Origin of the sequence: Streptomyces exfoliatus, from assembly GCF_000725545.1 — a bacterium.
Lineage (GTDB): Bacteria > Actinomycetota > Actinomycetes > Streptomycetales > Streptomycetaceae > Streptomyces > Streptomyces exfoliatus.
Genome location: NZ_JNZP01000031.1, coordinates 1 through 56,072 on the forward strand (window position 1 = coordinate 1; position 56,072 = coordinate 56,072).

General features: G+C 71.8%; 52 protein-coding genes. 29 read left to right on the forward strand and 23 right to left on the reverse strand.

Going from position 1 to position 56,072, the window contains the following annotated elements:
* The first annotated feature begins 261 nt into the window (after nucleotides 1–261).
* Both IO20_RS0129600 and IO20_RS0129610 read left to right on the forward strand, forming a co-directional pair.
* Entirely contained in the window at nucleotides 262–492 is a 231-nt protein-coding gene (locus tag IO20_RS0129600) for a hypothetical protein (protein ID WP_030555376.1), read from the forward strand.
* Between the two features lie 249 nt (nucleotides 493–741).
* On the forward strand, nucleotides 742–1,647 hold the full coding sequence (locus IO20_RS0129610; RefSeq protein ID WP_030555377.1) for a Bax inhibitor-1/YccA family protein: 906 nt from the start codon (nucleotides 742–744) through the stop codon (nucleotides 1,645–1,647).
* Nucleotides 1,648–1,734: 87 nt separating this feature from the next.
* On the opposite strand, the gene IO20_RS0129615 is transcribed toward IO20_RS0129610, so the two are convergent.
* A complete protein-coding gene (locus IO20_RS0129615; protein ID WP_030555378.1) occupies nucleotides 1,735–2,292 on the reverse strand; it encodes a TetR/AcrR family transcriptional regulator in 558 nt (185 codons plus the stop codon).
* A gap of 104 nt (nucleotides 2,293–2,396) precedes the next feature.
* Between IO20_RS0129615 and IO20_RS0129620 the strand changes: the two genes are divergently transcribed.
* Nucleotides 2,397–3,269 carry an alpha/beta fold hydrolase gene (locus IO20_RS0129620; RefSeq protein ID WP_030555380.1) on the forward strand — a complete coding sequence of 291 codons (873 nt, stop codon included), beginning with the start codon at nucleotides 2,397–2,399 and terminating at the stop codon, nucleotides 3,267–3,269.
* A gap of 23 nt (nucleotides 3,270–3,292) precedes the next feature.
* On the opposite strand, the gene IO20_RS0129625 is transcribed toward IO20_RS0129620, so the two are convergent.
* Nucleotides 3,293–3,523, reverse strand: a complete 231-nt coding sequence (locus tag IO20_RS0129625) for a DUF4287 domain-containing protein (RefSeq protein ID WP_030210711.1) — start codon at nucleotides 3,521–3,523, stop codon at nucleotides 3,293–3,295.
* A gap of 111 nt (nucleotides 3,524–3,634) precedes the next feature.
* On the opposite strand from IO20_RS0129625, the gene IO20_RS0129630 reads away from it, so the two are divergent.
* The gene (locus IO20_RS0129630) at nucleotides 3,635–3,964 is read left to right on the forward strand and encodes a hypothetical protein (protein WP_030555382.1); all 330 of its coding nucleotides are present in this window, start codon (nucleotides 3,635–3,637) and stop codon (nucleotides 3,962–3,964) included.
* A gap of 97 nt (nucleotides 3,965–4,061) precedes the next feature.
* Here the strand turns inward: IO20_RS0129630 and IO20_RS0129635 are convergent, their stop codons facing one another.
* The 3 genes from IO20_RS0129635 to IO20_RS0129645 form a co-directional block, all read right to left on the reverse strand.
* Nucleotides 4,062–4,904: a hypothetical protein gene (locus tag IO20_RS0129635; RefSeq protein WP_211270441.1), complete on the reverse strand. Its 843-nt coding sequence runs from the start codon at nucleotides 4,902–4,904 to the stop codon at nucleotides 4,062–4,064.
* 262 nt (nucleotides 4,905–5,166) lie between these two features.
* Nucleotides 5,167–6,387, reverse strand: a complete 1,221-nt coding sequence (locus tag IO20_RS0129640) for an acetyl-CoA C-acetyltransferase (RefSeq protein WP_030555386.1) — start codon at nucleotides 6,385–6,387, stop codon at nucleotides 5,167–5,169.
* 126 nt (nucleotides 6,388–6,513) lie between these two features.
* Nucleotides 6,514–7,647, reverse strand: coding sequence for an SGNH/GDSL hydrolase family protein (locus tag IO20_RS0129645; RefSeq protein WP_169749555.1), 1,134 nt, complete (start codon nucleotides 7,645–7,647; stop codon nucleotides 6,514–6,516).
* Between the two features lie 103 nt (nucleotides 7,648–7,750).
* On the opposite strand from IO20_RS0129645, the gene IO20_RS0129650 reads away from it, so the two are divergent.
* Complete coding sequence (locus IO20_RS0129650; protein ID WP_030555389.1) at nucleotides 7,751–9,139, forward strand: cystathionine beta-synthase; 1,389 nt, start codon at nucleotides 7,751–7,753, stop codon at nucleotides 9,137–9,139.
* 325 nt (nucleotides 9,140–9,464) lie between these two features.
* Here the strand turns inward: IO20_RS0129650 and IO20_RS0129655 are convergent, their stop codons facing one another.
* The 6 genes from IO20_RS0129655 to IO20_RS0129680 all read right to left on the reverse strand — a co-directional run bounded on the left by IO20_RS0129655 (nucleotide 9,465) and on the right by IO20_RS0129680 (nucleotide 19,253).
* Nucleotides 9,465–10,187 carry a hypothetical protein gene (locus IO20_RS0129655; RefSeq protein ID WP_030555391.1) on the reverse strand — a complete coding sequence of 241 codons (723 nt, stop codon included), beginning with the start codon at nucleotides 10,185–10,187 and terminating at the stop codon, nucleotides 9,465–9,467.
* Nucleotides 10,187–13,231, reverse strand: a complete 3,045-nt coding sequence (locus IO20_RS0129660; RefSeq protein ID WP_030555393.1) for a transglycosylase SLT domain-containing protein — start codon at nucleotides 13,229–13,231, stop codon at nucleotides 10,187–10,189. Before IO20_RS0129660 ends, IO20_RS0129655 begins: the two co-directional genes overlap by 1 nt.
* Nucleotides 13,232–13,236: 5 nt before the next feature.
* Nucleotides 13,237–13,728 (reverse strand): DUF2690 domain-containing protein, encoded by a 492-nt coding sequence (locus IO20_RS0129665; RefSeq protein ID WP_157850822.1) that lies wholly within the window; start codon nucleotides 13,726–13,728, stop codon nucleotides 13,237–13,239.
* 59 nt (nucleotides 13,729–13,787) lie between these two features.
* Complete coding sequence (locus IO20_RS40440; RefSeq protein WP_051874832.1) at nucleotides 13,788–14,324, reverse strand: AMIN-like domain-containing (lipo)protein; 537 nt, start codon at nucleotides 14,322–14,324, stop codon at nucleotides 13,788–13,790.
* 215 nt (nucleotides 14,325–14,539) lie between these two features.
* The gene (locus IO20_RS40445) at nucleotides 14,540–14,710 is read right to left on the reverse strand and encodes a hypothetical protein (RefSeq protein ID WP_157850823.1); all 171 of its coding nucleotides are present in this window, start codon (nucleotides 14,708–14,710) and stop codon (nucleotides 14,540–14,542) included.
* Nucleotides 14,711–14,774: 64 nt separating this feature from the next.
* Entirely contained in the window at nucleotides 14,775–19,253 is a 4,479-nt protein-coding gene (locus tag IO20_RS0129680) for a golvesin C-terminal-like domain-containing protein (RefSeq protein ID WP_157850824.1), read from the reverse strand.
* A 469-nt stretch (nucleotides 19,254–19,722) separates the two neighbouring features.
* On the opposite strand from IO20_RS0129680, the gene IO20_RS0129685 reads away from it, so the two are divergent.
* The 4 genes from IO20_RS0129685 to IO20_RS0129700 all read left to right on the forward strand — a co-directional run bounded on the left by IO20_RS0129685 (nucleotide 19,723) and on the right by IO20_RS0129700 (nucleotide 22,769).
* Complete coding sequence (locus IO20_RS0129685; RefSeq protein ID WP_245685096.1) at nucleotides 19,723–20,289, forward strand: hypothetical protein; 567 nt, start codon at nucleotides 19,723–19,725, stop codon at nucleotides 20,287–20,289.
* A gap of 100 nt (nucleotides 20,290–20,389) precedes the next feature.
* Complete coding sequence (locus tag IO20_RS0129690; RefSeq protein ID WP_037636578.1) at nucleotides 20,390–20,812, forward strand: peptidase inhibitor family I36 protein; 423 nt, start codon at nucleotides 20,390–20,392, stop codon at nucleotides 20,810–20,812.
* 131 nt (nucleotides 20,813–20,943) lie between these two features.
* Nucleotides 20,944–21,873, forward strand: a complete 930-nt coding sequence (locus IO20_RS0129695; protein WP_030555403.1) for a hypothetical protein — start codon at nucleotides 20,944–20,946, stop codon at nucleotides 21,871–21,873.
* A gap of 62 nt (nucleotides 21,874–21,935) precedes the next feature.
* Nucleotides 21,936–22,769 (forward strand): MurR/RpiR family transcriptional regulator, encoded by an 834-nt coding sequence (locus IO20_RS0129700; RefSeq protein ID WP_030555406.1) that lies wholly within the window; start codon nucleotides 21,936–21,938, stop codon nucleotides 22,767–22,769.
* 66 nt (nucleotides 22,770–22,835) lie between these two features.
* On the opposite strand, the gene IO20_RS0129705 is transcribed toward IO20_RS0129700, so the two are convergent.
* The 6 genes from IO20_RS0129705 to IO20_RS0129730 form a co-directional block, all read right to left on the reverse strand.
* Nucleotides 22,836–23,207, reverse strand: coding sequence for a hypothetical protein (locus IO20_RS0129705; RefSeq protein ID WP_030555407.1), 372 nt, complete (start codon nucleotides 23,205–23,207; stop codon nucleotides 22,836–22,838).
* 42 nt (nucleotides 23,208–23,249) lie between these two features.
* On the reverse strand, nucleotides 23,250–23,642 hold the full coding sequence (locus IO20_RS0129710; protein WP_030555408.1) for a roadblock/LC7 domain-containing protein: 393 nt from the start codon (nucleotides 23,640–23,642) through the stop codon (nucleotides 23,250–23,252).
* A gap of 41 nt (nucleotides 23,643–23,683) precedes the next feature.
* On the reverse strand, nucleotides 23,684–24,454 hold the full coding sequence (locus IO20_RS0129715; RefSeq protein WP_030555409.1) for a hypothetical protein: 771 nt from the start codon (nucleotides 24,452–24,454) through the stop codon (nucleotides 23,684–23,686).
* On the reverse strand, nucleotides 24,451–24,885 hold the full coding sequence (locus IO20_RS0129720) for a hypothetical protein (protein WP_030555410.1): 435 nt from the start codon (nucleotides 24,883–24,885) through the stop codon (nucleotides 24,451–24,453). Before IO20_RS0129720 ends, IO20_RS0129715 begins: the two co-directional genes overlap by 4 nt.
* Nucleotides 24,886–25,014: 129 nt before the next feature.
* Complete coding sequence (locus IO20_RS0129725) at nucleotides 25,015–25,494, reverse strand: SRPBCC family protein (RefSeq protein WP_030555411.1); 480 nt, start codon at nucleotides 25,492–25,494, stop codon at nucleotides 25,015–25,017.
* Nucleotides 25,495–25,559: 65 nt separating this feature from the next.
* Nucleotides 25,560–26,885: a type III PLP-dependent enzyme domain-containing protein gene (locus IO20_RS0129730; RefSeq protein WP_030555412.1), complete on the reverse strand. Its 1,326-nt coding sequence runs from the start codon at nucleotides 26,883–26,885 to the stop codon at nucleotides 25,560–25,562.
* A gap of 105 nt (nucleotides 26,886–26,990) precedes the next feature.
* Between IO20_RS0129730 and hutU the strand changes: the two genes are divergently transcribed.
* The 6 genes from hutU to IO20_RS0129760 all read left to right on the forward strand — a co-directional run bounded on the left by hutU (nucleotide 26,991) and on the right by IO20_RS0129760 (nucleotide 34,090).
* The gene (hutU, locus tag IO20_RS0129735) at nucleotides 26,991–28,676 is read left to right on the forward strand and encodes a urocanate hydratase (protein WP_030555413.1); all 1,686 of its coding nucleotides are present in this window, start codon (nucleotides 26,991–26,993) and stop codon (nucleotides 28,674–28,676) included.
* A gap of 17 nt (nucleotides 28,677–28,693) precedes the next feature.
* Entirely contained in the window at nucleotides 28,694–29,890 is a 1,197-nt protein-coding gene (locus IO20_RS0129740) for an allantoate amidohydrolase (protein WP_211270442.1), read from the forward strand.
* Complete coding sequence (locus tag IO20_RS0129745; protein WP_030555416.1) at nucleotides 29,881–31,242, forward strand: formimidoylglutamate deiminase; 1,362 nt, start codon at nucleotides 29,881–29,883, stop codon at nucleotides 31,240–31,242. Before IO20_RS0129740 ends, IO20_RS0129745 begins: the two co-directional genes overlap by 10 nt.
* A gap of 17 nt (nucleotides 31,243–31,259) precedes the next feature.
* The gene (gene hutI / locus IO20_RS0129750) at nucleotides 31,260–32,507 is read left to right on the forward strand and encodes an imidazolonepropionase (RefSeq protein ID WP_030555418.1); all 1,248 of its coding nucleotides are present in this window, start codon (nucleotides 31,260–31,262) and stop codon (nucleotides 32,505–32,507) included.
* 138 nt (nucleotides 32,508–32,645) lie between these two features.
* Nucleotides 32,646–33,434 (forward strand): hypothetical protein, encoded by a 789-nt coding sequence (locus tag IO20_RS39040; RefSeq protein ID WP_157850825.1) that lies wholly within the window; start codon nucleotides 32,646–32,648, stop codon nucleotides 33,432–33,434.
* 65 nt (nucleotides 33,435–33,499) lie between these two features.
* A complete protein-coding gene (locus IO20_RS0129760; protein ID WP_030555422.1) occupies nucleotides 33,500–34,090 on the forward strand; it encodes a hypothetical protein in 591 nt (196 codons plus the stop codon).
* 54 nt (nucleotides 34,091–34,144) lie between these two features.
* On the opposite strand, the gene IO20_RS0129765 is transcribed toward IO20_RS0129760, so the two are convergent.
* The gene (locus IO20_RS0129765; protein ID WP_030555424.1) at nucleotides 34,145–34,498 is read right to left on the reverse strand and encodes a hypothetical protein; all 354 of its coding nucleotides are present in this window, start codon (nucleotides 34,496–34,498) and stop codon (nucleotides 34,145–34,147) included.
* A 247-nt stretch (nucleotides 34,499–34,745) separates the two neighbouring features.
* Here IO20_RS0129765 and IO20_RS0129770 point away from each other — a divergent pair, with 247 nt between their 5' ends.
* From IO20_RS0129770 to IO20_RS0129795, 6 genes are all read left to right on the forward strand, one after another.
* Entirely contained in the window at nucleotides 34,746–35,837 is a 1,092-nt protein-coding gene (locus IO20_RS0129770; RefSeq protein ID WP_030555426.1) for a GNAT family N-acetyltransferase, read from the forward strand.
* Nucleotides 35,838–36,039: 202 nt separating this feature from the next.
* Nucleotides 36,040–37,341, forward strand: a complete 1,302-nt coding sequence (locus IO20_RS0129775; protein ID WP_030555429.1) for a glycosyltransferase family 2 protein — start codon at nucleotides 36,040–36,042, stop codon at nucleotides 37,339–37,341.
* Nucleotides 37,338–38,147, forward strand: coding sequence for a polysaccharide deacetylase family protein (locus IO20_RS0129780; protein ID WP_030555430.1), 810 nt, complete (start codon nucleotides 37,338–37,340; stop codon nucleotides 38,145–38,147). Before IO20_RS0129775 ends, IO20_RS0129780 begins: the two co-directional genes overlap by 4 nt.
* 161 nt (nucleotides 38,148–38,308) lie before the next feature.
* Nucleotides 38,309–40,189: a hypothetical protein gene (locus tag IO20_RS0129785; protein WP_245685097.1), complete on the forward strand. Its 1,881-nt coding sequence runs from the start codon at nucleotides 38,309–38,311 to the stop codon at nucleotides 40,187–40,189.
* A 52-nt stretch (nucleotides 40,190–40,241) separates the two neighbouring features.
* Complete coding sequence (locus tag IO20_RS0129790) at nucleotides 40,242–40,694, forward strand: hypothetical protein (protein ID WP_030555434.1); 453 nt, start codon at nucleotides 40,242–40,244, stop codon at nucleotides 40,692–40,694.
* The gene (locus tag IO20_RS0129795) at nucleotides 40,691–41,752 is read left to right on the forward strand and encodes a glycosyl hydrolase (RefSeq protein WP_211270440.1); all 1,062 of its coding nucleotides are present in this window, start codon (nucleotides 40,691–40,693) and stop codon (nucleotides 41,750–41,752) included. The genes IO20_RS0129790 and IO20_RS0129795 overlap by 4 nt, the downstream gene beginning before the upstream one ends.
* 9 nt (nucleotides 41,753–41,761) lie before the next feature.
* Here IO20_RS0129795 and IO20_RS0129800 read toward each other — a convergent pair whose 3' ends face one another.
* From IO20_RS0129800 to IO20_RS0129810, 3 genes are all read right to left on the reverse strand, one after another.
* Nucleotides 41,762–43,843 (reverse strand): lipopolysaccharide biosynthesis protein, encoded by a 2,082-nt coding sequence (locus IO20_RS0129800; RefSeq protein WP_030555438.1) that lies wholly within the window; start codon nucleotides 43,841–43,843, stop codon nucleotides 41,762–41,764.
* A complete protein-coding gene (locus IO20_RS0129805) occupies nucleotides 43,840–45,030 on the reverse strand; it encodes a DegT/DnrJ/EryC1/StrS family aminotransferase (RefSeq protein WP_030555440.1) in 1,191 nt (396 codons plus the stop codon). The genes IO20_RS0129800 and IO20_RS0129805 overlap by 4 nt, the downstream gene beginning before the upstream one ends.
* A gap of 207 nt (nucleotides 45,031–45,237) precedes the next feature.
* On the reverse strand, nucleotides 45,238–46,161 hold the full coding sequence (locus IO20_RS0129810) for an RNA polymerase sigma factor SigF (RefSeq protein ID WP_030555442.1): 924 nt from the start codon (nucleotides 46,159–46,161) through the stop codon (nucleotides 45,238–45,240).
* Between the two features lie 221 nt (nucleotides 46,162–46,382).
* Between IO20_RS0129810 and IO20_RS0129815 the strand changes: the two genes are divergently transcribed.
* From IO20_RS0129815 to IO20_RS0129840, 6 genes are all read left to right on the forward strand, one after another.
* A complete protein-coding gene (locus tag IO20_RS0129815) occupies nucleotides 46,383–46,751 on the forward strand; it encodes an STAS domain-containing protein (RefSeq protein WP_030555443.1) in 369 nt (122 codons plus the stop codon).
* A 132-nt stretch (nucleotides 46,752–46,883) separates the two neighbouring features.
* Entirely contained in the window at nucleotides 46,884–47,303 is a 420-nt protein-coding gene (locus IO20_RS0129820) for an ATP-binding protein (protein ID WP_030555445.1), read from the forward strand.
* 110 nt (nucleotides 47,304–47,413) lie between these two features.
* On the forward strand, nucleotides 47,414–48,115 hold the full coding sequence (locus IO20_RS0129825) for a peptidase (protein ID WP_106978677.1): 702 nt from the start codon (nucleotides 47,414–47,416) through the stop codon (nucleotides 48,113–48,115).
* Nucleotides 48,115–48,942, forward strand: a complete 828-nt coding sequence (locus IO20_RS0129830) for a COG1470 family protein (protein WP_030555448.1) — start codon at nucleotides 48,115–48,117, stop codon at nucleotides 48,940–48,942. The genes IO20_RS0129825 and IO20_RS0129830 overlap by 1 nt, the downstream gene beginning before the upstream one ends.
* Nucleotides 48,939–50,009, forward strand: a complete 1,071-nt coding sequence (locus IO20_RS0129835; protein ID WP_030555450.1) for a hypothetical protein — start codon at nucleotides 48,939–48,941, stop codon at nucleotides 50,007–50,009. Before IO20_RS0129830 ends, IO20_RS0129835 begins: the two co-directional genes overlap by 4 nt.
* A 14-nt stretch (nucleotides 50,010–50,023) precedes the next feature.
* The gene (locus IO20_RS0129840) at nucleotides 50,024–51,379 is read left to right on the forward strand and encodes a hypothetical protein (protein ID WP_030555452.1); all 1,356 of its coding nucleotides are present in this window, start codon (nucleotides 50,024–50,026) and stop codon (nucleotides 51,377–51,379) included.
* A gap of 59 nt (nucleotides 51,380–51,438) precedes the next feature.
* Here IO20_RS0129840 and IO20_RS0129845 read toward each other — a convergent pair whose 3' ends face one another.
* Nucleotides 51,439–52,959 carry a peptide MFS transporter gene (locus IO20_RS0129845; protein WP_030555454.1) on the reverse strand — a complete coding sequence of 507 codons (1,521 nt, stop codon included), beginning with the start codon at nucleotides 52,957–52,959 and terminating at the stop codon, nucleotides 51,439–51,441.
* Between the two features lie 458 nt (nucleotides 52,960–53,417).
* Here IO20_RS0129845 and IO20_RS0129850 point away from each other — a divergent pair, with 458 nt between their 5' ends.
* Nucleotides 53,418–54,095, forward strand: coding sequence for a response regulator transcription factor (locus IO20_RS0129850; RefSeq protein ID WP_030555456.1), 678 nt, complete (start codon nucleotides 53,418–53,420; stop codon nucleotides 54,093–54,095).
* Nucleotides 54,096–54,119: 24 nt separating this feature from the next.
* On the forward strand, nucleotides 54,120–55,391 hold the full coding sequence (locus IO20_RS0129855) for an ATP-binding protein (RefSeq protein ID WP_030555458.1): 1,272 nt from the start codon (nucleotides 54,120–54,122) through the stop codon (nucleotides 55,389–55,391).
* Nucleotides 55,392–55,427: 36 nt separating this feature from the next.
* Here the strand turns inward: IO20_RS0129855 and IO20_RS0129860 are convergent, their stop codons facing one another.
* Nucleotides 55,428–55,943 (reverse strand): GtrA family protein, encoded by a 516-nt coding sequence (locus tag IO20_RS0129860; protein WP_030555460.1) that lies wholly within the window; start codon nucleotides 55,941–55,943, stop codon nucleotides 55,428–55,430.
* Between the last annotated feature and the right edge of the window lie 129 nt (nucleotides 55,944–56,072).

Here is a 56,072-nt window from a genome sequence, read left to right on the forward strand (position 1 = left end):
CGAGCAAATGACCCGCGAGACGCCCATCCCAGCATGAGGCCGCTCAACGCGCGGCGGCCGCACCGCGATCAAGATCACGATCTACAGCTGGAGTATTAAACCTCGCTGGCCTTCGGGCCGTACCGGTTCGAGTCCGGTTCCGGGCACCACCCGGGCCCCAGGCGAGAGCCTGCGGCCCGGCGGAAGCCGTTCGGTCGGTTCCGCGGGCGGTCGAGCGGTCAGGTGTCGAGCTCCTTGGAGAGCGGGGCGGAGCCGGGAGCGGTGGCTGTCGGTCGCCGAGCCGTCGATCTCCTCACCGTCGATCTCCTCGCCGTCGATCTCGCGCGTGGCGCCGCCGCCGATCAGTCCGTACGTGCGGGCCGCATCGGCCGGCCGTCGTACTGGTTCAGCCGCTCGCTCTCCGCCCCTGCCGCGGGTGCGGCGCCGTTTCGGGGGAAGAAGACCCGGGACCGGTGGTCCCTCCGCTCCGTCCCCGTCTTCGCCAGGGCATAGCGGACGGCCCGGGCTCCCCGCCCGGTGCCACCGACGGCCGGCGGACCGCCGCCCACGGCCTCCGCGACGGCTCTCCTCGGATGGGGGTGGTTCCCGCCAGGGGGAGCGTCGTGGAGCGGTGGGCTCCGGTGTGGGTGAAGATCGAAATCTTCCGGGAAAAGATCCTCCCCGAGCACTAGAGAGTTTCTTTTGCCTACGCATTACTCTTGACGAGAGGCCGCGCACATGCGGCCGCCATGGAGGAGTGAGATGAGGAGCAGCAACCCGGTCTTCTCGCGACGGGGGTTCAGCCGCGACAACGGCACCGCGGGCTTCAACGGCCAGCAGCCGCAGGCCGGGGGCCCCGCCGTAGGAACCGCCAACCCGTACGCCACCGGCAACCCGTACGCCGAGGGCGCGACGAACCCGTACGCGACCAACCCGTACGCCCCGCAGGACACGCAGCTGGGCGCGCCCCAGCAGGCCCGCGGCAACGTGATGACGATCGACGACGTCGTGAGCCGTACGGCCATGACGCTCGGCACGGTCGTGCTCACCGCCACGCTGTCCTGGTTCCTGCTGCCGGTCGACCCGGCCAACCTGGGCAAGTCCTACGGCATCGCCATCGGCGCCGCCCTGGTCGCCCTCGTGCTGGCGCTCGTGCAGTCCTTCAAGCGCAAGGCCTCGCCCGCGCTGATCCTGGGCTACGCGGCCTTCGAGGGTGTCTTCCTCGGAGTGATCTCGGCCGCCGTCTCGACGTACATCGCCGACGGCGTGGTCATCCAGGCGGTCCTGGGCACGATGGCGGTCTTCGCCGGCGTCCTGATCGCCTACAAGCTCGGCTGGATCCGCGTCAACCGACGCTTCTACGGCTTCGTGATGGCCGCCGCGATGGGCTTCATGCTCCTCATGGTCGCCAACCTGCTGTTCTCCGTCTTCGCGGGCGGCGACGGCCTCGGCTTCCGCAGCGGCGGTCTCGGCATCGTCTTCGGTGTCGTCGGCGTCATCCTCGGCGCCTGCTTCCTCGCCCTCGACTTCAAGCAGGTCGAGGACGGCGTGACCTACGGCGCGCCGCGCGAGGAGGCCTGGCTGGCCGCCTTCGGTCTCACCATGACGCTGGTGTGGATCTACCTGGAGATGCTGCGTCTGCTGTCGATCCTGCAGGGCGACGACTGACGCGTCACCGCGTGAAGGAAGGGCCCGTCCGGCTTCGTGCCGGGCGGGCCCTTCCGCGTGTCCGGCCCTGATCCGCCGGGCAGGCCCCTACCGCGCCGCGTCGAGCAGGACCGCGGCCGCCGCCTTCGCCTGCGCGGCCGGCTCGGCGGAGCCGGTGATGCCCGCGACGGCCATGGCGCCGTTGGCGAGCAGGGCCAGCTGGTCGGCGAGGACGGGCGGGGCGCCGAGGGCGTCCGTCTGCTCGGCGAAGTAGGCCCGCAGGGCCTCCTTGTGGTCGCGGGCGACGGCGGCCACCGACGGGGTGACGCCGCCGAGCTCCCCGAAGGTGTTGATGAAGGCGCAGCCCCGGAACCCGGGCTCCGCGAACCAGCCGGCCAGCCAGTCGAAGACCGCGAGCGCCCGCTCGCGCGGCCCGTCGGCGGTCCGGGCGCCGTGCGCGGTGAGGGCGGCCCGCACGGTCTCGTCGCGGCGCCGCAGGACGGCCTCCACGAGCAGGTCCTTGGACGGGAAGACCTGGTAGAGCCGCTTGAGCGAGACCCCCGACGCGGTGCGGATGGCGTCCATGCCGACGGCCTGCACCCCCCGCTCGTCGAAGAGCCGCTCCGCGGTGTCGAGCACCTTCAGCGCGGCGGATTCCGCGTCCATCGTCCGATCACCCCTTGCATGGAGAACCCTCGTTCTCGTAGCCTACAGGGCACCGGGAGAACGATCGTTCTCCCGGTCCGAACGGGATGAAACGGGGAACCCTCATGTCCGCCTTCGCCCAGCGCGCGCACACCGTCACCATCGACGGCCTCGACGTCTTCTACCGGGAGGCCGGCGACCCGGCGAACCCCACCCTCCTGCTGCTGCACGGCTTCCCGTCCAGCTCGCACATGTACCGGGGGCTCATCGCCGAGCTCGCCGACTCCTACCACCTGATCGCACCCGACCACATCGGCTTCGGCGCCTCCGCCGCACCGGCCGTCGAGGACTTCCCGTACAGCTTCGAGAAGCTCACGGAGATCACGCTCGGACTGCTCGACCGGCTCGGCGTGGAGCGGTCCGCCCTGTACATCCAGGACTACGGCGCCCCCATCGGCCTCCGCATCGCCTCCCGGCAGCCCGAGCGGGTCACCGCGATCGTCAGCCAGAGCGGCAACGCCTACCTGGAGGGCTTCACGCCCTTCTGGGACGTGCTCTTCGCCCACGCCCGGGACCGCGAGGCCAACGAGGCGGCCGTACGGGAGCTGCTGACCGCCGACGCCACCCGCTGGCAGTACACCCACGGCGTGCCCGCCGACCGGCTCGACCGGATCGCCCCCGAGGCCTGGACCCTGGACCAGGCCGGCCTCGACCGGCCCGGCAACAAGGAGGTCCAGCTCCAGCTCTTCTGGGACTACCAGTTCAACCTGGACGGCTACCCGGCCTTCCAGGAGTACTTCCGCACCCACCGGCCGCCGCTGCTCGCGGCCTGGGGGCGCGGTGACGAGATCTTCGGGCCCGCCGGTGCCGAGGCCTTCGCCCGCGACCTGCCGGACGCCGAGATCCACCTCCTGGACGCCGGGCACTTCGCCCTGGAGACGCACGGCGAGGAGATCGCCGGACTCGTCAGGGACTTCCTCGGCCGGCACGTGAAGTGAGCCGCCGGGCGGGCCCGGGCCGCTCAGAGCAGTCTGCGCGCCGCCCGCCGCAGGTCGTACTCGTGCAGGATCGCCTTCGCGTGACCGTACGTCAGGTCGTGGGCCCCGCGGAGCCAGTTCACCCGCTCCTCGAAGCGGAGGAGGGACGGGCCCTCCTCGACGGTGCGCATCCAGTCGGCGATCTCACGACCGGTGCGGCGCGGGATCCGGGCCAGCATGTTGCGGTGGGTCTCTTCGGAGAATGTGTGGGACATCGGCGCCTCCGGACGCGTCGTACCGTGTGCTGCTCCTCGTACTCCTCCCGCCACCGTGCCCAAGGCGCGGGCCGTTGGCAAGGGGCCGGGGACGGCGCGTAGGGTCACAGGGTGCGCGATACGAGTGAACTGACCGCCGCCGTCGAGCGCTTCGCCGACCGGCTGCGGGCCGCCCCGCAGAGCCGCCTCCAGCGTGGCGCGGCGGCCGAGGGGCTGGGCCTTGCCCGTGAGCTCGCGGTCCGCGCGCAGCGCGCCGAGGACCCGGAGCGGGAGCCGGTGGTCATGCCGGACGCCGGGGTCTTCACCGTGGCGGACCAGCTGGTCGTCGCCGGGAACGATCTGGCCGAAATCCTGCGAACGGCCCCCTCGGATTCCCACGGAGGGGAACTGAGCGAGGCCGTGAGGCTGGTACGTGAGGCGACGGAGCGCTCGGGTCTCTAGCCGCGCGTCGTCGGTCGCCTCTCGGGCGTCTGCCAGGCGTCTGTCGGTCGCCTGGCGGGACGGGGGTGCGTCGCCGCCCCGTCGGGGCAGCCGGGGGCTACAGGGAGGCGATGACGCGGTCCGCCAGGATGTAGACGTTCTCCTCGTCGGACTCGCCGTACGAGAAGGTGAGGGCGAAGGCGCCCGAGACGCCCGAGCCGCCGAGCAGCACCGGCGTACGACCGGCGCGCAGGGCCTCCGCGAGGCGCTCCGCGGTCTCGCGGTGCCCCGGGGTCATGCAGAGCGTCGTGCCGTCCGCGAAGACGTACACGTCGAGCGTGCCGAGCGGGCCCGGGCGCACGTCGGTCAGCTCCGTGCGGGTGTCCGCCAGCTCCTCCAGGCGGGCCACCGTCCGCTCGTGGTCGGTCACGACGGGCGTCTGCACCGGCACGAAGTCCGGGTGCGAGGGGTGCCGGCGGCGGGCCGCCGCCAGCTCCGCCGAGTCCTCCGGGTACTCGTCGAGGGCGTCGAACGATTCGAGGGCGTCGAGCGGGTCGGGGCCGTCGAGCGACACCGCCTCCGCCTCCATGGCCTCCAGGGCCATCGCCTCAAGGCCCACGAAGTCGGCCTGGCGGGGCACGAAGAAGGTGCCGTCGTCGGCCGGACCGCCGAGGCCGCCGAGCAGGGAGGGGGCGTCGGCCGCGTCCCTGGCCTCCTGCGCGGCCCAGAAGGCCCGCGCCTCGGCGAGCTCGCGCTCGCGCTCCTCGGCCAGCGCCTCCGCGACCGCGGCCCGTATCTCGGCGGCGGGCGTGGCGCGGGCTGCGGGAACGGTGACGCCGTGGCCGGCCGCCAGTTCGTTCCGCAGGGCGGTGACCTGCTTGCGGAGACCGTGGACGGCGTGCAGGGCGGCAGCGCCCACGGCCGTGGCGGCGGCCGTGGTCAGCAGCAGGGCAAGAGGCATGGTGCTCACTGACGAACTCCCGATTCCGAGTCGATCCCCCGACTTCCTACATCAGCTTGTCCTGAGCCGGGGCCCGCTGTCAGTGCATTACGTCACGAATTGGACAGGTATTTCTGCCAGGTGTTTAGTCCCAAAACGGCGCTGACCTGCGAAAACAAACTCCCCCGGGATGTAGGTCACATCCTGGGGGAGATTCGGTCACGGCTCGGACGCGGGACGGTTGACGCCGGGGGCGTCAGGAGAGACGCCCGATCGGCTCAGCTCAGCTCAGGCGCTCGATGACCATGGCCATGCCCTGGCCGCCGCCCACGCACATGGTCTCCAGGCCGAACTGCTTGTCGTGGAACTGGAGGCTGTTGATCAGGGTGCCGGTGATGCGGGCGCCCGTCATGCCGAAGGGGTGGCCGACGGCGATGGCGCCACCGTTGACGTTCACCTTGTCCAGGTCGAGGCCCAGGTCCTGGTAGGACGGGATGACCTGGGCGGCGAAGGCCTCGTTGATCTCGGCGAGGTCGATGTCGCCGATGGTCAGGCCGGCGCGCTGGAGGGCCTGCTTCGACGCCTCGACCGGGCCGAGGCCCATGATCTCGGGGGAGAGGCCGGAGACGCCGGTGGAGACGATCCGGGCCAGCGGGGTCAGGCCCAGCTCGCGGGCCTTGGTGTCCGACATGATGACGAGCGCGGCGGCGCCGTCGTTCAGCGGGCAGCAGTTCGCGGCGGTGACCAGCCCGTCGGGGCGGAACACCGGCTTCAGGCCCTGGACGCCCTCCAGGGTGACGCCGGCGCGCGGGCCGTCGTCCGTGGAGACGACGGTGCCGTCCGGGAGGGTCACCGGGGTGATCTCGCGCTCCCAGAAGCCGTTCTTGATGGCCTGCTCGGCGAGGTTCTGCGAGCGGACGCCGAACTCGTCCATCTCCTGGCGGCTGATGCCCTTCCAGCGGGCCAGGTTCTCGGCGGTCTGGCCCATCGCGATGTACGCGTCCGGGACGATGCCGTCCTCGCGCGGGTCGTGCCAGGTGGAGCCCTCGGAGGCGGCGACCTCCGCGGTGCGGGCCTCGGCCTCGGCGAAGAACGGGTTGTGCGTGTCGGGCAGCGAGTCCGAGTTGCCCTTCACGAAGCGGGACACCATCTCGACACCGGCCGAGATGAAGACGTCGCCCTCGCCCGCCTTGATCGCGTGCAGCGCCATCCGGGAGGTCTGCAGCGAGGAGGAGCAGTAGCGGGTGACCGTGCAGCCCGGCAGGTGGTCCATGCCCATCTGCACGGCGACGATCCGGCCGAGGTTGTTGCCCTGTTCGCCGCCGGGCAGACCGCAGCCCAGCATCAGGTCGTCGATGTCGCGCGGGTCGAGCTCCGGCACCTTCGCCAGGGCGGCCTGGACGATGGTCGCGGTGAGGTCGTCCGGCCGCAGGTCCTTGAGGGAGCCCTTGAAGGCCCGGCCGATGGGCGAACGGGCGGTCGAGACGATCACGGCTTCGGGCATCACGGCTCCATGAGGGTGCGGAGTGGGCGGACTGAAAGGGAAGTTACCCGTACGTACCGCAGGGGTCACCGCTCTGACAGTGTGACGCGGGCCTCTTTTCTAAGCGAGCGCTCAGTCAGAGCCCGCTCAATTATGACCCCCGGAAGCCGAACCCGACCCGGAGGTGGAGCCCGAACCCGCCCCCGACGCGGATCCCGACGCGGATCCCGAGGCCTCCGCGCCCGACTCCGCGCCCGTCGCCGGCCCCGTCTCCCCGTCCGTCCCCGACCCCTCACCGGCCCTCGTCTCGGCCTCCGCCGGCATCGGCAGCCGCCGGCGCCGCCGGTGCTTCAGGAGGGCCCACGGCGCCCGCGCGCCCGTCACCTCCGTGCCCGCCTCCCTCGCCGCCTCGGCCGCCGCCTTCGCGACCGGCAGCATGTTCTCCCTGCGGGCCGGTTCCAGACGGTCGGTCTCCGGCCATACGCCGAGCGCCGCGCACAGCGTCGGAAGGACGGCCATCGCCGCCGTCGCGTACCCCTCGGCCGAGGGGTGGAAGTTGTCCACCCCGAACATCTCGCGCGGGTTCGCCGCGAACTCGGGGCCGAGCAGGTCGCCGAGCGACACCGTCCGCCCGCCCTGCTCCACCACCACGATCGTCTGCGCCGCCGCGAGCTGCCGGGAGGCCCGCCGGGCCAGCCAGCGCAGCGGCTGGTACACCGGCTCGATCGTCCCCAGGTCCGGGCAGGTCCCGACCACCACCTCGGCGCCGGCCGTCCGCAGCCGCCGTACCGCCGACGCCAGGAGCCGTACCGACTCGGTCGGCGGCGTCCGGTGCGTCACGTCGTTCGCCCCGATCATGATCACGCACACGTCCGGCGGCCCCAGGGGCTGGGTCAGCAGCAGCGACACCTGGCGCTCCAGGTCGTCCGAGCGCGCCCCGGACAGCGCCACGTTCCGCAGCACCACCGGTCGCTCGGCGACCGCCGCGAGCCCCGAGGCGAGCAGCGCGCCCGGCGTCTGACCCGAGCGGCGCACGCCCTGACCGGCCGCCGTGGAATCACCCAGAAGGGCCAGTCGCAGCGGGTCGTCCGTACCGAACGCCCGGCCGTACAGACCGTCGGCGCCGGGCGGCAGCGGCGCCGCCCCGCCGCCCACCGTCCGCTTCGCGAGCTGCATCTCCGCCAGCAGGACGCCCACGGACGCCACACCGAGCAGCCCGATGCTCCCGCCGCCGTACGCCGCACCCGCCGCGATCCGCCGCGCCACCCTCGCCCTCGACATGGGGCCGTCACCTCCTTCAAGCCGTTCAGGGTCTAACTGCCCCGTAACCCGCTCCGACTACGCATACGCTGACCACACCATTACGGAGACCCCGGAGATTACGGTGCAATTCCACGACTCGATGATCAGCCTCGTCGGCAACACCCCGCTGGTGAAGCTCAACAACGTCACAGCGGGCATTCAGGCGACCGTCCTGGCCAAGGTCGAGTACTTCAACCCCGGAGGCTCGGTCAAGGACCGGATCGCCGTGCGGATGATCGAGGCGGCCGAGCAGAGCGGCGAGCTGAAGCCCGGCGGAACCATCGTCGAGCCCACGTCCGGCAACACCGGCGTCGGCCTGGCGATCGTGGCCCAGCAGAAGGGCTACAAGTGCATCTTCGTCTGCCCCGACAAGGTGTCCCTCGACAAGATCAACGTGCTGCGGGCGTACGGCGCCGACGTCGTCGTCTGCCCGACCGCGGTCGACCCGGAGCACCCGGACTCGTACTACAACGTCTCGGACCGGCTCGTCCGTGAGACGCCCGGTGCCTGGAAGCCCGACCAGTACTCCAACCCGAACAACCCGCGCTCCCACTACGAGACCACCGGTCCCGAGCTCTGGGAGCAGACGGACGGGAAGATCACCCACTTCGTCGCGGGTGTCGGCACCGGCGGCACCATCTCCGGCACCGGCAACTACCTCAAGGAGGCCAGCGGCGGCTCCGTGAAGGTCATCGGCGCCGACCCGGAGGGCTCCGTCTACTCCGGCGGTTCGGGCCGCCCGTACCTCGTCGAGGGCGTCGGCGAGGACTTCTGGCCCACCGCCTACGACCGGAACGTCACGGACCGGATCGTCGCGGTGTCCGACAAGGACTCGTTCCAGATGACCCGCCGCCTCGCCAAGGAGGAGGGCCTCCTCGTCGGCGGCTCCTGCGGCATGGCCGTCGTCGCCGCCCTGGAGGTCGCCAGGGAGCTCGGCCCCGACGACGTCGTCGTCGTCCTGCTGCCGGACTCCGGCCGCGGCTACATGTCCAAGATCTTCAGTGACGAGTGGATGGCCGGACACGGCTTCCTGGAGGACACCTCCACCGCCACCGTCGCCGACGTCCTGCGGCACAAGGAGGGCGTCATGCCCTCGCTCGTCCACATGCACCCGGACGAGACCGTCGGCCAGGCCATCGAGGTGCTGCGCGAGTACGGCGTCTCCCAGATGCCCATCGTGAAGCCCGGCGCCGGCCACCCCGACGTGATGGCCGCCGAGGTCGTCGGCTCGGTCGTCGAGCGCGAGCTGCTCGACGCCCTCTTCACCCAGCGGGCCTCCCTGCAGGACCCGCTGGAGCGCCACATGAGCGCGCCGCTGCCGCAGGTCGGCTCCGGCGAGCCCGTGGCCGACCTGATGTCGGTCCTCGGTGAGTCCTCCGACGCGGCGATCGTCCTGGTCGAGGGCAAGCCGACCGGCGTCGTGAGCCGTCAGGACCTGCTGGCCTTCCTGGCCAACGGCGGCACGAAGTAGGTAAGCCGCGGGTAAGAAGCCGGTAAGGCGCAGGTGCGCAGCAGTTCGCACAACTGGTACGAGGGCGACACGTACGCGCAGCACCGGCTTAACACGCGTCCGGCACATTGGTGGTTGTCGGCGTCACGGACTAACGGAGCGGCTCCCGGGCCTCCTGCGACGCCACGGACGCGGAGACCGGCCCTGACCCGGGCCCGTGTCCCTCGCGGGGACCGCCGTCGTCCCGCCCCCCGGTAACGGGGGTGCGGCGGTCCCCGCGCAATCGCCTGACACGCCAACGGGCCCCCCGCTCACGCGAGGGGCCCGTTGGCGTGCGGTCCGGCCGTCAGGAGTTCTCGGCGACGCCGCCGCCCGAGACCCTGAGGGTGTACGCGCCGTCCGGGTTCTTCGCCTGGCCGGCGCGGCTCAGGAAGGCGTACGCCCCGTCGGACACGTACAGGGCGCTGCTCGCGGGCCGCATCCCCTTCTCCCGCGCGTACACGGCGTCGACCTGACGGCGTGCCGTCTTCAGCCAGGCGACGGCGCGCCCGCGGTCCCAGCCCGGGATGCCGGTTGCCGCGCAGTCCTCAAGGAACTCCGCGGCCTTCTCGCGGCCGACGTCCACCAGGCAGGTGAACGAGACGATGTCTCCCTGTTCCGTCGGGACGCCGGCGATGGCGAGTTCCGGTCCTTCGGTCGCCTTCCCGGAGAAGTGCCAGACCTTCCGGTCCCCCGGGGCCTCGATGAGCTTCTGCTCGCCGAGGGGGACCTCCCACCGGGACGCGAGACCGCTCAGGAAACTGTCGACGCGGTATCCGGGGGCGATGACCTTGCTGGCGCCCAGACGGGGCGTCTGGCCGGCCGGTACGGCCTTGTCCGGCCACTGGGAGGCCGACGGGGGCTCGGTGGCCGTAAGCCGGGGGGCTTCCGACCGCGGGGCGGGCGGATCGTACGTCCCCGGGTAGACCCCGGTGTCCGGCGGTGGCTTCTGCGTGCAGCCGGCGAGGACGGCGACGGCCGCGAGGGCGACCGTCGCCGTGACCCGGCGCCGCGAGAGCGCGCTGCCCATCAGTGTCCGAAGGCGCAGTTGCCCGCGTCCGGGATGGTGGTCGGGACGAAGGCGACGGCGTCGAAGGCCACGTTGGCGTCTCCGGTGCCGGCGTCGTGGAGGTTGTCCGCCTCGACGCGTCCGCCCTTCCAGAACCTCATGGTGCCCAGCTTGAACCAGGTGTCCTTGCCGGCGCTGCGGGTGCCCTGGTTGACCCGGCAGGTGTCCGGCTTGAGGCCCTCGGCGTTGGGGCCGGGGATGACGGTGTAGCGGACGATCGCCTCGGCCCCGTGGTTGGGGAGGTGGATCCAGACGTTGTACCGCTTGCCGATGTCGTTCGCGGCCGGCAGCGACTTCGGGTTGAGCGCCCAGCGGCCCGTCACCTTGTGGAAGAAGTCGCTCTCCGGGTAGCTGTGCGTGAAGAAGACGTGGCCGTTGTAGCCGGCGCCCAGCTGGTGGAGGTCGATCTGCGCGATCGACGGGGTCGCGCGGAAGGAGCCGTCGGGACGGAGGTAGTTGATGTTGTCGCCGAGCTGGAGGGTGAACTTGCCGTCGGCGGCTCCCTCGAAGTCCCCGCAGTCGTAGACGTCCTCACGCTCGTTGAGGTCGTCCACGATGATCGCGCTCGTATTGCCGTTGGGCTTGGTCATGCACGGGCCCGAAGGGTACTTGGCGATCAGCGCCGGTTCGGCCGAGCCCGGCGCGTAGGTGAGGTCCTCGCGCGAGGAGTTGTCGGGGCTCTGGTCGCTGATCCAGGAGACGCTGCCGAACCACCGGCAGGTGTCGTTGAACGCCGGGCACGGGTCCGCGGTGTTCGGGGTGCAGTTGTTCACCGACGGGGAGCAGAACCGGTACGGGTCCGGCGGCAGGTTCAGCTTGTGGAGGTCGAGGACGCCCGGCCAGTCCGGCGTCTCGTACGACTCCTCCCAGTTCCACGTCTTGTGCGGGGTCTCCGCCCAGCCGAGGACCTTCTCCTGGTACGGCCAGTCCCCCGGGTGGGAGGCGTCGTCGTACGTCATCCGCAGGAACGGGGTGCGGTCCGGCGGGTAGTTCGGGTTCGCCGGGTTGTTGAAGTAGCCGAGGCCGCGCGGCGCGTTCGGGTCGGTGTAGACGCCGCTGTTGTAGCCCCAGAGCGCCATGTACCAGTTCTCGAGGTACTGGGGGTCGCCGTTGTTGACGTTCATCCCCAGCGCCTTCAGCTGGTTCCACTTCTCGGCGAGGATCTGCATGCCGGCCGCGATGTTCGTCGCGTAGTCGGTGGCGATGGCGCCGGCCCGCGTGGTGTCGAACTTCGGGACGTCGTACTCCCGCATGCCGGAGGTGACCTGGGCGATGCCGTAGCCGCAGTCGGACTTGCTGCGGTTCGGGTAGTAGTGGATGGACGCCTCGTTACCGAACCAGTCGGCCTGGAGGACGTTGCCCGCGGCGCCGTTCATGGAGTGCCAGGAGGCCTGCTTGAAGTTGGACTCCTGGGCCAGGATGCCGAGGACGATCTGGGCGGGGATGTCCCCGCCGCCGGTCAGGTTCGGCTTGGGGAAGAGACCCTGCGGGCTGTACGCGGGCAGGCCCGTGTCGTGCCAGTTCGCCGGGCGCTGCAGCGTCAGGTTGCCGTGCACGGCCTGGTTGACCGCCCACTCCACCATGTTGGCGCTCGGCTGGAGCGCCTGCCGCTTGGGGTTGTTGCGCTTGACGAGACAGGGGATCTGGTGAGCCAGGACGTCCGGGAAGACCTGGACGCCGGAACCGGAGAGGCACTGGGACTCGGTGAGTCCCTCGCCGCAGTTGCGCGGGTCGATGTCGTCCCGGGGCCCGGTGTTCGCGACGAACGCCGCCGGGTCCATGGCGGGGGAGCCCCCGGCCTTCGCCGGCCGGACCCGCTCGACGTCGGTGTCGAAGGCGACGGTCGCCTTCGTGCCCGTACGGACGGCGGTCGCCTGGATGCGGACCAGGCCCGCGGCCTTGCCGTCGGCGGAGGCGGCGCCGGGCTTGGAGCCCTCCGGCACCGTGACGCCCTTCAGCTCGTCCGAGACCACCGAGGTGGTGACGAGGTGGCCCTCGCGCGAGACGCCCATGGGCTGTCCCTTGAAGGGCTGGGTCTTCAGGCCGGGGGCGCCGGACGCGTCGACGCCGTCCACGTCGCCCACGGCGAGCGAGCCGCCCTTGCGCGGGAACAGCTTGAGCTTGCCGAGTTCGCCCGAACCGAGTGTGGTGAGCTTCCCGCCGTGCCAGCGGCTGATGACGCTCTTCCGCTCGTTCACGAGGCCCAGGTCGAGGGCGCCGTCGGCGGAGGCGGTCAGCGCGAATACCGGTCCGGGCAGCTTCGTCTGCTTCTGCGTCTTGAGGGTCTTCCCGTTGCCGGTCAGCCGCACCAGGTCGTTGCCGAGGACGCCGTAGTCGCCGCGGCTGGTCGGGAGCAGGTGCGTGAGCCGGCCGGCCGCCTTCCGGTCGGAGACGATCCTGCCGGTCGCCGCGTCGGCCTCGAAGACCGTCGTGTGGCCGGCGTCCGTGTCCGTGGCCGTGCTGGAGGAGAACAGCACCCGGTCGTCCTCGCCGCAGCCCGGCGAGAAGTAGGCGAGCTGGACGCCCTGGGCGACCTCCGTGACCTTGCCGTCGCTGAGCCGGACGACGGCGGCGAACGCGCTCCGGTAGGCGGCGCCGGGCTTGTTGACCCACATCGTCGGCATGTAGACGGCCGCCGCGTACCTGCCGGAGCCGGTGGTGCAGACGTATCCGGTCCAGGGACCGGCGTCCATGTCCTTGCGCCGCAGGGAGGCGACCTCGCGGAAGGTGAACCCGTCCCGTTCCGAGGCCGTCATGATGTGGAAGCCGTCCGAGTCGCCGGTACCGCTGACCATCAGGTCGCCGGAGGTCTCGTAGCCGGCGCCGAGCGCCTTCTCCGCGGCGGGGAAGAGCGTGCTCGACGTGGCGTCGGCGGCTTCGGCGGGGGCGTTCTGGGCCACCAGCGGGACCAGGGCGACCGAGGAGGCCAGGAGGGTCGTCACGAGCGCCTGGGTGACGATCCGCTGCCGCGGGGTGCGGGTGCTCGTGGGGGTGCGCTTCAGCATGTTTCTCACATCCAGTCCGTGCAGCCACCGCTGACGAGCGGCATGGGGATCACGTGGCCGCCCTCTTCGTAGACCAGCGGTTCGGGGTCCCAGCCGTGGTTCTGGATGTTCCAGCAGGCCTTGTTGGTGGCCTTCCAGTTGCCCATCGGCGAGTAGCCGGTGGGGGACGTCTGGGAGAGCGCGGTGACGGCGTACGCCGTCTCGTTGCCGCCCAGTGTCGGGGTGTGCCACAGCGTCCCGTACACGGTGTCCGGGTAGGTCGGGTCGATCGTCACCTTGGCCCAGGTGGCCTGGCACATCCACGACCAGACCAGCTTCACCTCGATGTCGTTGTCGATGTTGAGCTGGTCCAGGACCTCGGCATCGTCGTCACAGCCCATGGCGTACGGGTCCTCGCCCGTACAGGTCGACCGGAAGCAGCCGGCGGTCGCACCGGCCGACGCCGTGGGCGCCGTCATCAGCTGGGCCAGGCACAGGAGCGCCACTGCGGCTCCCACCTGTCTCCATCGTCCTGCGTACACAGATGGTTCCTCTGTCTTCTCGAAGGGGGCTGGGATCAGCGGTACAGGTCGAAGACCACGCGGTTCGGCGCGGTCAGGTTGAACGTGGCCTGGCGCGAAGAGGTGTTGAGGGTGAGGCCGAAGGTGAGGCGGCCCTCGAACTCGCCCAGGAACTCGATGCCCTTGAGGACAGGGAGGTTCAGCTGCTGGAGGTAGGGGCCCGGGTAGGTGAGGGCGCCGTTGTCGTCGTACATGTGCGCGCCGGACAGCGTGACGATCAGGTACGAAGTGCCGCGGATCTGCAGGGGCTCCGGCTTGCCCATCGGGCCCGTGTAGGTGCCGTCCGGGCTCACGTACGAGCTCACGGTGGGCAGGCCGTCCGCGGTGAAGTCGAAGACCAGGCGGTCGCGGTCCGGGTGGGTCGCCGCCCGCGTGCCCAGGAGGCAGGCGTCGGAGCAGACGAAGGCCGCCGCCGACGCGGTGGCCGCGGTCTCGGGCGCCGCGGTGGCCGCAGGGACCGCGAGGGCAGAGAGGAGGGCGGCCGCGGCGAGCGACGTGGCGATGCGGGCGGAGGTGCTTCGGGAGAGACGCATGATGTCTGATTCCTTCGGGGGAAATGCGGTCGGTAGCGCCAAAACCGCTGCTCATGGGCGCATTTGAGAGTGAGAGCGGGCCGAAAACGCGACGGGGCGCAGCCTAGATCGTGTACCTGACATGGAGTCCAGAGGTTTTCGCACAAGAGTCCGAAACTCTTCGCTCCGCGGCCGGTGATCATGTGCTCGGCGGTACCCCTGCCGGGGGCTCGTGTTCACCCGGCGGCGAGGAGGGCGCCGATGAGGAGGGCCGGCGGCAGGAGGACGAGCCCGGCCGCCATGGTCCAGCCCATCCGGGGAGAGGTCTTCGCGCCGACCAGGGCGCAGAACGCGCCCATGAGCACGACGTAGAGGACCACGGGGGCCCAAATGATTCCGGCTCCCATCTCGCCCTCCTTTCCTGGTGGTTCGGGCGGCCGTCACGTGACGGCCGCCCGGTTGCGGGACGCGCTACGGAGTCAGGTTGTCGATGAAGCCCTTGTCGGGTTCGTCGCAGTGCACGACTCCAACCGGTCGCTTGTCCGGACCTTCGCCGATGAACGGAACGGGCGCGTCGACGATCCAGGGATTGCCGCCGCTGCCGCGCTCGATCACGTCGCACTTGCCGTACGGGTGGCCGTTGATCGCGTTGATCCCCGGGATGTTGGAGAAGTTCCGCCAGTCACCCCGCTTGATCGGACCGTTCGACGGGCGGCCGAGGTTGTCGGTCATCCGGCCGTCGACGTACAGGTAGAGGTCGGGCATGTAGCTCTGGTAGACGATGCCGTTGGCCGGGATCGCGTCGCGGTTGTCCGCCAGGTGCGTCGGCTTGATGCTGCCGTCGGCGCAGAACGCGGCCGCGATGTCCTGCCAGATCGGCGGGGCGTTGCCGATCAGGCTGCCGTAGGTGTTCACGGAGCCCGAGTTCTTGAAGAACATCGAGTAGACGTCTCCGGCGAAGTCCCTGATGCCCTGGTTCGTTTCGAGGTGGGCGTTGACCTTGTCCACCCACGCCTTGACGTTGTCGTTGATGTACCTGTTGGCGATCATCGGCCGGTAGCCGTGTACGCCGCCGCCCACCGCGCGGAAGTCCACGCAGGTGTTGTCGGCGTTCAGGCGCCCGCTCCGCAGGTGCGGGAAGAAGGACTGCCCCGGGGTGTCGCCGTCCGTGTACGGATGCGAGCTCAGGGTCTGGCCGTACTCCAGGGCGTCGTACGTCGTGTAGTCGATGTACGGCTTCGGGATCCCGTAGTCCGCCTCGATCGCCTTCATCAGGTCGGTGACGAAGTGCGGCAGGTGGGCGTTTCCGATGCGGGCGCGGTAGCCCGTCGACTCGCTGCCGGCGACGATCTTCCCGGTGCTGTTGTCGACGATGAAGCTGACGTCCACCTCGCTCTTGATCTTGTAGCTGTCGTCGCCCTGGAGGGCGACGTCGGCGGAGAGCGCCGGGTCGGGCCGCTGGTTGGACATGGCCATCCACACTGGGATGGACATCGCGGGAGCCGAGCCGTCGGCCCGGGGCGTGTGCCCGCCCGCCTTCACGTCCTCGTACCACCGATGGGCGGCGTCGTAGGTCTGCTGACCGCTGCACTCGCCCACCGGGGTCGCAGAGGGGCAGCGCGCCCGCCAGGTGATGCCGTACTTGTCGGCCTCGGGGTTGTCCCAGCGCGGCCCCCTGTAGGAGAGCCCGATGGCCCAGTTGTAGAGCGTGGTCATCGTGCGCAGCGGGGTGTCGAGCTCCGCGGGCATGCTGGAGTCGAGGCTCTGGTTCGGGTCGAAGATCGCCGCGGCGGTCAGGTTGCGCTCGACGTACCGGCCGTTGATCGGCTCGACCGCGACGGCGTCGAACGCGATGTCCTGGTCGCCCGTCCCGTCCGGGGTGATCGTGGACAGCGACACTTTGGGCTTGCCGTTGAACAGGTACCCGCCGATGGAGACCCAGCGGTTGGACGTGCCCTTCTGGGCGACGACCCGCGTCCTGGGTCCCTTGGCGGTGTGCACCGTGTACGTGGCGTACTTGGTCTGCGCCCCGTGGTCGGGCAGATGCACCCACACCCTGGCCGGCCCGTTGACGTCCTCGTTCAACGTCCAGGTCCCGGTCATCTTCAGACGCTGGCCCTTGATGTCGTCCTTGCGGGTGTGGCCGAAGTAGAAGTGTCCGCCGAAGCCCGCGCCGAGCTGGTGGAGGTCGACCTTGGCGGGCCACTTCCGGTAGCAGAGTGAGCAGTCGGTCTCACCGTCGCCGAAGTCGAGGGAGAAGGTGCCCTTGTTGGTCCACCCGCTGTTGTCGCAGCCGGCTCTGACAACGGGCGTGCCGCCGGGCAGGTCGTCGATGACGCGAGCGCCGACGGGGAGCCCTGTGGTGGTGCAGGCGGGCGGGTAGGCGGTGCCGTCCGGCTCCTCGGCCCAGGTGACGGGGAAGCGGGTGAAGTCGTTGCCGCAGGAGAAGTCGCAGTCGGTCTTCCACTGGACGGGCTGGTTCCACCAGCACTTGAAGTCGGTACGGGTGCACGGCCCGGTGAAGGCCGAGTTACTGGCGCCGTCGCTGATCTTCGCCGGGTCGCAGCTGTTGGCCGTGGTGCAGAACAGGCCCTCCGGCGGCTTGACCTTGGCGCGGTTCTGCATCGCCGAGCCGGTGATGGTGGCGTCGCCCGCCGTGCCGTTCCACCAGGCCGCCCGGAAGGCGGGCACCATCGTGTTCGGTGACTCGAGGAAGGCGGGCGGGTGGGCGGCGAAGCCGAGGACCTTCTCCTGGTAGGGCCAGTCCTGGGGGTGGGCCGCGTCGGCGGCGTCCTCGTTGCCGAGGGGGTCTTCCATGAAGGGGGAGCGGCCGGCGTCCCATTCGGGGTTGGCGGGGTTGTTGGCCCAGCCGACGCCCCAGGGCTGCCCGGTGCCGAGGTTCTCGTAGAAGCCGGAGTTGTAGGACCAGAGGGCGAAGGCCCAGTTCTCGAGCTTGGCGGGGTTGCCGTTGTTGACCTTCAGGCCGGCCCGGCGGGTGGTGTTCCACTTGTCGGCGAGGATCTGCAGGCCGGCGGCGACGTTGGCCGTGTAGTCGAGGGCGACCGCACGCTGCTTCTGGTAGTCCCAGGCGGCACCGCCCTTGCCGTCCTCGCGGCCGGCGAGGCGCATGTGGTCGGTCACCTGGGTGATGCCGTAGCCGCAGTCGGCGTCGGCCCAGTTGATGTTCCAGTCGTTCTGGGTGTCGCCGTCGTACAGGTCGATGCCGTAGTAGTTGCCGATCAGCGGGTTCGCGGTGACCCCGGGGACGGCGACGCGGGACGCCTGCCACATGTTGGACTCCTGCGCGGTGATGCCGAGCATCACCTGCGCGGGTATCGCGCCACCGCCTTCGAGGACGGGCGCGGGGAAGAGGGTCTGCGGCTGGTACGCCGGCATCCCGAGGTTCTTCCAGTTCGCGGGCCGGCTGATGTGGTTGTTCAGAGCGCCGCGGATCGCCATGTCGACGGCCCATTCCACTTGGCGCGGCTTGGGCTGCATGGCCTGGTTGCGCGGGTCGTTGCGCGGGACCGAGCACACCCGCTCCGACTCCACGACCTCGTCGCGGCTGCCGATGGCGGCGAGTGACCGGTTCTCCCCGGTGACTCCCTTTGGTCCGCTCTTCGAGGAGTGTGCCGTGGCGGAGCCCGTATCGCTCCCCGCGGGGGCCGCGAGCGCCGGCGAACGGTCGGCACCCTCGGCGATGCGGGCGCCGACCCGCCCGCCCGGCGTCACGGTGAAGGCGGCCGTCTGCCCGCTTTCCAGGGCGGTCAGCTTCACCGACACCGGACGGACCGCGGTGGGATCGTCGGAGCGTATGAGCTGCCCCTGGCCGTCGGCCCAGCCGGTCTCGGTGAGCGCGGCCTCGCCGAGCGTCGACACCAGGGTGGTACGCGGGGTGCGGCCCAGGGACCGGACCGTTCTCGGCAGCCGGCTGCCGAGAACAGGCTTGGCCGAGCCGGTGAGGAAGACCGTGCCGGCGGCACTACGGGTGAGACCGGTGTCGGTCAGCGGCCCCTCGGCGAGCAGCGCGGCCTTGGTGCGCCGGGCGTCGGGAGCGGAGATCTCGGTTGCCGAGATCCGCTTTGCCCGTGCCTTCGCACCGCCGGCGGGAGCTTTGCCCAGCGCCTTGTCGAGGAAGACGACGCCGCCGTCGGCGTCGGGGGTCAGCCGGTACGGGGTGCCGTCGGTCCGCACCAGGGGCGTCTTGCCGCCCCGGGAATCGATCCGGACGATACGGGCCCCCGTCGCACCGACGATCGAGCCGTCCTTGACCGGTACGGAGGAGGTGATCTGGCCCGAGGTCTCGATCGCCTTCGACAGGCGCCCCGTGGCCGCGTCCAGTGTGAACAGGCGCGTGGCCGCCTTGTCCTCGCCGCCGGACTGCGTGAGCACGGCCTTCTCGTCGACGCCGCAGCCGGGGTTGTAGTGCGAGAGGGACGCCTGCAGGTTCAGCTTCGTGACCGCACCGGTGGCCAGATCGACCACTGCGGTGAAGGCGCCCCGGGCCATGAGCTTCGGCTCGTTCGTGAACGTCCGGGGGGCGTAGACCACCACTGCGCGCTTGCCCGACCCGGTCACGCACGCGTTGCCGATCCACGCGTCGGCGTCGAAGCCCGGCTCGGACAGCGTGGCGGTCGTCTGCCAGGTGTATCCGTCCTTCTCGCGTGCGGTGAGCAGGTGGAATCCCCGAGCGTCGCCGCTGGTCGTCCATGCAAGGTCGCCGGACCGACGGTAGTCCGACCCCAGCACGGCCGCCCGCCGGTCGGCCGGTACGGAGTCAGGGCGGTTCGGCTCGGCCCTCGGTGCGGGGCGCTGCGCGGGGGGTCCGGCGGACGCGTCCGCGACCGGCGGGCCCTCGTCTGCCCAGGCGTACGCCGGTACCAGGCCTCCCAGCACGGCACCCGCGGCCAGCGCGGCCAGCGGGGCCCGCGCTCTTCTGCGTGATCTCAACACAGCTCCTTCATGAGGGTCTTGGTCCGCGCCGAAGTGCGCGAACAGGTCCCCAGGGCGCGAAGGCGCGGCGCTGCGCTCGGGCACGGCGTCCGTAGGGACGGCGTTCGCCGCCACGAATTGGCCGCGAGAGAACCGATGGTGAACTCGGTGATGCAGGGCGCCCCCAAGCCCCGCGTCCGACGGTGATCACACGCCGGACGGGACAGAACGTACGAGGCATTCGAGGGAACAGGCCAGAGCCGGAGAGCGGAATATGTCAGGTCGGCACGGTTCGGGTCGGCAATGTCACAGCCGCTCAAGTGGCCTGCGCATAAACGCGCTTGACTAAGCGCTTCGACTTCCCCAGTCTCGTCTTCCGCAAGGACCCGAAAGTGATGCGGCGTACCGCCGCTCTTTTGTCATCGGCTTTTCCCCGGGGGGGATTTTCATGCGATTTGGATCCATTATTCGTTCCTACGGAGCCCGTGTGGCTGTCAGTGCCGCGGCGGTCGGACTGCTGACGGCGGGCGTTGCCTCCCCGGCCTCCGGACAGGAAGCCGAGCGGCGCGTCGCCGCCGTCAGCGCGGTGAAGGAGGTGCGTGAGGTCGGCACCGGACCGCTCGCCACCGTGGGGGGCGTGGCCATCGCGGCCACGGCCGACAGTGGCACGCGTGAGATCGCCCAGGCCTCTCCGCAGGCGGTCACCGCCACGGCGAACCTGTGCGGTACGGGCTACTACCTCCAGTACGCGGAGCAGCTGCCTACCGCGGAACAGCGCCTCGGTACGATCTTCACGTACCAGAAGAACGTCGCGCCCTGGAGCACCTGCGCGATCTTCGACAACAACACGGGCACCACGAAGTGGATGAAGCTCAAGCTGTGCCCGAACTCCCTCAGTGGCACCTGCGCCGTGGACGAGGGCAACTTCAGCCAGTACGCGGGCCCCGTGCGGCTCACCGACGGCTGGTGCTCCAGGGTCACCGCGCTCATGAAGAACACCAGCAGCTCCAGCACCTACCTGATCAACCGCCAGTTCACCATCACCTGCAACTGACCGGCAGAGGCGCCGCGGTCATCGGCTGCCACGCCTCCGGGTCGGTGCTGACGCGCAGTCGGCAGGACAGTAAGCCCCGAGTACCAGTGAAAGGATTTCGATGAACATCAAGCGTCTTGTCACGACAAGTGCCGTTGCTCTGGCGGTCGCCGGATCGATGCTCACCTTCGCGGCCCCGGCCAACGCCGTCATCGGCTGCGAGGACTTCCACGCCTGTCTGTACTACAACTCCGACTACAAGGGGGCCATGTACAAGCAGGAGTACGACGTCCCGGACTACTACAACCGGTACTTCTCCGCCAGCCTCGCGGGCAGCAACGGTGACGGTGTCGTGGTCAAGAACAACGCCGCTTCCGTGGACAACTGGGACAGGCTCAGCCGGATCCGGATCTACTACAACTCGAACTACAACGGCTCTTACGCCTACCAGACCATCGCGGCGAACGGAAAGGCGAACCTCAACAGCACGATGAAGAACAACAATGCCTCCGGGATGTTCATCGACTACGGCGGCAACAAGTAACTCACCGACGTAAGAGGGGCATTCCGGCCGTCCGAATCCGGTGGAATCCGGCGGAGTGCCCCTCCCGCATGTCTTCGTCACGGATCTCGGCCTTCAGCCCCGGATCTCAGCCTCCAAAGGAACCGACGCCCATGGGAACGTCCCTCTCCCGCACCTTCCCGGTCGCCCTCGCGGCCTCGCTCGCGGCGGCCCTGCTCGCCGGCTGCGGCAGCCCTCCGGAGGGCGGGACCGCGAAGGGCGCGGACGTTCCCGCCCCGGCTCCTGCCGGGATACCGAAGATCACCACGGCGGTGATCGATCCCGTCCCCGTGGAGGCCTATCTGCTCACCGAAGCGCAGTGGACCACGCTCGGGAAGGCGGAGTCCGCGCTGCGCGTGCGCTGCATGGAGCGCTTCGGCTTCGCGTACGAGGAGCCCTTGCCGGTCGGGGAGTCCTCGGGTCAGACCATCTCCCAGTACCGCTACGGCAAGCTGGATCCCGCGAAGACCGCTGTCCACGGGTACAGGATGCCCCCGGCTCCCTCCTCCTCTTCCTCCGAGGAGGTGCGGAAGAAGCCCACCGCGGCCGAGCGCGTGGTGCTCAGCGGAACCGCCGACCTCACGGCGAAGAGCGGCAAGGGCGGCCAGAAGATAAACGGTGAGACGGTCCCCGACGGGGGCTGTGTCGGTGAGGCGCAGCGGAAGCTGGGCGACTACGGGGACGCGCAGGTCGCCAACGACGTGAACCTCGGCAGCTTCGGCAAGTCGCTCCAGGACGGCCGGGTGCACGCGGTGTTCGCCAAGTGGTCGCGCTGCATGGCGGAGAGCGGTTACCACTACGAGAACCCGATGGACGCCTCCGAGGACGAGAAGTGGCGCGGTGAGACGGCCTCCGCCGAGGAGAAGACCGTCGCCACCGCGGATGCCCACTGCAAGATCAAGAACAACGTCGCGGGAGTCTGGTACGCCGTCGACGTCGCCTACCAGAAGCAGGCCATCGAGGAGCACGCCGAGGAACTCGACCAGGTGCGGAAGGCCATCGCCGGGCAGCTGAAGACCGCCGCCGACGTCCTGGGAGACTGACCGACCCGGTTGTGCATATCCTTATACATGTTCTTCTTGGGTGAATAGATGGGAGGGGCGGCATGAGCGACAGCCCGGCCGGTCGGCTGCAGGCGCTCTTCGAGGGGCACCGGCTGACCCCGACGCAGCGACGGATCGCGCACTGCATGGTGCGCCGCGCCGGTGACGTGCCGTTCCTGTCCAGCGTCGAGCTCGCCGAACTCGCCGGGGTCAGCCAGCCCTCCGTCACCCGCTTCGCCGTCGCCCTCGGCTTCGACGGGTACCCGGCGCTCCGCAAGCACCTGAGGGAGAGCATGCCGGCGGCCACCGAGGAGACCTCGGGGCACAACGAGTACCAGCAGGCCGTACTCGCCGAGATCGAGAACCTCCAGCACCTCGCCGGACTCCTCGCCGACCCCGCGCCCGTCGAGCAGGCCGGCCGGCTGCTCGCCGGCTCCCGGCCGCTGCCCGTCCTCGGGCTGCGGGCCGCCTCCTCGCAGGCGCGCGGCTTCGCCTACTTCGCCGCCAAGGTGCACCCCGACGTCCGGCTCCTCGACGAGGCCGGTTCGATGCTCACCGACCGCGTCGACGCGGTCGTACGGGCCGGGGCCACCGCGCTGCTCTGCTTCGCGCTGCCCCGGCACCCGCGGGAGGTCGTCGAGGCCCTGGAGTACGCGCGGGCGGCCGGGCTCACGGTCGTGACCGTCGCCGAGTCGGCGTTCGCGCCCGTCGCCGCCCACAGCGACCTGCTGATCCCGGCCGCCGTCGGCACCGGGCTCGCCTTCGACACGGCGTGCGCGCCGATGATGCTCGGCCGGGTCCTCCTGGAGGCCATGGCGGACGAACTCCCGGACGCGCAGGCGCGCCTGGAGGAGTTCGACGCGAAGGCGGCGGCGCGGGGCCTGTTCGTGGAGTAGGGCACGCGCGCGTGGGGCCGGGCTCGCGTGGCCCCGGCTCGGGTGGCCCCGGCTCCCGCGGACCCGTCAGACCTCCAGCTCGGCCTCGATCTTCTTCAGCTGGTGGCGGGCCATCGCCAGGTTCGCCCGGTCCTTGTGGAGGGCCAGGTAGAGGAAGAGGCCGTTCGTACCGCGCCCCTTGAGCAGTCGGATCAGGTGGTAGTGGGTGCCGAGGGTGATGAGGATGTCCTCGATCTCGTCATTGAGACCCAGCATCTCCATCGCGCGGACCTTGGCCCGGACCACGTCCGTGTTGCCCGCCGCGGCCACGTTCAGGTCCAGCTCCTTGCCGCCGCCGATCGTGCCGAGCGCCATACCGCTGGTGTAGTCGACGAGGGCCGCGCCGATCGCGCCGTCGATGGAGGCCGCTTCCTTGAGGGAGGTCTCGGTGTTCGCCATGGTGTCGTACTTCTTCCTTCTCGGGTGAATTCGGACTCGGTGTCAGTTCAGGTCTTTGCGGTCGAGCGCGCCGTCGACGAGTTCGCCTATCCGGGCGCTGGACCTGCGGGCCTCCAGATGGAGCCGGCCCACGTTGATCCGGGGTTCGGCGAGCAGGGTCAGGACGGCCGCGCCGCCCGCCGCGTACGTCGCCACGTAGCCGTTCTCGCCGCGTACGAGCAGCTCACGGAAGCGGCCCTGACCGGTGGAGTCGGTCAGCCGCTGCCCGACGCCGAGCGCCGCCGCGGTGAGCGCGGCCACGCTCTCCGCCTCGCCGTCCACGGTGTCGTGGGCCAGGACGAGTCCGTCGGCGCTCGCCGCGAGCGCACCGGTGAGCTGGGGCAGTCGGGCCCGCAGCCGTCGGAGCTCGCCGAGGACCTCGGCTTCTGCCGTCATGAGCTGTTTCCTTTCGGCGCGCAGGCGCAGGGCACGCCTCATCACAGGTGTGCCTCCAGGGCGTCACGGAGCCGGCGCAGCAGGGCGATGTCGGGATCGGCCACCGGCAGAACCGGTAAGGGGGGCGGTGGCGCGGGATCGGGTGCGGGGTCGAGCGGTGTCGCGACGAGCCCGGCGGCGGCGAGCCGCCGTACGTCGAGGAGGGTGTGGAAGGCGGGGCGGCCGAGCAGTCGGGCCAGCTCCGCCGGGGTCCGCTTCCCGTCCGCGGCGGCGAGCAGGGCGCGCCGGCGGGCCCCCACGGTCTGGCCGGGGGCGGCGGGTCGCGGCACGACGGGGGCGGTGTCCACGGCGGCGTACGGCCAGACGGCGTCGAGGAGTTCACGGCGGCGTGCCGTCTCGCGTTCGACGGCCTCGGCGGAGACGGGCCGCACGGTCCCGAACCAGTGCCCGACCCCGTACCGGAAGCGGGTCGGTCCGCTCGTGGGGGAGAGGGCGAAGAAGGCCGCGTCGAAGACGGCGCCGAGGTGGCAGATCTCCAGTTCGCCGTCGTGGAGCCGGCCGCTGTCGACGAGGAAGCGGCCGACTGCGCGGTGGGCGCCTGCCCGGTCGACGGCCTCGTCCCAGCCCTCGCGCGGCAGGCGTCCGCCGGTGGTGAGGAGGACGTCGACGCCGGGGGCGGCGGGGCTCTCGGCGTGCACGATCCTGCCGTCGACGAGGTAGAGGGTGCCGTGGTCGCGGAGCAGGGCGCCGGTGGCCTTCTCGGCGGCGAGCCGGACGAGCATCGGGGAGACGGGGGTGGCGACGGCGCTCATCCCAGGACCAGTCTCTCGGCGAGGTCGCGGAGGCGGATCCGGGCGAGGGCGAGGTTCCCGGTGTCGCGGTCGAGCCAGAGGTGCAGGAAGACGCTGCTGTCGAAGGAGGTCTCGACGAATCGGAGGACGTGGTAGCCGGCGCGGGTGGTGACGATCAGGTCCTCGACGTGGGGACCGCCACCGGGGCCGTCGTCGTCGGCGGCGCCCGCGAGGCCGTCGTTCCCCGCACTCTCGCCCCTCGCCCCGAAGGTGTCGAACTCGGCGGCGGAGCGGGCGAGTTCGGCGGTCTCGGCGGCCGTCGTCTCATGGCATCCGACCGGTGAGTCGCCGGCCGTCCCGAGGGCGAGCCCGCTGGTCCAGTCGACCAGGGAGGCTCCGCGAGCGCCCGGCAGGGCCATGGCCTCCAGAAGGCACTCGTCGATTCCGGGCACGCGGGTTCCCCTCCCGATGCGGCGTGCGTATGTGCGGCAGTGACGGTGACGTTACTGAACGCAGCGCTCCGGGGCAGGCGTTCTGGCATTTTCCATCGGAACATGCCATCGGGTAGGGATGCTTACCGGTCAGATGCGTGACTCCACGGCGTTCGCGATGTCGGACAGGTCCTTCGCGAGCGCCTTGGCGACGGCCTTCGCGCCGAAGCGGGCGACCAGCCTGGTGACGAAGCCCGGGGTGCGACCGTGGGCGGGCCGGGCGGAGAAGGTCATGCGCAGGGTCGAGCCACCGGTGCCGTCGGAGGTGAGGGTGAGTTCGGAGACGTAGTGCATGCCGTGCGAGTCGGCGACCGCGACGTACCGGTCGGGCGGCTCGCACTCCGTCACGGTCATCTCCTCCGTGGCCTCCTTGCCCAGCATCCGCCGCGTCTCGCGCCAGCGGGTGCCCCCCCCGAAGCCGCCCTCCGTGAGCACCTCGACCTTCTCGACGCCCGAGAGGACGCGGGGCATGTCCGCCAGGTCGGTGATCGCCTCCCAGACCCGCCCGGGGGAGGCGGCGACCCGGCGCTCGACGACGACGGAGGTGGTGTCCGTACCGGTTCCTGTCATGACTTCATGGAAGCCGGGCCGCCGGGCCCGCGCTACCGGACGCCTCCGTTCCCGCGCCGCCACCGCTACCGCAGAAGGGCGTCCGCGTGCGCCCCGCCCGACTCGGCGACGATCTCGGCGATCGTCTGGGGTGTCCGTACCGTCGTGAACGCGACCGTGCCGTCGTCGGCCACCGTGAAGCCGTGGATGCCGGGCCGGGGCAGGCTGTTGTACGCGTAGTGGTGGGCGAAGTAGTACGCGCCGGTGTCCGGGACGGCCACGACGTCGCCCGGGTGGAGCAGCGGCAGCTCCCGGCTGGTGGCGAGCAGGTCGCCGGCGAAGCAGGCGGGGCCCGCCACGTCCTGGACGGTGGTCTCCCCGGTGCGGGGGCGGCCCTCGGAGTCGTACGCGAGGACGCGCAGCGGCCAGGACTCGGGGGCGTAGACCGTACGGGTGGCCAGCTGCACGCCCGCGTGGGTGACGGCGATCGGGCGGCCGCCGGAGGTCTTGGTGTACTCCACCCGGGCGAGGACCGTGCCGTGCTTGGCGAGCAGGGAGCGGCCGAACTCGGTCACCAGGCGGTAGCGGCCGTCGAAGAGTCCGGGGACGGTGTCGGCGAGCAGCCGGGCGTACTCCGCGTACGTCGGCGTCTCCTCGTCGGAGTCGAAGTTCACCGGCAGGCCGCCGCCGATGTCCAGGGTGTCGATCTGCTGCCGGCCGGCCGTGCGGTTGATCTCCTCGGCGAGGACGTAGGCCTCTCCGATCCCTTCCGCCATCAGGGCGAGCGGGACGCCCTGGGAGCCGGTGTGGGTGTGCAGCCGGGTCAGCCAGGGCCGGTCGAGGAAGGCCTGGACGACGGCCTTGCGGGCGCCCTCGTCGCGGAGCGTCACACCGAACTTGGAGGTGGCCGTCGCGGTTGAGAGGGCGCCGATGGAACCGGCTCCGACCTGCGGGTTCACCCGGAGGCCCAGGGGCGAGGCGGTGGGCGCGGAGGCGACGAGGGCGTCGATCCTCGCCAGCTCCTGGAGGTTGTCGGCGTTGACGGCGATGCCGAGCGCGAGGGCCTGGCGGAGCTCGGCGGGGGTCTTGGCGGGGGAGTCGAGCACGGTGTGGGAGGGCGGGACGCCGGCGGCGCGGGCGAGGGCCAGCTCGCCGGGGCTGGCGACCTCGACGCCGAGACCGGCGTCGTGGAGCAGGCGCAGGACGGGGACGAGCGGGGCGGCCTTGACGGCGAAGGCGTGCAGGACCGGGGCGTCGGTGACGGCGGCGAACGCGCTGGTCAGGGCGGCGGCGGAGGCGCGGATCCCGGCGGCGTCGAGGAGGGCGACGACCGGTTCGGAGGGGGAGAGGAGTCCTTGGTCGACGGAGGCTCGGACGGCGAGATCACGACGGTAGGAGGCCATGGGGCCCATCCTCGTCCATGGCGTCACCGGGACGGGTGAGGGCGGCCCTGTTGACTACAACTATTCATCAGGTCAGGATGTGAATATCTGTACGACATTCGAGGAGGCACCGCCATGTCAGGACCCCGCCCCGTACGAGCGGCACGCGGTACGGAACTGAGCGCCCTGGGATGGCAGCAGGAAGCCGCCCTCCGGATGCTCCAGAACAACCTCGACCCCGAGGTCGCCGAGCACCCCGACAAGCTCGTCGTCTACGGCGGCACCGGCAAGGCCGCCCGCGACTGGCGCTCCTTCGACGCCATGGTCCGCACCCTGCGCACCCTCAAGCAGGACGAGACGATGCTCGTCCAGTCCGGCCGCCCCGTCGGCGTCATGCAGACCCACGAGTGGGCCCCGCGCGTCCTCCTGGCCAACTCCAACCTGGTCGGCGACTGGGCCAACTGGGAGGAGTTCCGGCGCCTGGAGCACCTCGGCCTCACCATGTACGGCCAGATGACCGCCGGGTCCTGGATCTACATCGGCACCCAGGGCATCCTCCAGGGCACGTACGAGACCTTCGCCGCCGTCGCCGCCAAGAAGTTCGGCGGCACCCTGGCCGGCACGATCACCCTCACCGCCGGCCTCGGCGGCATGGGCGGCGCCCAGCCGCTCGCCGTGACGATGAACGACGGCGTCGCGATCTGTATCGACGTCGACCCGCGCGCCATCGAGCGCCGCATCGAGCACCGCTACCTGGACGTGAAGGCCGACAGCCTCGCCCACGCCCTCGCCCTGGCGACCGAGGCCCGCGACGCCCGCCGCCCGCTCTCCATCGGCCTCCTCGGCAACGCCGCCGAACTGCTTCCGCAGATGCTCGCCGAGGGCGCCCCGATCGACATCGTCACCGACCAGACGAGCGCCCACGACCCCCTCTCGTACTGCCCGGTCGGCGTGGCCTTCGAGGACATGGCCTCCGCCGCCGCCAAGGATCCGGCCGGGTTCACGGTGAGGGCCCGCGAGTCGATGGCGAAGCACGTCGAGGCCATGGTCGGCTTCATGGACGCGGGCGCCGAGGTCTTCGACTACGGCAACTCGATCCGCGGCGAGGCCCAGCTCGCCGGCTACGAGCGGGCGTTCGCCTTCCCCGGCTTCGTCCCGGCGTACATCCGCCCGCTGTTCTGCGAGGGCAAGGGCCCCTTCCGCTGGGCCGCCCTCTCCGGCGAGGCCTCGGACATCCACAAGACCGACAAGGCGATCCTCGATCTCTTCCCGGAGAACGAGTCCCTCCACCGCTGGATCAAGATGGCCGGCGAGCGCGTCCACTTCCAGGGCCTGCCCGCCCGCATCTGCTGGCTCGGACAGGGCGAGCGCGACAAGGCCGGCGACATGTTCAACGACATGGTCGGCAACGGCACCCTCGCCGCACCGCTCGCGATCGGCCGTGACCACCTCGACTGCGGCTCCGTCGCCTCCCCGTACCGCGAGACGGAGGCCATGCTCGACGGCTCAGACGCCATCGCCGACTGGCCGCTGCTCAACGCCATGGTCAACGTCGCCTCCGGCGCGTCCTGGGTCTCCATCCACCACGGCGGTGGCGTCGGCATGGGCCGCTCCATCCACGCCGGCCAGGTCTCCGTGGCCGACGGCACCAAGCTCGCCGGCGAGAAGATCCGCCGCGTCCTGACGAACGACCCCGGCATGGGCGTCATCCGCCACGTCGACGCGGGCTACGACATCGCCGAGCGCGTCGCCGACGAGAAGGGCGTCCGCGTCCCGATGCGCGAGGGCTCCGAAGCGGGCTCCGAAGAGGGTTCCGCGTGAGCGACAGCTTCCACGCCATGTGGCGGTCGCTGCGGCCCATCGGACGCAGCGCCGCCACCGGCGGCTACCGCCGCTACGCCTGGACCGAGGCCGACGCCGACTGCCGGCTCTGGTTCCGGATGCAGGCCGAGGCCCGCCGCCTGGACGTCGAGACCGACCGCAACGGCAACCAGTGGGCCTGGCTCGGCGACCCCACCGCGGGCAACGCCGTCGTCACCGGCTCCCACCTCGACTCCGTACCCGACGGCGGCGCCTTCGACGGCCCCCTCGGCGTCGTCTCCGCCTTCGCCGCGCTCGACGAACTGCGCGCCCGTGGCGTTCAGTTCAAGCGGCCCCTCGCCATCACCAACTTCGGCGACGAGGAAGGCGCCCGCTTCGGCCTCGCCTGCGTCGGCTCCCGCCTCACCGCGGGCCGGCTGACGAAGGAGCAGGCGTACGAGCTCCGCGACGCGTCCGGCACCAGCCTCCCGCAGGCCATGGAGGCGGCCGGGCACGACCCCTCGGGGATCGGCCCGGACCCGGAGCGGCTCGCCCGTATCGGAGCGTTCGTCGAACTCCACGTCGAGCAGGGCCGCGCCCTCGACCTGTCCGGCGACCCCGTCGGCATCGCCTCCTCCATCTGGCCGCACGGCCGCTGGCGGTACGACTTCGCCGGCGAGGCCAACCACGCCGGCACCACCCGGCTCGTCGACCGCCGCGACCCGATGCTCACCTACGCGGAGACCGTCCTCGCCGCCCGCCGCGAGGCCGAACTCGCGGGCGCGGTCGCCACCTTCGGCAAGATCGCGGTCGAGCCCAACGGCGTCAACGCCATCCCGTCGATGGTCCGCGGCTGGCTCGACGCCCGCGCCGCCGACCAGGACGCCCTGGACAAGGTCGTCACCGGTGTCGAGGCGGAGGCCAGGGCGTACGCCGCCCGCCACGGCATCGACCTCACGGTCGTCCGGGAGTCCTTCACCCCGGTCGTGGACTTCTCGCACACCCTGCGCGACGAGCTGTCCCGGATCCTCGGCACCACCGGGAAGGTCCCGGTCCTCGGCACCGGCGCGGGACACGACGCGGGCATCCTGTCCGAATCGATCCCGACCGCCATGCTGTTCGTACGGAACCCCACCGGGGTCTCGCACTCCCCGGCCGAATTCGCGGCCGAGGACGACTGCGCGGCCGGTGTCCTCGCACTCGCCGACGTACTGGAGGAGCTGGCGTGCCGCTGACGACGTACTGGCTGGAGCACGCCTGGCTCGACACGCATGTCGAGCCGGGCGTGGCCCTGACCGTGTCCATGAGCGGCTCCGCCGCGGGTCAGGACGGCAGGATCGCGGCCGTACGCACAGGAGTGGAGGCGCCCCCGCCCGGCGCCGTCGTCCTCCGCGGCCTCACGATCCCCGGCCTCGCCAACGCCCACTCGCACGCCTTCCACCGCGCCCTGCGCGGCACCGTCCAGGTCGGCAGCGGCACCTTCTGGACGTGGCGCGAGGTCATGTACGCCGTCGCCCAGCGCCTCACCCCCGACAGCTACTTCGCCCTCGCCCGCGCCGTGTACGCGGAGATGGCCCTCGCGGGCATCACCTCCGTCGGCGAGTTCCACTACCTCCACCACGCGCCCGGCGGCGCCCCGTACGCCGACCCCAACGCCATGGGCGAGGCCCTGATCGCCGCCGCCGCCGACGCCGGCATCCGCATCACCCTCCTCGACACCGCCTACCTCTCCTCCGGCTTCGGCGCCGCGCCCGAGCGGCACCAGCTCCGCTTCACCGACGGCACGGCGGACGCCTGGGCGGAGCGGGTCTCGGCCCTGAAGGAGCGGGACGGCGTACGCGTCGGCGCGGCCATCCACTCCGTACGGGCCGTCCCGGCGGACCAGCTGGCCACGGTCGCCCGCTGGGCCCAGGACCGGAAGGCCCCCCTCCACGTCCACCTGTCGGAGCAGACCGCGGAGAACGACGCCTGCCAGGCCGCGCACGGCATGACGCCCACCCAGCTCCTCGCCGAGCACGGCGTCCTCGGCCCCCGGACGACGGGCGTCCACAACACCCACATGACGCGGACCGACGTGGACCTCATCGGCTCGACGTCGACCGGCACCTGCATGTGCCCCACCACCGAACGCGACCTCGCGGACGGCATCGGCCCGGCCGTCGCCCTCCAGCGCGCCGGCTCCCCGCTCTCCCTCGGCAGCGACAGCCACGCGGTCGTCGACCTCCTGGAGGAGGCGCGGGCCATGGAACTGAACGAGCGCCTGCGCACCCGCACCCGCGGTCACTGGACGGCGGCGGCCCTCCTCCGCGCGGCGACGGCGGACGGCCACGCGGCCCTCGGCTGGCACGAGGCGGGAACGCTGGAGCGGGGCGCGCTCGCCGACTTCACCACGATCGCGCTCGACTCGGTCAGGACAGCGGGACCGGCACCGCGTCTGGCAGCCGAGACGGCGGTATTCGCAGCGTCGGCCGCGGACGTCCGGCACACGATCGTGGGCGGCCGCCATGTCGTACGGGACGGGGTCCACGCCTCCGTGCCGGACGCGGGCCGTGCCCTCGCCGACTCGATCGCCGCCCTGCGCGACTGAAGGAGACACGCCTCATCATGAACACCGGCCCCGCGGCGACGAACAGCCCGGCGGCGAGCTCCGCCCCCACGAGCGCGAACAGCGCCGTGGCGAAGACCGCCACCGCCATCGTCAACATCGCCAGCCTCGTCACGAACGATCCCTCCCTCGGTGATCACACTCCCCTTGGCCTGATCCAGGACGCGGCCGTCGTCATCGACGGCGACCGAGTCGTCTGGGTCGGTGAATCCAGCAAAGCACCGGCCACTGACAACCGGGTCGACGCGGGCGGCCGGGCCGTGATCCCCGGTTTCGTCGACTCCCACTCGCACCTCGTCTTCGCGGGCGACCGCACGGCCGAGTTCAACGCGCGGATGTCGGGCGAGGCGTACAAGGCGGGCGGCATCCGCACGACGGTCGCGGCCACCCGCGCCGCGAGCGACGAGGACCTGGAGCGCAATCTGACGCGCTACCTCGACGAGGCCCTCCGCCAGGGCACGACCACCTTCGAGACGAAGTCCGGCTACGGCCTGACCGTCGAGGACGAGGCCCGCGCCCTCCGCATCGCGGCCGAACACACCGACGAGGTGACCTACCTCGGCGCGCACATCGTCTCCCCGGACTACGCGGACGACCCGGCGGCCTACGTCGACCTGGTGACCGGCGAGATGCTGGACGCCTGCGCCCCGTACGCCCGCTGGATCGACGTCTTCTGCGAGAAGGGCGCCTTCGACGGCGACCAGGCCCGCGCGATCCTCACCGCCGGCAAGGCGAAGGGCCTCCACCCCCGGGTGCACGCCAACCAGCTCACGTACGGCCCCGGCGTCCAGCTGGCGGTGGAACTGGACGCGGCGAGCGCGGACCACTGCACCCATCTGACGGACGAGGACGTGGACGCCCTGGCGCACTCGTCGACGGTCGCCACCCTCCTGCCGGGCGCGGAGTTCTCCACCCGCGCCCAGTGGCCGAACGCCCGCCGCCTCCTGGACGCGGGCGCGACGGTGGCCCTCTCCACGGACTGCAACCCGGGCTCCTCCTTCACGTCCTCCGTGCCGTTCTGCATCGCGCTCGCGGTACGGGACATGGGCATGACCCCGAACGAAGCGCTCTGGTCGGCCACGGCCGGCGGCGCCGCGGCCCTCCGCCGCACGGACGTGGGCCGCCTGACGCCCGGCGCCCGGGCGGACCTGACCGTCCTGGACGCCCCGTCCCACGTCCACCTGGCGTACCGGCCGGGCGTGCCGCTGGTGGCGGAGGTCTGGCGGAAGGGCGTACGCGTGGCCTGAGCACGCGTGGCCTGAGCACGCGTGGCCTGAGCACGCGTGGCCTGAGCACGCGAGGTCTGAGCACCCGGGGGCGCGGGGCGCGGCGGTTGAGTAGGCGTACTCATGTGGGACGACACCGCCCGCGCGCAGACTTCGGGCATGACCTCCTCGCTCGTAACGCCCTTGAAGAACAGCCGAGTCGGCGCAGCCGTGGCGGCGGCGCTCTGCGCCCTCGCCCTCACCTCCTGTGGCACGGAGGCGGCCGGAGGCGGCGCCCCGGCGGGCGCGGGCGCCAGGTCCGGAGCCGCGCGGATCGCGGCCCCGGCGCCGGTCGCCACTCCGACCGCGACCCCGACCGCGACCCCGACCGCACCGGTCGGCGACCCGGCGGACGACCCCCGCCTCACGCCGGAGCAGCAGGCGGCCGAGATCAGGCTGCTGGAGCTCGCCGTCGAGCTCGCCGAGCCGTGCGCGGGCGGCCCGCCGCCGCTTCCGCCCGAGGTCCCGCCGACGGAGCCGGACGGACCGCCGCCCGCGTACGGCGAGAAGCCCCCCGCCGACGGCCCCTCCGGACCCCCGCTCGCGGAGGAGGAGCCGCCCTCCGAGAAGCCCTGGGACTTCGAGCGGGCCCGCCAGGAGACCGAGCTGGGCGAAGTCGACACGTGCGTGGCCCCTCTCCACGGCAAGCGCATCGCGAAGGCCCTGGACGGCAAGGCCGATGCGGACCCGGCCTCCGTCGAGAAGGTCCTCCGCGGCCTCGGCTACGACATCGACTACCGCCTCCACGGCCCTCAGGAGGTCAACGGCAAGGTCGAGTTCACCCTCGACCTCCGGTTCATGGGCGGCGAGCTGTGCCTCGCCGGCCGCTACGACGGCACCCGGACCTCCTTCGACCCGTACGGCGCCTCCACGGAGGTCCGCTGCACGGACGTGAAGCGCCGCGCCTGAGCGGCGGGCCGGCCGGGAGGATAAGCGGTGGCACGGCGGCGGGACCCCGTGCGAGCGTGAGCGGCATGGGGAACTCACGGGCGCACGCCGTCTTCACGACCACCGACGCCGACGAGGCGTACGCCAGGGCGCGGCGGCTCGTCGGGCTCCTGGAACACGTCGACGCCGAGGTGTACGTCAGTGCCGAGGTGCGTACGGTCGAGGAGGCGCGCTCGGTCGCGCGACTGCTGCCGGGGGCGATGGTCGACTGGATGGAGGGCAGGCGCGACCCCGTGACCGGGGAGCACCTCTACTGCGCTCTCGACGCCGCGACAGCGGGGGACGACGAGATCCGCGCAGAACTGCCGGTGTACTTCTCCGCGGACGTGCCCGTCGCGACCGTCGAGCCGGAGATCGTCCGGGCCGTCGGCGAGGGGACCACCGAGATCGGCTGGCACGGCCGGTGGCCGGAGGACCCGGAGACGGACAGCCACAGCTCCGCCCAGTACGACGGAGTCCAGCTGGTCCTGCACGGTGACCGGGCCCAGGTCGACGAATGGACTCCGCACCACACCGTCTTCGTCCACGTCGGCAAGTGGGGTGACCGCGCCCGAGCCGAGAAGCTGGCCGCCGAGATCGGCGGCGAGGTGATCGGGGACGTCCAGATCGGCTGGTGATCCCTGACAGTCCTGGTAGCCGGGGGGCGGGCCGATCCGGACCGCCGCGGGTCGTCAGTGGAACTCGTGGACCACCTGGATCTCGCCGACGATGTGCGCGTTGAACTCGTCCAGGTCCTCCGCCGGCACCCACAGTTCGAGGATCGTCCGTCCGCCTGCCTGCTGGACGGGATACCTGCGCAGGAACTCCGTGTCGACCTCGAAGCGCGTCACGAAGCCGGCGCCGTCGTGCTTGACGTTCCAGTCGCGGGCGATCCGGATCGCGTACTCCTCGTCAAGGACCGGATAGAAGATCGGCTGCTCGGGCAGCCGCGGCGGCCAGGCCCGCAGGCCGAGCTCGCGGACCAGGGCCAGCTCGACCGGGCCGGTGGGTCGCCACAAGGTGGTCGTCGTGCGCGCGCTGGTCATCCGTCGTTCTCCCCTGGAGGTGCTGGAGGCCCGACGGTAGCGACCGTCACCGCGCGGCGGCCACCGGGTTTCGTCCGGTGTCGCCAACCGTGCGCAAACACCGGACCCTTGGACGCCTCCGCTCCCGACGTGTCCCACCTTCACGGGTTGGTCACGGAAAGACCGAGTATCCCTGTCTCGGAGGGTTCCGGACCGGTACCGTCCTGTCCTGGCAGCACTCAGGGGGGAAGACCGGGGGGTCGGTTAGGTGAGCGCTTTTCGTGTGCGGATCGTGAGGCCGGGGGAGCTGAGCGGGCGCGAGATCGAGGCATGGCGGGAGCTGCGGGCCAAGGCCGGTGCTCCCGCGAATCCCTTCATGGAGCCGGAGTTCACGCAGGCCGTGGCCGCCGTGCGGCCCCGTTCGCGGGTCGCCGTGTGGTCGGAGGGGGACGAGCCCGTCGGGTTCTTCCCCTTCGAGAAGGGGCCGTGGGGGCTCGGGCGCGCCGTCGGGTTCGGCGTCTCCGACAGTCAGGGCGCCGTGCTGCGGCCAGGGCTGCGGCCGGGCGCGCGGGCCGTGCTCCGGGCCTGCGGGCTCGCGATGTGGGAGTTCGACAACCTGGAGGTGGGCCAGCCCGTCTTCGAAGGCGCCGCCACCGAGTCCTTCGCCTCGCCCGTGATCGATGTCGGCGAGGGGTACGAGGCCTACGAGGCGCTGCTCCGCGTCCAGTCGCCCAAGTTCCTCAGGACCACCCTCGCCAAGGAGCGCAAGCTCGGCCGCCAGGCCGACGGCGAGGTCCGGTTCGTCTTCGACGAGCGCGACCCGGCGGCCCTGCGCACCCTCATGGAGTGGAAGTCCGCCCAGTACCGCAGGACCGGCCGCGGCGACCGCTTCGCCAAGGAGTGGATCAGCGCCCTCGTCCGGCGCCTCCACGAGCAGCGCACGCCCGGCTGCTCCGGCGTCCTGTCCGTGCTGTACGTGGGGGAGCGGCCGATCGCCGCCCACTTCGGGCTGCGGTCCGCGACCGTACTGTCCTGCTGGTTCCCCTCGTACGATCCCGAGTTCGCGAAGTACTCGCCCGGCCTCGTGCTGCATCTGCGGATGGCGGAGGCGGCGGCGGCGGCCGGGATCGGGATGCTGGACCTGGGCCGCGGCGACGCCGAGTACAAGGACGCCCTGAAGACGGGCGAGCTGACGGTCTCCGAGGGGGCCGTCTTCGTGCCGGGCGGGCGGGCCGCCCTGCACTGGCTGCGGCGCGAGCCCGCCCGGCGCGCCCACAGTTTCGTCCGCAGCCGTCCCGCGCTCGCCGCGCGGGCGCGTACCGCGCTCAACGGGATCGCCCGGCTGCGGGGGAACCGATAGCCGCGGCGGCTCCCCGCCCCGGTCCCGGCCGTCGCCCCGCCGCGCACCCGTCTCCTTGCCCGCCCGTCCGCCCTGCCGCTCGTCCTCCGTACCCGAACGCCCGCCTCACCGCCCGTCCTCCGGACCTGAACGTCCTCGGACCTGAACGTCCTCCGCACCCGAACGCCCTCCGCACCTCCCTGACCTCCCTGGGGGATCCCCGTTGAGCAGTCGACCGCCCCGCGTCCGCGCCCTCTCCGTCGCCGAGCTCGATCTCGACGCGCCCGACGGGACCGTCCTGTCGCTCCGGCCCGCGCCCGGCGGCCCGGCCCTCGTGGACGGCGACGTGTACGCGCTCGTACGGCTCCGGGGTCGGCCCGTCGCCACCGTCGTCGGGACCGTCGCGGCGGGTGAGGATCCGGCCGCGGTGCTCGGCGCCCTCGCCGGCGAGCGGCTCGCGTCGTCCGGGCCGCGCGGCGACGCCGAGCGGCTCGCCGCCGCCCGGGCCGGGAGCACCGGGAGGGCGACCCCTCCGCGTACGTCCGTCGTCGTCGCCACCCGTGAGCGCCCCGAGCAGCTCGCCCGCGCCCTGGACTCGCTGCTCGTCCAGGACCACCCCGACTACGAGGTCGTCGTCGTCGACAACGCGCCCTGGTCCACGGACACCTACGACCTCGTGACCGGGAAGTACACCGACCGCGTCCGGTACGTCCGCGAGGACACCCCGGGGCTCGCCGTCGCCCACAACACCGGGCTCGCCGCCGCCGAAGGGACCGTCCTCGCCTTCACCGACGACGACGTGATCGCCGACCCGCACTGGCTGACCGCGCTCACGGAGCCGTTCGCAGCCGATCCGGGACTCGGCTGTGTCACCGGTCTGATCCTGCCCGCCCGGCTCGGGACTCCCGCGCAGGTCCTCCTCGAATCGCACGGCGGCTTCGCCAAGGGCTTCGCGCCCCGCCTGTACGACCCGGCGGAGCCGCCCGCCGACGAACCGCTCTTCCCGTTCACCGCGGGCAGCTTCGGCTCCGGCGCCAACATGGCCTTCCGGGCGGACGCCCTGCGCGAGGTCGGCGGCTTCGACCCGGCGACCGGCACCGGGACCGCCGCGAAGGGCGGCGACGACCTGTACGCCTTCGTCGCCGTCCTCTCCGCCGGCTTCCGGCTCCGCTACACCGCCGAGGCCCTCGTCTGGCACCACCACCGCGACACCTGGCAGGACGTACGGAACCAGGCGTACGGCTACGGCGCCGGCCTCACCGCGTACCTCACCGCGACCCTGGTCCGCAGCCCCCGCCTGCTGCCCGCGCTGCTCGCCCGGCTGCCGCGCGGCCTCGTGTACGCCCGCACGATGACCGCCCGGCGCGGGGAGACGGCCGGAGGGGCGGCCGGCGACGGCGTCCCCGGCGAGCACGGCACCCACCACCCCTGGCCCCGAAGCCTCTCCCGACTGGAGCGACGCGGCATGCTCTACGGCCCGATCGGATACGCGAAAGCCCGGCTGAGGCAGGCGGGCGCCCGATGACCCCAGCCCCCCTCCCCGGCCGGATCCCCGTCCTCCTCTACCACGCCGTGATGGACGACCCTCCGGACTGGATCGCCGAATTCACCGTCAGCCGCGCGGAGTTCGCCTCCCAGCTCGACGCGATCGTCGCCAGCGGCCGTACCCCGGTCACCGTCGGCACCCTGGCCGCGCACCTCGCCTCCGGGGCCCCGCTGCCGGACCGGCCCGCCGTCATCACCTTCGACGACGGCTTCGCCGACCTGGTGGGGCCGACGGCCGAGGCGCTCGCGGCCCGGGGCCTGCCGGCCACCGCGTACCTCACCACCGGGGCCATCACCCGGGGCCGGCCCTGCCTGCTGCCGCCCGCGCCGATGATGTCCCTCGCGCAGGTGCCGCGCCTGGAGGAGTACGGGATGGAGGTCGGTGCCCACACCGCCACCCACGCGCAGCTCGACACGCTGACCCCGGCCGCCCTCCGGCGCGAACTGCGCGAGTCCAAGGCGGTCCTGGAGGACGCCCTCGGGCACGAGGTGCGGCACCTCGCCTACCCGCACGGCTACAACAGCCCCGCCGTGCGCCGGGCCGCCGCGGCCGCCGGCTACACCTCGGCCGCAGCCGTCCGGCACGCCCTGAGTTCCGGGAACGACGAGGTCTACCGCATCGCCCGGCTCATCGTGCGCCGCACCCACACCGCCGCCGACGTGGAGCGGTGGATGGAGGGCCGGGGCGCGAAGACCGCTCCGTACCGGGACTCGCTGCCCACGGTGGGCTGGCGGATGTACCGCAGGGCCCGCACCCTGCTCAGGGGTCCCGAGTTCGCCGGCTGAGCCGTACCGCCCGTCAAGATCGTCAACTCACGTGCAGCGAGCGGGAGTTGAATGTGCGTACATAACCGAAGTACGTTCCTTTGTCTCGCCAAGGGGACCGTGGGGGGAGAGCCGTCGTGCAGCACCAAGTGCCATCAACACCGGTGACCGGGAGCGACGGCGTGCCGTCGCAGCCCTCCGCGCAGGGCCGGGAGGCCGTCGAGAGCGAGGCCAAACCGGACCCGGCGGCCCCCCGCCGCCGGACCGGCCCCGCCGCCGCGCTCCGGACCCCGTCCGCCCTCAACGCGGCCCTCCTCCTCGTCGCCGCCGTGCTGTGGCTCTGGGCGCTGCCCGGCATCGACTTCCGGAGCATCGAGGAGTTCGGCCTCCTCGACCGTTTCCCCCTTACCTTCTACGCCGCCCTCGTGGTCCTGACCTGCGGCTTCGTCCTCACGCTGCGGCGCGCGGGCACCGCGCCCCTCTGGCCCGCCACCTACTGCGCGGCCATGCTCGTCGCCCTCAAGGCGCCGCCCGCGATCCTCTACGACACCGTCCGCTACGCCTGGGCGTCCAAGCACGACGCGATCATCAGCCGGCTGCTCACCGAGGGCACCGTCCACCCCGGACGCGAGCTCTCCGGCGGCATGTCCGCCTACGACCAGTGGCCCGGCTTCTTCTCCCTCGACGCGGCCCTCGTCCGCGCCTTCGGCGTCGACGCCGCCGCCTCGTTCATCAACTGGGCCCCGGTCGCGCTCGGTCTGCTCACCGTGCCCGTCCTCATCCTCGTCTACCGCACGTTCAGCGACGACTGGCGGCTCGTGTGGACCGGCGTGTGGATCTTCCAGCTGGCGAACTGGGTCGGCCAGGACTACCTGTCCCCGCAGGGCTTCTCCTACCTGCTCTACCTCACCGTCTTCGCCGTCGTCGTCCGGCACTTCGTCCTGCCCGGCTCGGCGGGCGCGCTCCGCGACCGTTCCGCGCTCGACCCGGCCGCCGCGTCCGTACCGCCGCCCACCACCACTCGGCAGCGCGCGGTCGCCGTCCTCTTCCTCGTCCCGGTCATCGCGACCATCAACGCCTCGCACCAGCTCACCCCCGTGATGCTGTGCGCCAGCCTCTTCGCCCTCTGCCTCACCCGCCGCTACCGCAACCTCGGGCTCCTCGCCACCACCGGCCTCATCATGTTGGCCTGGAACCTCACCATGGGCCGGGAGCTGTTCCTCGACACCCTCGGCACCCTGCGCGAGAAGGCCGGAGACCTCCTCGGCAACTCCCGCCCCGGCTTCGCCGGCGACCCCACGGGCCCCGGCCCCGAGCTGGTCGGCAGCGCCAACGTCCTGATGGTCCTCGCCGTCGGCGGACTCGCCGCCGCGGCCGTACTGCTCCGCCGCAAGCTGGCCCGCAGCGCCCTGCCGCTGGTGCTCGCCGCCGCCGCGCCGCTCCCGATGTTCGCCGTGAACGACTACGGCGGAGAGATGATCTTCCGGGTCTACCTCTTCGGCCTGCCCGGCGCCGCCTTCTTCGCCGCCGCCGCGCTCGTCCCCGCCACCGGGGCCGCGAGCCGCGCCGCCAGGATCGCCCGCCGCACCGCAGCCGTCGCCCTGCCCGTCACCCTCGTCGCCCTGCTCGCCGGCTTCCTGCCCTCGTACTACGGCAAGGAGGGCATGCACTACGCGCCGCCCGGCGAGACCGCCCTCACCCGCCGCGCCTTCGACCAGGCGCCCGAAGGGGCGCTCGTCCTCGCCGCGACCGGTGCCTTCGCCGACTCGTACTACCGCTACGACCACTACGAGCGCTGGTTCTTCACCGAGCAGGAGGTCGACGAGAACCTCCGCATGCTGAAGGACCCGGCCGGCTACCTCGCCGGCGGCATCCCGGCGGGCCGCCCCGCCTACGTGATCCTCACCCCCACCCAGGGCGAGGCCGTCATCGGCGAGGGCTACCTCCCCGAAGGCGGCTTCGACACCCTCCGCGACGCCCTCAAGAGCTCTCCGCTCTTCGCCGTCGTGGAGGAGGGCCCGTACGGGCTCGTCCTCCGCTACCGGCCCACCACCTGCGGCTGAACCCGCCCCCGCCCGCACCCCGCAGACCGCCCGCACGAGGAGTAGGTACGCCATGGCCCACCCACGCCTGACCCCGCGCGTCCAGCGCAGAGCCGCCCTCGCGGCCTCCGGATGGATCGCCCTCGCCGCGACCGCGTTCCCCGGCGGCTCCCCGCTGCGCTGGATCCCCGTCCTCGTCTTCGTCGTGCTCGCCCCTGGCCTCGCCCTGCTGCTCCCGCAGCCGCTCGGGCTGCGGCCCGGCGCCCGCCTGGAAGCCCTTGCGCTCGCCGCACCCGTCAGCCTCTCCGTGGCCACCCTCGCCGCGACCACCCTGTTCCTGACGAAGTCCTTCTCCCTGACGGTCTTCCTCGGCGTCCTCGCGCTCTTCGTGACCGTCGCCGCCCTGCTCCCCGGCGTGCCGCTGCCGGCCGCCACGCGCGGCGCCGTCGAGCGGGACGGCGCCAGGTCCGACAGCGCGCGGGGCTTTCCCCGGTTCCGTAAACGAAGGCCCGGTGGGGGTCGATGACCGGGCGGCACGGCAAGGGGGACCCCTGGACGCGGATCGCGGTGGCGCTCGCCGCCGTCGGTGCGCTGACCGCCGGTCTGGGGGTCTGGTCGACCCTCGCCGAGGACGACGACCGCTGCGCCCCCGACACCTCGCTCGTCGCACCGTGCGGAGCCTGGTGGGGCGCGTACATCCCGTACGACGAGGACAGCTCGCTCACCCGTCCCGTGTACGCCTTCGAGAAGAAGATCGGCCGCAAGCTCGACCTCGTGTACACCTACCACGACATGTCGGGGAGCAAGGCCGACGGCGAGCTGCTCACCCCCGACGAGCGGGAGCTCGGCCGCGAACGGCTCCTCATGCTGGCCTGGGAGTCCACGGTGTGGACCGAGAAGCACCACGCCGACTGGACCGAGAAGCAGCTCGGCTGGAAGAACATCGCCTCGGGGAAGTACGACACCTCCGTCATCGACCCGCAGGCCCTTCGCGTCAAGGAGTACGGCAAGCGGGTCTTCTTCTCGTTCGACCAGGAGGCCGACTTCCGTATCGAACAGGGCGCCGGGACCCCGCAGGAGTACGTCGCCGCCTACCGCCACGTCCGCGACCGCTTCGAGAAGCTCGGCGTCACCAACGTGGTGTGGGTGTGGACGGTCTCCGGCTACCTCGGCAACGCCGCCCTGATGAAACAGCTCTACCCCGGCGACGACTACGTCGACTGGATCGGCATGGACCAGTACAACTACTACCTCTGCCACAAGTCGCCGAACTGGCTGGACTTCGAAAGGAGTCAGCGGCCCAGCTACGACTGGCTCCGGAAGAACATCTCCGCCGACAAGCCCGTCATGCTCTCCGAGTTCTCCACCGCCCCCGACCCGGAGCGGCCCGAACGGCAGCGCGACTGGTACACCGCCATCCCGAAGGTCGCGCCGACGCTGCCGGAGGTGAAGGCGTACGTGCACTGGAACCGTGCCGTGCCCGGACCCGGCTGCGACCTGACCATCGACGCGGGGCCCGGACTGGACGGCTACCGGATCGCGGGCCAGGACCCGTACTTCCGGCAGCCCCTGCCACGGGGCTGAGCGGACGCCTCAGCGGCGGCCCGCCGCGAGGCCCCGGAAGGCGCACACCGCCATCGTGGCGCCGGCCAGGCCCAGGAACAGCGGGAGCGGGGCGGTGGCGAAGGCCTGCTGCCCCGCCCAGCCCGCCCAGACCAGGACCCACACCGCCCCGGCCGTGACCCGGTCGCCCACGCCGAGCACCCGCAGCAGCACGGCCGCGAGCAGCAGGCACAGCGCCTGGAGGGCGATCGGGGCGACGGCCCGCTCCGCTCCGTCGCCCAGGAGCGCGGCCCCCGGCCCGCCCGCCTCCGCGGGCCGCAGGCCGAGGAGCGGCGGCGCGGTGTGCAGGGCGAGGAAGGTGGCGAGCAGGACCGTTCCGGCGAACACCGGCCGGAAGACCCGCAGTCCGACGGCGGCGCCCTGGAGGGCGACGAGCAGCAGCCCGGCGGCCAGCGTGACGGGCGGGAGCGCGGTCAGCAGGCCGGTGCCGGAGATCCGCTCCACGTCGAGCGTCCCCGAGCGGGCGAGCGGCAGCCAGAAGAGCCCGGCGGCCAGGCCGAGGAGCAGCCACAGGCCGGCCGTCCACCGGCTGGGGGCGGGTGCCGCACGCGGCGGCTCGGGCGCGGGCCTTCCCAGGAGACCCGCCGGCTCGCCGGTCCGCTGCCCGGGTACGTACACCGGGATCCCGAACGCCGGAGTCACCGACTCGTGCGCCCCGCGCAGATACGCGCTCTCCCGGGCCCAGTTGGTGCCGTAGGCGTCCTTCGCGCGTTCCTGGACCCGGGGCGCCCGGCCCTTGAGCGCGGCCCGCAGACCCGGCACGCACACGACCGCCATCACGGTCATTCCCCCGAGGACGGCGTACCCGGCCCCCGCGATGCCGAGCGGCCCGAGGAGGAACGCCGCGCTGCCGAGCACCAGGACACACATCGCGCCCTGGAGGGCGGCGAGCATGCCCGTACGGCCCTGGACGCGCAGCACGCCGATGTACAGCTCGACGGCGACGCGGGGCAGCGCGGCGGCGGCGAGGAGCCGGAGGACCGTCGTGCCGTTCTCGGCGTACTCCGTCCCGAAGGGCGCGAGGAGCAGCGGGGCGAGCACGACGAGGAAGAGGACGACCGGGACGAGCAGCAGCACCATGCGGCGCAGCGCGCCCCTGACCCCCTCGGCGAGGGAGCCGGGGCTGTGCGAGGCGTGCGCGGTGAGCGAGGAGGCCATGTTGATGGCCATGAACTCCATCGTGCCGCCGACGGTGTACGCCGTGTAGAAGAAGGCGTTGTGGGCGGCGTCGAAGCGGACGGCGACCATCATCGGCAACAGGCTGATCATCAGCAGGCTGAAGATCGAGCCCACCGAGTCGCCGGCGAGGAACCGGCCGATCTCGCGCAGGCTGGGCGGCTCGCGGTCCCGGTCCGCCTGCTCCTGCCGGGGGATGAGGCGCCGGAAGACGAGCCAGCCGACCGGCACCACGGAGAGCGCGATCGCCGCCGCCCAGGAGACGAAGACGCCGAGCACCGGCAGGCCGACGGCGAGGACGACGAGCAGGACGAGCTTGCCGAGCGAGAAGACGGCGTTGCCGACGGGGACCCAGATGGCCCTTCTCAGCCCGGTGAGGACGGCGTCCTGGAGGGTGAGCAGGGCCCAGCCGATGCTGGCGGCGGTGAAGAAGATGCCGGCGGACAGGGTGCCGAGGGGGGCGTACGACGGTCCCCACCAGTCCAGGGTGAGCAGGAAGACCCCGCAGGCGACGCCGACGACCAGGGTGCTGACCAGGTACAGGCGCACCACGAGCGGCCCGGTGGCGCACCCGGCCCTGGGGACGTACCGGACGACCGCGCCGGTCAGGGTCGTCGCGGTGAGGGAGGCGAGCATCCGCTGCGCGGCGATGGCGGCGGAGCCCTGCCCGACGGCCTCCTCGGTGTAGTAGCGGGCGGCGACGAGCCAGAAGCCGAGCCCGAGGGCGGCGGAGACGCCGGTGGAGAGCATCAGCGCGTACGCGTTGCGGAACAGGGAGCCCTCGCCGTTCTCCGCGGGGAGTTCCGGTGCGACGGCGCCCTTGGGCTCCTCGGCCGCCGGGTGGTCCGCACCCCGCAGCCGTACGGACTCGGTCACCGGGCCCCGCCGGGGGTCGGCGACAGGTGCGCGGGGCGGATTCCGGCGGTACGGAGCACGGCGAGGACCTCGTCGGCCCGGCGCGGGTCGACCGGCAGGGCGTGCCGGGCGAACCGGGAGGCCGGTTCCGGGGCGGGCGAGAGGTCGGTGAACGCCTCGCCCGCGTAGCTGTCGAGCGGCGGGTCGTAGAGGTAGCCGGTGGTGATCCGGCGCCGGGCGAGGGCGGCGATGGCCGCGTCCCGGTCGTCGACGAGCAGCGGCACCCGGAACAGCGGCTGGACACCGCCCTCCCCTGGCGTGCCGTACTCGCTCGCCAGGAGCCGCTCCGTGCCCGCGCGGTGGGCGGCGAGGACGTCGTCGAGCCGGGCCAGCCTGCGGGTGGTGCGGCGAAGCCGGCGGGGGCCGGGGCCGAGCCGGTAGTCGTGCATGTCGACCCTGATCCAGGAGTGGAAGGGTTCGAGCGCGGGCGCGGCCGGGAGGGCCCGGGCGAGCGCGTCGGCGCGGAGCGGCATCCGTATCTCGGTCCGTTCCTCCGCGCCGAGGAGCCGAAGGGTGGAGCGGGCGGCCCTGACGAGGCGCAGACCGCGCACGACGGCCTCCGCGTACGGCCGTGCCAGGTAGGCGAGTTCGCCTGTCCTGCGGGGCGGGTGCAGCAACGCGTCCCGGGCGGCGGCGAGTTCCTCGCGCCGTGCCGGGTCGGCGAGGGCGAGGAAGCCGCCGGTCTTGGCGGCGGTGTGCTTCGACAGGCTGAAGACGGAGGCCTCGCCGTACGTGCCGACCGGGCGCCCGCCGACGGTGGAGCCGATCGCGTGGGCCGCGTCCTCGATCAGCGGGATGCCGAGCCGGTCGCACCGGGCCCGCAGCTCCGGTGCCGGGTCGGGGTTCCCGTACAGGTTGGTGGTGACGACGGCGGAGAGGCCCCGCCAGACGGATTCGGGCACGGCGGCCGGGTCGATCGAACCGTCCCGCGGGTCGAGCGGCGCCTGCACCGGGCGGAGTCCGGCGGCGAGCACGACGAAGAAGATGACGTCGTCGTTGACCGGCGACATCAGCACCCGGCCGCCGGGCTCGCACCAGTGGCGCAGCGCGAGATAGAGCCCGAGGCGGCACGACGGCACGTAGAGGCACTCCCTGCCCCCGAGCCGGTCGCGCATCCGCCCTTCCAGTTCCGCGTACGCAGAAACCATGTGATTCCCCCCTGAATCCCCGGGCTCAATGTCGCCCAATCCGGACGGCGCGTCAACAAGGCCTGCCGACGGGCGCGTTCCGGTCACGCGGAAGGGCCCGTCCGGGTCCGAAGACCGTGAACGGGCCCTTTCCGCAGCCATCTTGGCGGCTCACGGGAGGTGGTGGAGGTCATTCCTCCAGAGTGAGGTGATTCCTCCGGACGGAGGTCACTCCTCCAGGGTGAGTCCGCGCCGCAGCCGGGCGAGGGTGCGGGCGAGCAGCCGCGACACGTGCATCTGCGAGATGCCGAGTTCCGTGCCGATCTCCGACTGGGTCATGCCGGAGACGAAGCGGAGGGAGAGGATCTGGCGCTCGCGGTTGGGCAGCGAGGCGATCATCGGCTTCAGGGAGGCGATGTACTCGATGCCGGTGAGGCCGTGGTCCTCGTAGCCGAGCCGGTCGGCGAGCGCGGCCTCGCCGCCGGAGCCGTCCTCCTCGTCGGGCTGCGCGTCGAGCGAGGCCGCGGTGTACGCGTTGCTGGCGGCCATGCCCTCGACGACCTCCTCGGGGGAGATGCCGAGCTCCTCGGCGAGTTCGGCGACGGTCGGGGCGCGGTCGAGGCGCTGGGCGAGCGCGTCGCCGGCCCTGGCGAGGTCGAGCCGCAGTTCCTGGAGCCGGCGGGGGACGTGCACGGACCAGGAGGTGTCGCGGAAGAAGCGCTTGATCTCGCCGATGATCGTCGGCATCGCGAAGGTGGGGAACTCGACGCCGCGGGCGAGTTCGAAGCGGTCGATCGCCTTGATGAGGCCGATGGTGCCGACCTGGACGATGTCCTCCATCGGCTCGCTGCGGGTGCCGAAGCGGGCGGCGGCGAACCGGACCAGGGCCAGGTTGAGTTCCACCAGGGTGTTGCGGACGTACGCGTGGTCGTGGGTGCCCTCTTCGAGCTCGGCGAGCCGGGCGAAGAGCTGCTTCGACAGGGCACGCGCGTCGACCGGTCCGATCCGGTCGAGGGGCCGGTCGAGCGGGCGGTCGATCAGGTCGTCGAGGGGCGCGGCCGGGTGGCCGGGGGACGGGGCGGTCGGGTGGACGAGGGGGACTGCTGCCGACGGCGCGTCGGGGGTGCGCGGGGCGTCGAGCCGGGGTGACATGGGTCTCCTCCTTGGTTCCTCTGCTGCGGTTTGCGGCGCCTCCGAAGCCGGTCGTGTCGGGTGTTCTCTACTAGCCCTACCTGCTTCACACGCAAGGTCGCAAGTGTCGACAATCCGCTTTGTCCGGTTATGCGGTGGACCTCGTGTGCGCGAAAGGGGGACCCGCTTGTAGGGTTCGAGGCACGTCAGTCGCATCCGCGAGAGCGAGAAGAGGCACGGCCATGGACCGGGAACACATCGGCAGCGCACCGCCCGCGCGGCTGCGGGTCGAGGTCCGGACCGTGGGCGCGAGTGAACTCCTCGCGCCCGTGGGTGAGCTCGATCACCACACCGTCGACCTGCTGCGTTCTCCCCTGGACGACGCGCTCGACGCCGGCCGCTCGCACCTCGTCGTCGACTGCTCGGGCCTGGAGTTCTGCGACTCGAGCGGACTCAACGTCCTGCTCGGCGCCAGACTGAGGGCGGACGCCGCCGGTGGCGGGGTCCATCTGGTGGCGATGCGGCCCGCGGTGGCCCGGGTGTTCCACATCACGGGCGCGGACGCCGTCTTCACCGTGCACGAGACACTCGCCACAGCCCTCCCCGGCTGAGCCCTCCGCCCCACCGGGTGTGCCCCACGCCACCCCCGCACCGCCCCGCGTCCCCGCACCGCCCGTACGTCCGGCCCCTCCGTTCCATGCCTGTCCCGTCTCTGTCCCGTCGATCGGTGAGGTGAAGCGCTGATGGACCAAGCTTCCGACGTCCGTACGCTCGCCCTCGGCGAGACCAGCGGCACGGTGCCGCTCGCCCGCGACTTCACGCGGACCGCGCTCCAGGAGTGGGGCTGGCTGCCGGCCGCCACCGCCGACCGCAGGGCCGCGGCCGAGGACGTCCTCCTCGTCGTCTCCGAGCTCGTCACCAACGCCTGCCTGCACGCCGAAGGACCCGAGCGGCTCCGCGTCCTGCGCCTGCCCAAGGTGCTGCGCCTCGAAGTCACCGACCGGGGCGCCGGCCAGCCCGCGCCCCGCAGCCCGCACCGCTCCGGGCGCCCCGGCGGCCACGGCATGTTCATCGTGCAGCGGCTCTGCCTCGACTGGGGCATCGAGCGCACCCCCGGCGCCCCCGGCAAGACGGTCTGGGCCGAACTCGCCTCGCCCGCCTGAGACTTTCACAAGTTCACCCGTTCCCCTGCCTTCCCTCCGTGAGGCCCCGGGCGTACCTTGACGGCCAATCTGAAAGACCGTCAGTTATGTTGCGGTGAGGGGTGCTCGGGGTGACCAAGGAGCCGAACCGGAGGAGGACGGCCGCCGCGCTCGCGGCGGTCACGGTGGCGGGCGCGGCCGTGCTCGCCGGCGCACCGGCCGCCCAGGCGGCCGTCGTCGACGTCCACTACGCCTGCGACACGAAGATCGGGGCCAAGAGCGCCGTCTCGCCCGTCGACATCAAGGCCGTCAAGAACGGCAGCGCCTACACGATCACCATGTCGTTCGAGAAGGGCGTCTCCGACAGCCCGATCGAACTCCCCAAGGGCGTCATGACCCCCCGCGCCGAACTCGTCCTCGGCGGCGACGCCGAAGGCACCGTCAAGGTCAAGGGAACCCCGAACACGGCCGCCATCCCGCCCGACACCCCCATCAGGATCGGCACCCTCACGGGCACGTACACCCCCACCGAGAACGGCAGGGTCACCTTCACGGCAGGGAAGCTCACCGTCCACGCCCTCGGCATGGACGCGGCCGTCTGCCTCCCCAAGAACAACCCGAAGCCGTCCCTCGAACTCCAGGTCACCGGCCTCTCCGGCGGCTCCGGCTCCGAGACCCCGCCGCCCGCGGGCGAACAGGAGAAGGAACCGCCCGCCGAGCTGCCCAGGACCGGGCCGCTCGACTCCGCCATGGCCCTCGGCACCCTCGGCGGCACCGTCCTGCTGACCGGCGCCGCCGGAGTCCTCTGGCTCACCCGGCGCGCGGCACGCTGATGCGGACGGCGGCACGCACCGGGCTCCTGGCCGCCGCCACCGCCCTCCTCGGCGCGGTCGCGGCGGCTCCCCCCGGCGCCCAGGCCTGGACGGCGGCGCCCGCCGCCGGACGGCCCTACGCCTATCTGGAGGGCCCCGCGGGCAGCGTCCTCCAGGACACCCTGTCGCTGACCAACCCGGGCGCCCGGCCGCTCACCGTACGGCTCAGCGGGCAGGGCGCGCCGGTGTCCTTCGCCGCCACGACCGTGACCGTGCCGGCCAGGACCAGGGCGGACGTCCCCTTCGCCGTCACCGTCACCGCCGACACCCCGCCCGGTGAACACCGGGGTGCCGTACGGGCGTCGGCCGCGGGCCGTGAACTCCGCGTCGACCTGCGGCTGCGGGTCAGCGGCCCCCGACTCGCCGCCCTCACCGTCGAGGACGTCCACGTCGACACCGCGACCGGCTCCCTCCGGTACACCCTGGTCAACCGCGGCACCACGGTCCTCGCCCCGCGCCTCGCCGTCTGCGCCGACGGCGTCCTCGGCACCGTCCTCGACCGGCCTGGCCGCCCCCTGCCGCTCACCCTCCGCCCCGGCGAGCGGGCCACCCGCACCGAACCCTGGCCCGACCCGCCCGCCCTCGACTCCGTCACCGTCCGGCTCACCGCCACCGCCCCGGGCGCCGCCCCCGCGACCGCCCGCGCCGAGGCCTCCTTCGCCCCGCTCCCGGCGCCGGCCGGGGCGGCCGGCCTGCTCCTGGCGGCGGCGGTCGGCGGATACGCCGTACGGCGGCGCGGAAGGTCCCGTACCCGTACCCAGGCAGCGTCGGCGGGAGCGACCCCATGACAGGCAGCCGAACCACGAGGTGGGTGCGCACGGCCGCGGCACTCCTGACCGGCCTCGCCCTCGCCCTCCTCCCCGCCGCCCCCGCGACGGCGGCCCCCGGGCCCGTCGTCGAACTCTCCCGCGCGGAGGGCGGCAAGGGCGGCGAGATCACCGTCAGCGGCAGCGGCTGGAAGCCCGGCGCGCTGCTCATGCTCCTGGTCTGCGGCCAGGCGGCACCCGACCGGGGCGTCATCGGTGGCACCAACTCCTGCGCCAACACCGACGGCCGGGCCGCGACCGTCGACGCGCGCGGCGCGTTCAGCGCGAAGCTCCCGGTCGCCGAACCGCCCAAGCCCTGCCCCTGCGTCGTGCACGTGGCCGGAGTCACCGGCCAACAGGACGCGGTCGACCGGGAGTTCACCGTCGCCGGGCACCCCACCGCCCCGCTCCCCGAGGCCTCGGGCGACGGACGGCTCGCCGTCCTGGCCGCCGTACGCCTCGACGGATCGAGCGGCCTCCTCACCTGGTTCGGGGCGCCCCCGAGCCGCGAGGTCGTCTTCACCGTCGGCAACCTCGGCTCCGCCCCCGTCAAGGACCCCGTCTTCCAGGTCGGCACCGGCCACGGCGTCTTCGCGCCGCAGTACGAGGAACGCCAGTGGCGCGGCACGGTCCAGCCCGGCAGGAAGGCCCTGGTCCGGCTCCCCGTCGAGCTCGCTGCGGGCGCGCACGGCGACTACCAGGTGTCCGTGCGGTACGCGGGCAAGGTCCTGGTCGAGCAGCCGTGGGGGGTCGGCAGGCCCTGGGGCGTGACGCTCTTCTGGCTGCTGCTCGCCGTCGTCGTCCCCACGGCCCTGTTCCGCGTCGGGATGGCCGTGGTGGACCGCGTCCGTCCGGCCGCGAGCCCCGCCGCGGCCCGGCCCTCGCGGCGTCGGCGCCCCCGGACCTCCAGCCGTACCCGTACCCGTACCTCCGTTCCCGCGCGGCGGGAGGCGGGGGACGACGAACCGACCGCGGTCCTGCCGTGGTTCAGCCCTGACTCCGCACCGTCAGCCCCAGAGAGCAGCCCGACGACGAAGGGACAAGCGTGAGTACGCAACGGAGGATGAGCGCGGCCGGAGTCGCGCTGATGCTCGGCGGCGCGGGGATCCTGATTTCCGCCGGACCCGCACAGGCCGCCGAGGTCTCGTACAGGACGGAGTGCATCCCGCCGTCCATCTCCGGACTTCCGCCCGTGCAGGGCACGACGAAGGTGCTGATCACGGCACCGGCGGAGGCCAAGGTCGGCGACGAGGTCGAGATCGTCTGGAAGACGGTCCAGGCCGCGTCGAAGAACCCCGACGTGCTCGACCTCGGCGCGGACACGGTCAAGCCGACCGGCGTCCTCACCGTGGGCGGCGCGGCGACCGGCACCGTCGCGATGGAGGGGCCGCGGAAGAACCCGCCGATCCCCAAGAACAGCCCGATGGTGCTGCCCGAGATGAAGGGGAAGCTGAAGCTGGACAAGGCGGGCGAGATCACGTTGACGCCCGACAAGTACACGATCAACGTGTCCAAGCCGATATCGACGGACACGAAGTGCGCGCCGAAGGAAGCGGTCCCGGTCGGCGCGACGATCAAGGTGACGGCGGGCGGAGGCGGCACGACGACCTCGGGCGGTACGACCACCTCGGGCGGCACGACGACCTCCGGCGGTACGACGACCTCGGGCGGTACGACCACCACATCGGGCGGCAGCACCACCACCGCCGGAGGCACGACCACCACCTCCGGCGGTACGACCACCACCGGCGGTGGTTCCGGTGGCGGGCAGACCGACTTCCCCGGCAAGGAGGTCACCGTCGCCTTCGCCTGCCAGGCCCCCGGACCGCCGGACATCAACTCCAAGGTGACGATCAACGCCAAGAAGAACGGCGCCGTCTACGACCTCACCGTCAAGACGGCCAAGGGCGTCATGAACAGCCCCGCCGCCCTCCCCAAGGGGGCTCTCACCCCGTCCATGGCGGTGAAGATCGGCGGAGCCGACAGCGGCACGGTGAAGGTCACCGGCGCCCCCAACCCCACCGCGCTCGCGGCGGGCGCCCCGGTGAGCCTGGAGGACATGAAGGGCACGTACAAGCCGGGGGCGACCGGGAAGTCCACGCTCAGCCCCGGCGCGCTCACCATCTCGGTCACCCTCGGCGAGGCCAAGATGGAGATCCCGTGCCAGGTCAAGGGAGCGGTGAACGCCTCCCTGGAGCTGGACACGAGCAAGCAGGCCGGCGGTGCGAGCGGCGGAACGGGCACCTCGGGCTCGGGCTCCGGCGGCACGGCCTCCGGCGGCTCCGACGGCGGGAACCTCGCCGAGACCGGCGCCGAGAGCGACGGCGCCCTGCGCGCCCTCGCCCTGGTCGCCGGCACGGTGATCCTGCTCGGCGGCGCGGTGTTCACCTTCACCCCGTGGGCGCGGCTCAGGAGGTGAGGAACGACGGAGGCCGCCGCACCGAACCCGGTGCGGCGGCCTCCGTGGACCTACGAGCGTCAGTGGACGTCGCCCATGAGGCCCTGGACCTTCTTGCGGTACATGTAGATCGCGAATCCGGCGGCGACGGCGAGCGCCGCCTGCATCGCGATGATCCCGGTGCCGTTGAGATCGACGCCCGCGATGGAGAGCAGACCCGTGGTGCAGTCACCGGCGGTGACGGCGAGGAACCAGACACCCATCATCTGCGAGGCGTACTTCTGCGGCGCCATCTTCGTGGTGACGGAGAGGCCGACGGGGGAGAGGCACAGCTCACCGATGGTCTGGATCATGTAGATCGTGACCAGCCACATCGGGGAGACCTTGGTGCCGTCGCCCGCCATGTTCATCGGGACGATGAAGACGAAGAAGGACGCGCCGACCAGGACGAGACCCATCGCGAACTTCACGATGGTGTTCGGCTCCTGGTTCTTGCGGGCCAGCCACAGCCACATCCAGGCGAAGACCGGGGCCAGCGCCATGACGTAGAGCGGGTTCAGCGACTGGTACCAGGTGGCGGGGAAGCCGAGGCCGAAGATGGTGTCGGCGGTCTTGTCGTCCGCGAACAGGGACAGCGTCGAGCCGCCCTGGTCGTAGATCATCCAGAAGATGGCGGCGGCGACGAAGAACCAGATGTAGCCGGTCACGCGGGACTTCTCGCCGGTGGTCAGGTCCTTGTCGCGCTTGATGCGGGCCAGGACGGCGACCGGGATGATCAGACCCGCGAGGGTGATCGGGACCATCGCCCAGTTCAGGGTGTACATGCCGAGGGCGACGACGGCACCGTAGAACGCGGCGATCACGACGGTGACGACGGCGGCCTTGGTGATGACGGCCTTGCGCTCGTCGGCGGACAGCGGGTTCGGGACCTCGCTGCTCTTCGGGTTCAGCGTCTTGCCGAAGATCAGGAAGACGGCGAGGCCCAGGCCCATGCCGACGGCGGCGAGGGCGAAGCCCAGGTGCCAGTTGACCTTCTCACCGACGGTGCCGATCACCAGGGGAGCGAGGAACGCGCCCAGGTTGATGCCGATGTAGAAGATCGTGAAGCCACCGTCACGGCGCGGGTCGTCCGCGTTCTTGTAGAGGTGGCCGACCATCGTCGAGATGTTGGCCTTCAGCAGACCGGAGCCGACCGCGACGAGCGCGAGACCGACGAAGAACATCGCCTGGCCCGGCATGGCCAGCGAGACGTGGCCGAGCATGATCACGGAGGCCGCGATCGTGACGGTCTTGCGGGCGCCCCAGACGCGGTCGCCGAACCAGCCGCCGGGCATGGCCATCAGGTAGACCATCGAGACGTAGACGGAGTAGATCGCCGTCGCCGTCGCCGCGGTCATCGCGAGACCGCCGCCCTGGCTGCCCGTGGCGGCGTCCACGCCGCCGGAGACCAGGTACAGAACGAGAAGGGCCCTCATGCCGTAGTAGGAGAAACGCTCCCACATCTCGGTCATGAAGAGAGTGGCCAGGCCGCGGGGGTGGCCGAGGAAGGTCTTCTCGTAGCCGAGGGGTTCGGCCGAGTCCTTCGTCAGGCTGGACGCCATGTCGATCCTTGCTCTGTCGGGACGCGCGCCTTGTGAGCGTGATGCGCCCGGTGGGGGAGGCCGGCACCGGCTGAGTCGTCGGACTCACCGGGATCCACGCCCCGGGAGACGCGTTGTCGCGTCCCGGGACCCGGCCCACAGGTCGTTCACCGTCTTCGAGGATCGGCGGAGCCGACCTCACGCAGAAAGAGGACCTTGGCACGCGAAGCGAGCCAAAGGTCCCCAATACCGCTACAGACGTCGAGCAACCATACGACACGACAGTGCCGGATATGGAAGGACTTGAGAGATGGATCACAGGCGGAAGTGCAACCACGGAAGGCTATTCGAAGGTCATGAACAGGATGCCCACAGGATCCCCAGGGGTCATCTCGCCCCGGGCGCCCGCACCCCGGCCCTGCGGGCCGTCCCCCGCCGTCCCGCCCCGGCCCGGCACCCGTGCGGACTACCATCACCCCATGACCCGTGTACTGCTCGCCGAGGACGACGCATCCATCTCGGAGCCGCTGGCCCGCGCCCTGCGGAGAGAGGGGTACGAGGTCGAGGTCCGCGAGGACGGCCCCACCGCCCTCGACGCCGGACTCCAGGGCGGAGTGGACCTGGTCGTGCTCGACCTGGGCCTGCCCGGCATGGACGGCCTCGAAGTCGCCCGGCGGCTGCGCGCCGAGGGGCACACGGTCCCGATCCTGGTCCTCACCGCACGGGCCGACGAGGTCGACACCGTCGTCGGGCTCGACGCGGGCGCCGACGACTACGTCACCAAGCCCTTCCGGCTCGCCGAACTCCTCGCCCGCGTCCGGGCCCTGCTCCGGCGCGGCTCCAGCGAGCCCGCCGTCGCCCCCGCGACCCACGGCGTACGGATCGACGTCGAGTCGCACCGCGCCTGGATGGGCGAGGAGGAACTCCAGCTGACGGCCAAGGAGTTCGACCTGCTCCGGGTCCTGGTCCGGGACGCCGGCCGGGTCGTCACCCGCGACCAGCTGATGCGCGAGGTCTGGGACACCACCTGGTGGTCGTCCACCAAGACCCTCGACATGCACATCTCCTGGCTGCGCAAGAAGCTCGGCGACGACGCCGCGAACCCGCGCTACATCGCCACCGTGCGCGGAGTCGGTTTCCGCTTCGAGAAGAGCTGAGCCACCCCGCCCCCGGAGAGCACCATGCGCCGCCGTCTGATCAACTCCACGCTCGCCGTGGTGCTCGTCGTCATCTCGGTGTTCGGGGTCTCCCTCGTCATCGTCGAGACCCGCACCATCACCAGCACCGCACAGGAGCGGGTGGACACCGAGGCGGTGCGGCTCGCCTCCATCGTCGACAGCCGGCTCATCGGCGGCGAGCCGGTCAACCCGGACATCCTCGCCGAGCAGAGCGGCGCCAAGCGGTTCGCCGAGATCCGGATCCCCGGCCGCCCGTCGATCGAGATCGGCACCCGACCCACCGGGGACGTCATCCGGGGCCTCGCCGAGGGCGAGCGCGGTGAGACCGTGATCGTCGAGGAGTCCCGCTCCACCGTCACCGAGGAGGTCGGCCGCACCCTCCTGATCATCGGTGCGGTGGCCCTGCTCGCCGTCGTCGCCGCGATCCTCCTCGCCGTACGGCAGGCGAACAAGCTCACCTCCCCGCTCACCGACCTCGCGGAGACCGCCGAGCGCCTCGGCTCCGGCGACCCGCGCCCCCGGCACAAGCGGTACGGGGTGCCCGAGCTGGACCGCGTCGCGGACGTCCTCGACGCCTCCGCCGAACGCATCGCCCGCATGCTCACCGCCGAGCGCCGGCTCGCCGCCGACGCCTCGCACCAGCTCCGTACGCCGCTGACCGCCCTCTCCATGCGCCTGGAGGAGGTCGCCCTCGCCGACGACCTCGACACGGTCAAGGAGGAGGCGACGATCGCGCTCACCCAGGTCGAGCGGCTCACCGACGTCGTCCAGCGGCTCCTGACCAACTCCAGGGACCCGCGGACCGGCTCCGCCGTCGCCTTCGACCTGGACGAGGTCGTCAAGCAGCAGATCGAGGAGTGGCGGCCCGCCTACCGCAGCGCGGGCCGGGCCATCGTCCACTCGGGCAAGCAGGGGATGCGGGCCGTCGGCACCCCGGGCGCCGTCGCCCAGGTCCTCGCGGCCCTGATCGAGAACTCGCTCATGCACGGCGGCGGCACGGTCGCCCTGCGAACCCGGGTCATCGGCAACCAGTCGGTGATCGAGGTCACCGACGAGGGCCCGGGCGTCCCCCCCGACCTCGGCTCACGGATCTTCGAGCGGGCCGTCAGCGGCCGCAGCTCCACCGGCATCGGCCTCGCGGTCGCCCGCGACCTGGCGGAGGCGGACGGCGGCCGTCTCGAACTGCTGAAGGAGCAGCCGCCGGTCTTCGCGCTCTTCCTGAGCCGGGAGGTCAGGAGCGTCTCGGACGAGACGCGGGAGCGCCCCGTACGGTGAAAGGGCCGGGCTGCAGAGGCGGACCGAAAGGGCTGGTCAGACGCGGTCGGGCTGGCGCCGGACCGCCTGGCGCGGGGGCTGCTCCAAGAACGATTCGGCGGCCTGGACCGCCTCCTTCGCGGGCAGCGTGCGGAACACCCAGGTGCGGTACGACCAGAAGCGGAACAGGGTGGCGACCCCGATCCCGAAGAACTTGAAGAAGTTGCTCTGCAGCGGGGAGTCCCAGCCGAAGCCGTACGTGGCCATGAACAGCAGACCGTTCTGGATCACCAGGCCGATCAGGCTGAAAACGAGGAAGAGCGACATCTCCTTGGTGCGGCTGCTCTTGTCCCGGTCGCGGTACGTGAAGTACCGGAACCCGATGTAGTTGAAGACGATCGCGACCACGGTGGCGATGACGCTCGCGCGCACGACCGGCAGATCCGTGAAGTGACGTACGAGATTGAACACTCCGAGGTCGACCAGGACCCCGACAGCCCCCACTGCCCCGAACTTGGCGACCTCACGGAAGAGCCCGTTGAGTCGCGTGCGCAGCGCGCCGGGTTCACTCATGGTGATGGCTCTGTCCCGTCCGTCCGGATGACGCCCGGATGACGTCAACCCAACCCATGCTAACCAGCCCTCCTGTCACCCGCCCGGGTACCTCGTAAACCACTGGAGAACCCGCTTCCCGCCCCGCCT

Bases quoted from the DNA above. Each gene is read 5' to 3' on its own strand.
- IO20_RS0129635 (WP_211270441.1), bottom strand. From the start codon at position 4,904: ATGCCTCTTGCCCTGCTGCTGACCACGGCCGCCGCCACGGCCGTGGGC.
- IO20_RS0129850 (WP_030555456.1), top strand. From the start codon at position 53,418: ATGACCCGTGTACTGCTCGCCGAGGACGACGCATCCATCTCGGAGCCG.
- IO20_RS0129830 (WP_030555448.1), top strand. From the start codon at position 48,115: ATGCGGACGGCGGCACGCACCGGGCTCCTGGCCGCCGCCACCGCCCTC.
- IO20_RS0129795 (WP_211270440.1), top strand. From the start codon at position 40,691: ATGACCGGGCGGCACGGCAAGGGGGACCCCTGGACGCGGATCGCGGTG.
- IO20_RS0129765 (WP_030555424.1), bottom strand. From the start codon at position 34,498: ATGACCAGCGCGCGCACGACGACCACCTTGTGGCGACCCACCGGCCCG.
- IO20_RS0129805 (WP_030555440.1), bottom strand. From the start codon at position 45,030: ATGGTTTCTGCGTACGCGGAACTGGAAGGGCGGATGCGCGACCGGCTC.
- IO20_RS0129835 (WP_030555450.1), top strand. From the start codon at position 48,939: ATGACAGGCAGCCGAACCACGAGGTGGGTGCGCACGGCCGCGGCACTC.
- IO20_RS0129760 (WP_030555422.1), top strand. From the start codon at position 33,500: ATGGGGAACTCACGGGCGCACGCCGTCTTCACGACCACCGACGCCGAC.
- IO20_RS0129820 (WP_030555445.1), top strand. From the start codon at position 46,884: ATGGACCAAGCTTCCGACGTCCGTACGCTCGCCCTCGGCGAGACCAGC.
- IO20_RS0129645 (WP_169749555.1), bottom strand. From the start codon at position 7,647: ATGTCGAGGGCGAGGGTGGCGCGGCGGATCGCGGCGGGTGCGGCGTAC.
- IO20_RS39040 (WP_157850825.1), top strand. From the start codon at position 32,646: ATGACCTCCTCGCTCGTAACGCCCTTGAAGAACAGCCGAGTCGGCGCA.
- IO20_RS0129695 (WP_030555403.1), top strand. From the start codon at position 20,944: ATGGGAACGTCCCTCTCCCGCACCTTCCCGGTCGCCCTCGCGGCCTCG.
- IO20_RS0129625 (WP_030210711.1), bottom strand. From the start codon at position 3,523: ATGTCCCACACATTCTCCGAAGAGACCCACCGCAACATGCTGGCCCGG.
- hutI (WP_030555418.1), top strand. From the start codon at position 31,260: ATGAACACCGGCCCCGCGGCGACGAACAGCCCGGCGGCGAGCTCCGCC.
- IO20_RS0129700 (WP_030555406.1), top strand. From the start codon at position 21,936: ATGAGCGACAGCCCGGCCGGTCGGCTGCAGGCGCTCTTCGAGGGGCAC.
- IO20_RS0129860 (WP_030555460.1), bottom strand. From the start codon at position 55,943: ATGAGTGAACCCGGCGCGCTGCGCACGCGACTCAACGGGCTCTTCCGT.
- IO20_RS0129725 (WP_030555411.1), bottom strand. From the start codon at position 25,494: ATGACAGGAACCGGTACGGACACCACCTCCGTCGTCGTCGAGCGCCGG.
- IO20_RS0129610 (WP_030555377.1), top strand. From the start codon at position 742: ATGAGGAGCAGCAACCCGGTCTTCTCGCGACGGGGGTTCAGCCGCGAC.
- IO20_RS0129730 (WP_030555412.1), bottom strand. From the start codon at position 26,885: ATGGGCCCCATGGCCTCCTACCGTCGTGATCTCGCCGTCCGAGCCTCC.
- IO20_RS0129815 (WP_030555443.1), top strand. From the start codon at position 46,383: ATGGACCGGGAACACATCGGCAGCGCACCGCCCGCGCGGCTGCGGGTC.
- IO20_RS0129620 (WP_030555380.1), top strand. From the start codon at position 2,397: ATGTCCGCCTTCGCCCAGCGCGCGCACACCGTCACCATCGACGGCCTC.
- IO20_RS0129690 (WP_037636578.1), top strand. From the start codon at position 20,390: ATGAACATCAAGCGTCTTGTCACGACAAGTGCCGTTGCTCTGGCGGTC.
- IO20_RS0129855 (WP_030555458.1), top strand. From the start codon at position 54,120: ATGCGCCGCCGTCTGATCAACTCCACGCTCGCCGTGGTGCTCGTCGTC.
- IO20_RS40440 (WP_051874832.1), bottom strand. From the start codon at position 14,324: ATGCGTCTCTCCCGAAGCACCTCCGCCCGCATCGCCACGTCGCTCGCC.
- IO20_RS0129615 (WP_030555378.1), bottom strand. From the start codon at position 2,292: ATGGACGCGGAATCCGCCGCGCTGAAGGTGCTCGACACCGCGGAGCGG.
- IO20_RS0129710 (WP_030555408.1), bottom strand. From the start codon at position 23,642: ATGACGGCAGAAGCCGAGGTCCTCGGCGAGCTCCGACGGCTGCGGGCC.
- hutU (WP_030555413.1), top strand. From the start codon at position 26,991: ATGTCAGGACCCCGCCCCGTACGAGCGGCACGCGGTACGGAACTGAGC.
- IO20_RS0129705 (WP_030555407.1), bottom strand. From the start codon at position 23,207: ATGGCGAACACCGAGACCTCCCTCAAGGAAGCGGCCTCCATCGACGGC.
- IO20_RS0129715 (WP_030555409.1), bottom strand. From the start codon at position 24,454: ATGAGCGCCGTCGCCACCCCCGTCTCCCCGATGCTCGTCCGGCTCGCC.
- IO20_RS0129790 (WP_030555434.1), top strand. From the start codon at position 40,242: ATGGCCCACCCACGCCTGACCCCGCGCGTCCAGCGCAGAGCCGCCCTC.
- IO20_RS0129840 (WP_030555452.1), top strand. From the start codon at position 50,024: ATGAGCGCGGCCGGAGTCGCGCTGATGCTCGGCGGCGCGGGGATCCTG.
- IO20_RS0129740 (WP_211270442.1), top strand. From the start codon at position 28,694: ATGTGGCGGTCGCTGCGGCCCATCGGACGCAGCGCCGCCACCGGCGGC.
- IO20_RS0129845 (WP_030555454.1), bottom strand. From the start codon at position 52,959: ATGGCGTCCAGCCTGACGAAGGACTCGGCCGAACCCCTCGGCTACGAG.
- IO20_RS40445 (WP_157850823.1), bottom strand. From the start codon at position 14,710: ATGGGAGCCGGAATCATTTGGGCCCCCGTGGTCCTCTACGTCGTGCTC.
- IO20_RS0129640 (WP_030555386.1), bottom strand. From the start codon at position 6,387: ATGCCCGAAGCCGTGATCGTCTCGACCGCCCGTTCGCCCATCGGCCGG.
- IO20_RS0129655 (WP_030555391.1), bottom strand. From the start codon at position 10,187: ATGGGCAGCGCGCTCTCGCGGCGCCGGGTCACGGCGACGGTCGCCCTC.
- IO20_RS0129810 (WP_030555442.1), bottom strand. From the start codon at position 46,161: ATGTCACCCCGGCTCGACGCCCCGCGCACCCCCGACGCGCCGTCGGCA.
- IO20_RS0129660 (WP_030555393.1), bottom strand. From the start codon at position 13,231: ATGCTGAAGCGCACCCCCACGAGCACCCGCACCCCGCGGCAGCGGATC.
- IO20_RS0129780 (WP_030555430.1), top strand. From the start codon at position 37,338: ATGACCCCAGCCCCCCTCCCCGGCCGGATCCCCGTCCTCCTCTACCAC.